This is a genomic window from Bartonella melophagi K-2C, from assembly GCF_000278255.1.
Lineage (GTDB): Bacteria > Pseudomonadota > Alphaproteobacteria > Rhizobiales > Rhizobiaceae > Bartonella > Bartonella melophagi.
In genome coordinates, this window is record NZ_JH725081.1 from 557,539 (window position 1) to 615,209 (window position 57,671).

Consider the following 57,671-nt stretch of genomic DNA (forward strand, 5'->3'; position numbering starts at 1 on the left):
GTGCTAAGGCGATAGTAATTAATGCTATCATAACGAGTCGTAGCAATAACAACCACCAAGGTGTATGGTTAGCTGTTTCTTGCTGATTAGTTCGTTTGAGCAAGAAGCGTAAGGGAGGAAAAGGCTCTTTATGAGGCGTGGAAGGTGTTGTGCGCAACAACCACCAAATAACTGGTAAAGCCAAAAATCCGAGCAAAACTAGGGGAGCTTCAAAACTCAAAGTGCCCTCCCTGTATGAGGTGAAGAGGCATTTATTCTCTTTGTAAGTTGCAAGATGGTTTCTTTTAAAGGTCGGTCAGTTGTGCTCACATGATAATTCCATCCTTGGTGTGAGCAGAAATTTATTAATTCTTCTCGTCTTTCTTGATAGAGTTTGCAATAATGTTTACGGATGTTTTCTGCTTTTCCTAAAAGAAGCTTTTGTTTGGTTTCAGGATCGAAAAACTCTGTATGTCCTTTGTAAGGAAAGCACTCTTCTGCAGGATCGGCAACTTCAATTAAATGCGCATTAACTTGCTTTGCTACTAAAATTTTTAGATGTTGAATGGTTTGTTCAGGCTGATCAAGAAAGTCGCTAATTATGATGACTTGTGAAAAGCGATTAATGGCCGAGAAATTTGGAAATGAATTTTCAGCTTGGTGATTTGTTAAAGCTATTGCCATGCATTCTGCTATATTAGATGTCATGGTGGGAGCCATTAAATTAGGAATAGCAATATATTGATCATCTCGTGCAAGAAGTGTCGCCAGTGCAAGGGAAAGAATAATCGCATGATTGCCTTTAGAGATTTTGGAAAAGCGTGAGCAATAGTGCATGGAAGCACTTTGATCGGGCCAAATCCAAACTGTTTGGGCTGTTTCCCATTCGCGTTCACGTAAGTAAGTGTGTTCATCACGTGCAGAACGACGCCAATCAATATGTGTCGTAGATTCCCCTTCGACATATAGACGAAATTGCCAAAAATTATCTCCATTGCCACGTTTACGTTGATTATGGCAGCCAGCCATTAGTGTATTAGTAATAAGGCGTGCTTGTAAAAGAAGATGAGGCATATTTCTTACGTCTTTATGCAGTTTTGCAATAAACGACAGTGAATTTTTCTTAGAGACTTTTTTGCCAATAGCCATTAAAGAGCATCTTTCACAAGCTTAGTGATAATATCTTTGATGGTTATATTATCAGCACGTGCAGAAAAATTAAGTGCCATGCGGTGTTGTAATACGGGATAAGCTAACGCTTTAACGTCATCAAGTGAGGGGGATAGACGCCCGTGATAAAGAGCCCGGGCGCGAGCACAAAGTGAAAGAGCTTGTGATGCCCGAGGACCAGGTCCCCAAGCAATGTAAGTATTTGCAAAGGAATTATCTTCATTTGGACGAGCTGAACGCACTAATTTCAAAATGGCTTCAACGACATTTTCAGAGATAGGTATTTTGCGGACGATTGTTTGAATTTTTTGCAATTTTTTAGATGATAGGACTGGTTTTACAGTTTGGCTTTTTTGACCTGTTGTTTCTAAAATAATACGCCGTTCTGTAGTAAGATCGGGATAATCAATATCAATTTGCATCAAGAAGCGATCAAGTTGTGCTTCAGGAAGTGGGTAGGTTCCTTCTTGTTCGAGAGGATTTTGTGTTGCAAATACATGAAAAGGTTTTGGCAGATCATAACGAGTGCCGGCAATAGTTACATGATATTCTTGCATGGCTTGCAAAAGAGCTGATTGAGTGCGGGGTGAAGCACGGTTAATTTCATCTGCCATAAGAAGTTGGGCAAAAACAGGGCCTTGGATGTAACGGAAGAAGCGTTTACCATTTCTATCCAAGTCCATAATTTCAGAACCGATAATATCTGATGGCATTAAATCTGGTGTGAATTGGATACGCTTTCCATCAAGCCCTAAAACAAGGCTTAATGTCTCAACAAGACGTGTTTTAGCAAGCCCTGGAACGCCAACAAGAAGGGCGTGCCCCCCAGCCAAAATGGCCGTTAAGGTATATTCAATCACGTGACTTTGACCAAAAATAACTTTGTCGATTGCTTTTTGCAGAGTAGCTAATTCTTTATACGCTGCATCAATATCATCAACGATCGATTGGCTATCTTTATTTATACTAGTCTTTTTGATGGTATTAGATAACGTATCATCTTGACTCATATTGTTTCCTTAAAACAGTTGTCGCAAAGTAATAATTTCTTTTATACGATAATAAATATTTATAATTTGTAGCAGAAAATGAAGAAAAAAGAAGTATGATAAGCTGTTTTTTTAATTCGTGCACAGATGGAGAAGCGCATTAATGAGGCAAGAATTATAACTTATGAGAAATGTATTACAAATTATTGTGCGATAAGATTACTTAGATGGGGAGAAGCATTAAGAATTTGTTCAAAAGGTTGAGTGGATGAGCATACCACAAAATTTCAGAAAAGTTGACTGGTTGCAACACAACCATATTCAAACACTTCTTCGTATTTTATCGTTGGATGGTGAAGAGGCACGTATTGTTGGTGGTGCAGTACGTAATCAGCTTTTAAATCAGCCCATTAGCGATATTGATATTGCTACGACCTGTTTGCCGCAGCAGGTTATAAAGCGCGTAGAAAAGGAAGGATTTAAAGCTATTCCTACAGGTGTTGACTTTGGTACAGTGACAGTTTTTATAGAGTCATGTTGCTATGAGGTTACAACTCTTCGCTCTGACATTGAAACAGATGGTCGCTATGCAAAAGTTGCTTTTTGTCGAGATTGGAAAAAGGACGCTCAGCGACGGGATTTTACTATAAATGCACTTTATTGTGATGCTTCTGGTCAGCTTTATGATGAAGTGGGAGGTTTGAACGATATTGAAAGCAAAACGATACGTTTTATCGGTGTTGCGAAGGATCGTATTTGTGAAGATTATTTACGTATTTTACGTTTTTTTCGTTTTTTTGCTTGGTATGGGGGAGGGCGGCCTGATGCACAAGGGTTGAAAGCATGTATTTCTTTGAAACAAGGTTTGCACAAACTTTCACCTGAGCGTATTTGGGGAGAAATGAAAAAACTTCTTACTGCTTCAGATCCAACACGTGCTCTTTTGTGGATGCGTCAAAGCGGTATTTTAACACTCATTTTACCTGAAACAGAAAAATGGGGTATTGATGCAATCCACCCACTTGTGAAAATAGAGCGTATCCTTGGTTGGAAAGCAGATCCATTGCTGCGGTTAGAAAGTTTACTACCTCCTGACCTCGTACGCCTTCACGATATGGCTCATCGTTTGCGTTTGTCTAATGAAGAGAAAAAGCGATTGAAAGAATGGGCAAAGTTGGGGATTATCAATCCAAACTGTTCAGATGTTTGTGTGAAAAAATTGATTTATTTTCATAGTCGACAGCCCGTTTTAGATCAATTATCCTTATCCTTGGCATCTGTCTGTACTGGTATTTTAGATGAAGATGAAATTTTAGAAAAAGCAAAATATTATCTTCAACTTTATCACTTGGCTCAACAATGGCAGATTCCAACTTTCCCTATAAGTGGCAGAGATTTGATGAAAAAAGGTTTAGCTCAGGGAGCACTTTTAGGTCAAAAGCTTAAAGAGCTAGAAAAAATCTGGGTTAAAAGCGGATTTTTAATGGATCGTAATGAGTTATTAGAAAAAATTGAGCAGTAAAACTAAGTTTTTTATGAGCAATTCTCTGATTCTTTTTTCATGAGACACTTTCTATCTCATTGTAACCAATTTGGCGAAGAGCTTCACCGGTTGTTATGGCTACACTCATTGCGAGATTTAAAGAGCGTGCGTGTGGTTGCATAGGAATTGTTAATGTATGATCAACTGCTTCATAGACATAATTAGGAACACCTGCTGATTCACGGCCAAAAAGTAAAACATCGTTTTTTTGGTAACGTATATCTGTATAACATGTTTTTGCTTTTGTGCTCAAAAGCAAAAGACGACGGTTAAAATGTCTCATAGTTTCAATAAAATGTTGCCAATCAATGTGACGTTCCAACAAGGCATGTTCAAGATAATCCATACCTGCTCGTTTAAGGTTACGATCTGATAAATTAAAGCCTGCTGGTTCAATAATATGTACGTGTACGCCAAGACAAGCACTAAGGCGTAAAATTGTTCCAGTATTACCAGCAATATCCGGTTGAAAAAGAGCGATGTGAAGTGGCATACGCTGTTCCATATGGTTTTACATATTTCTCTATAGAAGATCTATACAACTCTTCATAGAAATATATTAGTAAAAGCATCGTTTTTTATTTAATAATTTTTTATTCTAAGCTTTAGAGAGGATTATTTACACGGACTTTTATCTATATACAATAAGCAGAGAGACTGTATATTTTAATATAATTCAATAAAATTTATGTTTCAAAGAGTATAAAGGTATTACGTATATCCAACTGATTGAAAATACATTTCTTTGATAAATGCTTGGGTATTTCTTTTTAAAGTAGAATTTTAGAAACAACGAAATATTATCCATATATAATATCTCTATTTTAAAATTTGAGCTGATAATCCATACGTAAATCTTCTTAAGATAACCAGTTCTCATATTATTTTACTTTTTAATATTTTAGGTGCTGTTTATCTTATAAAAGCTAAGTTTAGCATGATTGAGATAAAAAACTTCAAAAAGAAACCGTATAATTGAGGGAACACATAAAAATAGAACAAGCCAATCTTAAAAAACCATATGGAAAAAATCAAATTATTGTGCATTGAGAGCATGTAAAGTAAAAATGGAGAATTATAAAAATGAAAAAAATTGCTATCATTGCTCTTACGTCAATTTTAATGATTTCTAGTGTTGATGCCCAATTTTCATTGCCTTCTGAAAATGGAAAGATTTTGGCAGCAGGTATTGTACAAGTTAAAGCAGATATGATTGCACGTTATGTTACGCCTTCAACAGCTAATTTTGTTGCTTCAAACTTTATTGGTGTAGATGTATACGATATAGAAGATGAAGAAATTGGTGAGGTAAAAGATATTATTTTACGTCAGAATAATATCGATGGGATTGTTATTAGCGTTGGCGGTTTTTTAGGTATGGGTGAGCATTATGTTTTTGTTTCTCCAGAAAAAGTCCAGATGAAAGGTGATGATGATAAGTGGAAGCTTATGGTCAATGTAACAAAGAATGCTTTGAAAGAAGCTCCAGAATTTAAATATGAAGACTATTTGATACGCTAGTTTTTGTATTTCTGTCTTTGATGAATAAAACAGTCGCTCTTATAGTGCGGCTGTTTTTGTTGAATAGTACTCTTTGAGAATATGGAAACAGTTTTATGTAAAAAGTGTTTTAAGTTATTAAAGAGGTAATGATATTTAAGTATTGTGCTTAAACAACATAATATCACCATCTTGTACGATATATTCTTTACCTTCATCTCGGGCTTTTCCTGCTTCTTTTGCTGCATTTTCTCCACCTAAGGTAATATAATCTTCATAGCTAATAGTTTGTGCACGAATAAAGCCGCGTTCAAAGTCTGAGTGAATGACACCAGCTGCTTGAGGTGCTTTAGTACCCCGGGTGATTGTCCAGGCTCGTGTTTCTTTAGGTCCACAAGTAAAATAAGTAATTAAATCAAGCAGGTGATAACCAGCGTGAATGAGTCGATTCAAACTAGGCTCAGATAATCCTAAGACATGAAGGTATTCTATAGCTTCTTCATCAGAAAGTTGAGCGATCTCAGCTTCAATGGAAACAGAAATAGTAATACTTTGCGCGTTTTGCTCTGCAGCTATTTTTTCCACCGCTTTAGTAAAATCATTGCCATGAGCAATTTCATTTTCGCTGACATTGCAAACATAAAGCACAGGCTTTGAGGTTAAAAGATTCAAACCATGAAGAATACGTCGTTCATCAGAGGAAATATTTTTAAGTAATAACCGTACAGGATCTCCTTTCTGTAATAATTCTAACGCTGCTTCCATTGTAGGGAGGATTGCCAAAGCTTCTTTGTCTTTTCCGATTGCACGTTTACGGACTTGTATAATTCGCCGTTCAAGACTCTCAAGGTCTGAAAGCATGAGTTCTGTATCAACAGTTATAGCATCAGAAATGGGATCAATCCTTCCTTCTACATGGGTAATGTCTTCATTTTTAAAACACCGTAGTACATGGATAATGGCATCGACTTCACGAATATTGGCTAAAAATTTATTGCCTAAACCTTCACCTTTTGAAGCTCCACGGACGAGTCCTGCAATATCAACAAAATTAATACGTGTAGGAATGATTTCTTTTGAACCAGAAATAGAGGCGATTTTTTCCATTCGTAGATCTGGCACAGCAACTTCACCAGTATTAGGCTCGATTGTACAAAAAGGATAGTTAGCTGCTTGTGCTGTAGCTGTTTTTGTTAACGCGTTAAAAAGGGTTGATTTACCGACATTAGGCAGCCCGACGATACCACATTTAAACCCCATAGGTTCTCTCTTTTAATTAGACTTTTGATTTATTTATAATGACTAAGATATACTTTATTGGTGTTTTTATAGCATGTTTGAAGAAGAGTTCTAGTCTTCAGCTTTTTGTGGTGATAAAAAAGATAAACTGAAATAATTGTGACGATTTTAGCAAGTAGTTGTCATTTTTTAATCGACAAATCCTAAACATTCCCTATTTTAATAATCATAAAATTATAGATTAACGTTAACAGTGTGCTAAGTTTTTTATAGTACAAGAAACTATAAAATCAAATAATTATATTAAATCAAATGATTGCGGGAATATGGAATTGTTGTCTCGTCGTGCTTTTTTAATGGCTGTTTCTCTAGTATTGGTTGGCTGCGCTACACATCAACCAAGTGAGTCTTTTGTTTCTTCTCAACAAGCTCGATTCATTCCAGAGGAACTACGGGCTTTATATGGGGCTATAACGAATGAACCTTATTCATTACCAGCAATCGATCTTGCGGAAATTGATCCAAAATTTTTACGTAAACAGGTAGATTACGATACTTCTTATCCGGCTGGTACGTTGGTTGTGGATATTCAAGAGTGTTTTCTTTATCTTGTTGGTGAAAATGGAAAAGCTATGCGTTATGGCATTGGCGTTGGCAAAGAAGGTTTAGAATTTAAAGGTGAAGCAGTTGTACAATATAAACGTCGGTGGCCGTCTTGGGCTCCAACTGCGGCAATGATGGCTCGTGAACCAGAACGATACGGTCATTTAGGAAAAGGGATGCCGCCAGGGCCTGATAATCCATTAGGCGCACGGGCATTATATCTTTTTAAAAATGGTCAGGATACGCTTTTCCGGATTCATGGTTCATATGAAGAGTGGTCAATTGGCCAGGCTATTTCAAGTGGGTGTATCCGTTTGCTTAATCAAGATATTATTGATCTTTATGACCGTGTTCCTAATGGTTCACGTGTGGTGGTTTTGTAGCTATAGTAAAATGTACTATAAGTTTTCATCAAATGGCTTCTTTGTAATTCCAAATGGCCATATAGGCTTGGAGAGTTTTGTCTGATAAATTTGGTATTAACATTCTCCTTAGAAAGAGTGTATTATATGTAAAGGTTGTAAAAAATTGTTGATTATAGCATATACTTAAAAGAGATTATGTTTTATCGTGAGTTTTTTTTCCATTACCAATGAAATTTTGCTCATAAATTGATTAGCGTCTCCCTTTATTAAAATAGCAATATTATCCGCGATTGTGCCTAATAAAACAGATAACCATTCTTGATCAGATTTTGTAAAGTTACCTAAAACATGTTGATGAACCAATTCTTTGGAACCAGGATGTCCAATCCCTAAACGTACACGGCAGTAGTTATTACCACAATGACTATCAATAGATTTTATGCCGTTATGTCCTCCACTTCCTCCTCCAATTTTTACGCGTACTTTCCCAGGAGGTAAATCTAGTTCATCATAAAAAACAATAAAATTATTCAATTCTAGTTTATAAAATCGCAAGGTTTGGTTGATGGCTTGACCAGATAAATTCATAAAAGTTTGAGGTTTAATAAGAATAATTTTTTCATCATTTATGAAACCATTAGCAATTTCAGCTTGAAATTTTTTTGACCATGGAGAAAAAGAAAAAAACTTATGAATAGCATCAACAGCCATGAAACCAATATTATGGCGATTATTTTGGTAGGATAAACCGGGGTTGCCAAGACCAGCAATGAGCAACATATACGCTTTCGATAAAGTATAAATGATCAGAAAATACTTCAAAATAGGTGGGAAGTTTTCCCACCTCTGAAATTTATAAGGTTTTAATTATTTTCATTACTCTCTTGTTCTGAGTTATCGTTCACATTTGTACCAGCAGGAGCTGCGATGGTTGCAATGGTAAAGTCTCTATCCTGAATAACCGGAGTTACACCTTCTGGTAATTGCACGGCCGAAATATGGATAGAGTCACCAATAGAATAACTAGAAAGATCAATGTTAATTGCTTCAGGGATAGCATTTGCTGGTGCAGTACATTCAATTTCATGGCGAACAATGTTTAGGACGCCACCTCGTTTAATACCTGGAGCTGTATCTTCATTGAGAAAATGTACAGGAATGTTCACATGCACAATTGATTTCTCTGAAACACGTAAAAAATCCACATGCATAGGAAAATCACGGACAGGATCAAGTTGATAATCTTTTGGTAGGACTTGAATTCTTTTTTTATCAACTTCAATGGTAGCAACAGTAGTACGAAAGCCACCTGCATGAATTTTGTAGAAAATTTCTTTATAAGAAACTGCAATTGCCAAAGGAGGCTGTTTGTCACCATAGATGACTGCTGGAATAAGACCGTTGCGGCGAAGTTCACGAGAGGACCCCTTACCAACCCGCTCACGTATTTCGGCCTTAAGAGTATAACTCTTGCTCATGGTTAAATCCTTCTTACATAATTGGAGATTCATCAAAAACAACTAGCAGTTTTTGCATGAATATGAAGATATGCACTGCAAAGCAGCAATTAGCTTCATTCTACGTTGCCTCCAAGGGTGTCTACGCAGAAGTTTCTTCTATAATTCAAACCCTTTAGAGATGCAAGAGTTGCTGAAAGACCCATTTGTCTAATTTTTGACTTATTTAGGAAATCGTAAATTTTGTGCTATTCGTATTTATTTAATAGTAAACACCTCGGGTGTCTTCCGGTTTCAATTTATAAAGATGCCAGGAAATTTGAAGGCAGGCATTATTTAGTCAAATAAGCTTGAAACAGACTGTTCTGCTGCTGTTCTTGCAATGGCTTCTCCTATTAAGTCGGCAATAGCCAAAACACGTATATTATGTGCTTGTTCAATTTTTGTTGTTGGCATAATCGAATCAGTAATGACTAATTCTTTCATTTCTGAGTTGGTAATTCGTTCGATAGCGTTTCCAGAAAGAACACCATGTGTAATATAAGCAGTAACACTATTTGCTCCATGCTTAAGAAGAGCGCTTGCTGCATTGCATAGAGTACCACCTGAATCAACAATATCATCTAGTAGAAGGCAATCTTTTCCAGCTACATTTCCGATAATGTTCATTACTTCTGATTCACCTGGCCGTTCACGACGTTTATCAACAATAGCAAGTAAACTGTTTAAGCGCTTGGCTAAAGAGCGTGCACGTACCACACCACCGACATCGGGTGAAACAACAATAACATTTTCAAGAGAATAACGCGTTTTGACATCACGAGAAATAACGGGAACGGCATAGAGATTGTCAGTAGGAATATCAAAAAAACCTTGGATCTGTCCTGCATGAAGATCTAATGTTAAAACGCGATGGGCACCTGCTTGAGTAATCAGGTTAGCAACAAGTTTTGCAGAAATAGGAGTGCGTGGTCCAGGTTTACGGTCTTGGCGAGCATATCCAAAATAGGGTATAACAGCTGTAATACGACGTGCTGAAGAACGATGCAGGGCATCAATCATGATGAGTAATTCCATCAAATGATCATTGGCTGGATAAGAGGTTGATTGCAGCACAAATACATCTTCTCCGCGCACATTTTCATGCAATTCTACAAAAATTTCTTGATCAGCAAAACGCTTGACTGTTGCTTCACCTAGGGAGATATTTAAATAATTTGCAATATTTTTCGCAAGATGTGGGTTAGAATTGCCACAGAAAAGTTTCATGATAGAACCCCTGAATAATCATGATAGAATTTGATACAGCTTTTAACTTTTTATTATCAGATTGCAAAGGAACAATTACAAAAACATTATAATTTTATCTAGCATGGGTTAAAAGAATTATTTTGCTATTAGTTATGACAAATCAAGTATTCATAAACAAGATTTTAAATTATCATAATTTACGAATTTATAAGTTATTTCATTAAACAAACAAAACATGATTGAGCGTACGTTTTTTCATTTGGATAAGAAATTTTATTGTGTAGTTATGATATGTTTTTAAGGTAAAAAACTTATTTTTCGTTTTCTAGCATGATAGCAGAAATCTGTCGCCCGTAATCAGATTCATTACGATGTGTTGCACGACGGTAGGAAAAAAAGCGTTGCTCATCTTGATAAGTGCAAAGTTTTAGACAAGAAGCATTGAGGCCTGCTTGTTCTAATTGGTCGATAATGAATGTCCATAGATTAAAATGAAAATAGTTTGTTTTATCTGTTTTTAAAAAATATTTTTGGAATTGATTATTGCGATTGATAAATTGGATATAGAATTCGTTTGTTACCTCATAGTGACTGGGGCCAATGCAAGGTCCTAGCACTGCTGTTATTGATTGTCGTTTGGCACCTTGTTTTTCCATAGCTAAAATTGTTTTTTCCAAAATTCCATTCAAGCTTCCTCGCCAACCAGCGTGCGCAACACCGATAACACCTGCGTGCGGATCAGCAAAAAGAACTGGTCCGCAATCGGCTGTAAGGATGCCGATTGCTAAACCTTTTGTAGTTGTGACAAGAGCGTCAGCTTTAGGACGTTCACCGATAAAAGCTTGATCAATTACTACTACGTCACAGGAATGTACTTGATTGACAGTGATTAAATTTTTTGTTTCAATATCAAAATAATTCGCAATTAATGCGCGGTTTTGCCTAATATGTTTAGGATGATCATTTGAGCCTTGGCCAACATTAAGGCTGTGATAAAGGTTTTGTGAAACTCCACCTTGACGCGTAAAAAAACCATGTTTTATCCCGTGTTTATGTAAAACAAGAAGATCTTTCGCAAGGACAGGCTTCATGAAAGCTCCGCATAATTGCTTGAACAGGCAATGGTGTTCGAGACGGCAGTACTTGTCAATTCTTTGTCATTATTGGAAGTCAAAAAAGTTAGAGATAGTAGTAGATTGATCACTAACACGGAGAACTTTGAAAAGTTTACCCATTTGATCTGGGTTGACGAGCCGTTCGATATCTTGACGGATTTTGTTTTGGATCAAGGTATTTTTGTTAATGTTAAGCTGTTTTGCGCGTTCAAGAATTCCCATTTTTACAAGAAAATCTCTTTGTTCTAGAATTTCAGCAAAACAACCTTGTTGAAGGGCTATTGTTTTTAAAGAGAAAAAATCAACATGTGATGTTAAATCATGTTCACCTGGGTTGTCAAAAACATCACGGAATTTATGTTTTGAAATAGCTTGCAATGTGTCTCCAAATGCACAATCAGAAGCACCATAATCAATAAGCAAAGCAGATCCTTTATCTTGTATTAAGCGATTACTAATTTGTTGCATCAGTTGGTTACGTGAGGGGGAGTGTTCCAAAATTGTTCCGTTGGGCATTTGAGCGCAATAGACTGGTAAGTTATTAGAGGAAAATTTATGTACTCCAGCTATAAAGGTAAAATGATCATCTTGATCAAGTGTAATATAACGCTCTCTCCATTCTCCGTTGATTTTGATATATTGGTGAATAGGAAGCGCATCAAAGAACTCATTAGCAATAAGAAAGAGATGTCCTGAAGGTATTTGATTAAAATATTCAATGCTATGAATGTATTTTTGATAAGATGAAAGACGTTTTTTTTGTTCTGTTGCGAGGCGTTGATTTATTTCAATAAGGAAAATTTCAGCAGCATTGAAGGCTGTTTTACATAATTTTTGAATAGTACGTAACACATCGTCCATAAGCGTTCCACGTCCTGGACCCATTTCAGCTAGAATAAAAGAATTTGGGCTGCCTTGAGCTTTCCAGCTTGCAAGAACCCAAATAGCAATCATTTCTCCAAATAATTGACTTATTTCAGGTGCGGTGATGAAATCACCAGTGGATCCAAAAGGTGCTTTTGTTTGGTAATAGCCAAATTGTGGATCTGTGAGGGCTAATGTCATATATTGACTAACAGTTATCGGCCCATTGACAGCAATAATTTCTTTAATTTTCTCTTTTAGAGTGGTCATTATTTTATAGAATGATTCCTGAAAGTTTGAAGAAGTGCATAAAAGCCAAAGAGAATCATAGGAAGAGATAGTGCCATTCCATAGGTAAATCCAGTGGAATAAAAGAGGGCAGAAAACCACTTTGGGTCTTCTTGAGAAACACGAAAAATTTCTGAAATGCTACGCGCTATCCCATAACCTAGAGTAAATATTCCAGTTGCTGTTCCAGGGCGTTTTAATGCTTTAAAAGCGAAAATAGCAATAGCCAATATGATAAAAAGAAAAAGTCCTTCCATCAACGCTTCATAAAGTTGGCTTGGGTGACGTGTTAGATATTGGGGATCGTAGTTGAAGCAAATAGCCCAAGGAACGGTGGTAACATTACCCCATAATTCTTGGTTAATGAAATTACACACTCGCACAATGCCAATACCAACAGGGGCACCCACGGCAATTGTATCAAACATTGTCCAGATATTAATGTTGTTTTTGCGCGCAAACCAAATCATTGCAATGGTAATACCAATAAGACCACCATGAAAAGACATTCCTCCAGTCCACACTGCTATAATGGCACTGGGGTGGTTAAAATAATAAGTAGGATCCCACATAAGTACTTGCCCTAAACGACCACCAACAACAATACCTATAGTGGCCCAAATAACAAAATCACTTATTTTATTTTGATCCATAGGGGGTTGGTTTGCATGCCACAAGAATTTTTTTGCCAATAATTTTTGCGCATACCACCAAGAAAAAAGAATACCTACAACATAACCAAGCCCATACCAGTGTAGTGCTATGGGGCCTAAATGGATAATAACAGGATCAAGGAAGGTAGGAAAATTAATAGCAGGACAAAAAGGAAAGTCGTTCATCAGGAAGCGCTTTACATTTATGAAATTATAGGTTGTTAAAACATGACAGATGAACACACAATGGTCAAGGCAAGAAGAGAATAGATTGCTATTGTTTATAGATGTAAGGGGAAGATAGAAAAATTACGATGGATTTTATAAAAGAAACAAATACAATATCTACATGTTATAAAATGCACTATAATGCATACATAATTGACTAAAATTAAGGAAAAATTTCATGCATGATGGACCCAACCGTATTCTTGACGAATTAGCAAAATTAATAACAGATGCAGCTGGTGCTGCACAAGGTGTACGGCATGAAGCTGAAACAATTTTTCGTTCGCAAGCTGAGAAGATAGTCAATAAGCTTAATCTTGTTTCACGTGAGGAATTTGAAGTGGTTAAGGAAATGGTGCTTAAAGCGCGTGCGGAAAACGCTGATTTAGCAAAACGTCTTGATGATTTAGAAAAATAGAGTCCATAGTGGAGACTAAAATAGTTTTAGTATAAAAATTGTATTCTCAAAAAAATAATCCCCAATTTTTCAATATTATGCACGAAACTAAAAAATGCTTAATTCTGAATCTGTTAAAGCAAATCATTAATTTATTGTTGGATTCGTTTTTTATAAAAAAGCATTTTTTTAAATCAGGGGGCTGGCACTATGAGATTGTATCAATACACTAAAATAGCTTGATGATTCGTTTTTCTTTATCAGGCTATTATATGCCCATGGGAAATATCACCTGTTGTGTTTCTAGGTATTGTATATTGTCTACATTTTACTGTTTATTTGGTTTGGTGTAAGGGCTTAATTGTAACAAATGTTATTACAATTGTAAGCATTTTGCGCTGTATTGATAACATTCTTAATTATTTTGAGGGTTAATGATGAGGCTTGCCTTTAACGCTGCGGAAAGAGAAGAGCATCCAGTCGATTTTATCGAACAGATTGCCTATAGGTACGACTGGTCTTTTGAGCGGAATGCAGAAGATGAAATTAATGTTTGCGTAGAAGGAAAATGGGCTAATTATCGTCTTGCTTTTTCATGGATGGAAGAACAAGAAGCTCTTCATTTAGCTTGTGCTTTTGATCTTTCTATTGAAAGTACTCGAACAACAGAAATGCACCGCTTATTATTGGCAATTAATGAAAAGTTGTTACTAGGGCATTTTGATTATTGGCAAGGAGACAATTCAGTTATTTATCGACAAGGTCTTCTTTTAGCTGGTGGGGTGCATCCATCCCATGTACAAGTTGAAACATTGTTGATCCACGCTCTTAAAGTTTGTGAAAGTCATTATACTGCTTTTCGAATGGTAGCTTGGATGGGTGAAAGTGCTTATAAGGCATTACAATATGCTTTATTTGAGACTGTAGGAAATGCTTAAAATCATTTAGTCAATTTGTTTTCTGATTAATTCTTAATCAGAGGCTTTTTGGTATATTTTATAGAGGAATGTCAATAATAGCGCGCAAGCCCCCTAATGGGCTGTCGTCTAATTGAATATTCCCCCCGTGGCTACGCGCGATATCTTGGGCAATGGCAAGACCAAGACCTGTTCCACTTGCATCTTGATTACGCGCTTTATCAAGTCTAAAAAATGGTTTAAATACTTCTGTACGCATGTTTTTATGAATGCCCGGTCCATTATCATCAATAATGATAATAAGTGATTCTTGTTGGGATGTAGCTGCTAGTTTAATGGTGTTTGCATAATGAAATGCATTTGATACAAGATTGCTAACCAAACGCGTAAAAGCATGAGGGCGTACTTGTATCTGTGGAGGGCCTTGAATTGTGTAAGAGAATTGACGTTTATGAAGATGAGCTTCGGTAGAGAATTTTTGCATAAGGGTATTTAAATCAAGAGAACTGACATTTTCACCGCTTTCTCCACGTGCAAAAGCGAGATAATCTTCTAACATATTTTGCATATCACGAACATCTTGCTCAAGCGGGCTAATATCAAAATCTGTACTTGCTAAGGCTAGTTGGAGCTTAAAACGTGTAAGAATAGTTCTTAAATCATGACTTACACCTGAGAGCATCATAGTACGTTGTTCAATTTGGCGCTCAATACGTTCACGCATGCGTAGAAAGGCGATACCAGCACGGCACACTTCATCAGCTCCTTGTGGTTGAAAATCTTTTGGTAGGGGACGTCCCCGTCCAAAACTTTCAGCTGCTTCAGCAAGTTGTTGGATCGGTTTGATTTGATTGCGTAAGAAGTAAATAGCTATCAGTAATAAAACAAGAGCTGTTCCTACCATCCAGCTTAAGAAGATACCGGTATTGGAAGCATAAGCTTGACTGCGCATAGCAAAGACGCGCAAAATACTGTTATCAAGACGGATACGAATTTCGACAAAGTTAGAATCGCCTACTGTATCAATCCAGAAGGGGCGGTTAATTTGATGGGTAATTTCTTCACTAAGGAAATAGTCAAGAATTGCAAAAAATGGTTTAGGACCAGGAGGAGGCAAGGGGTCAGGGGGTAAGATAGAAATATTTAATCCCATACGCTGCTGTGCAATGCGCTTGATATCTTCATAGTTATGTTGTTGCGGATATGTTTCAATTATATCAATAATGGCAGCAATATCATGGACAATAGCGGTTGAGAGACGCTCAGTTACCATTTGCCAGTGGCGTTCCATAAAGACATGGGCAATCACTGTTTGCAGGAGCACCATAGGAGCGATAATAATAATCAAAGAGCGGGCATAAAGACGCTTAGGCATTTGCCTCGTTAACCACTGAGCAAATTGTCTTGCGAGTTTAATCATTACTTACGTCTATTCAATTGAAAGTTTATAACCGATCCCTCGCACAGTTTGAAGCCATATAGGGGTTGCCGGGTCTTTTTCGATTTTGCGACGTAAACGATTGATTTGTACGTCAATGGTACGTTCACTTATCTCGCTGTCACCTGTTGCGAATTTATGGCGTGGAATTGTATTACCTGCGTGTTCGGCAAAAATAACCATCATTTCTTGTTCTTTATCTGTTAGTTTGATGACTTCTCCTCCTTTTTTTAGTTCACGTCGTGAAATTGAAAACATATAGGGTCCAAAAACAATTTGTTCGATTTTGGACTGGTTAGGTGAGAAACCACGCCGTAAAATGGCGTTAATGCGAAGTAAAAGTTCACGAGGATTAAATGGCTTGGATAGATAATCATCTGCTCCTGCTTCTAACCCATGGATACGATTATCTGTTTCTGATAAAGCCGTTAACATTAGGATGGGGACATTTTTTGTTTGGCGTAATGAAAGGGTAAGATCAATGCCATTTTCACCGGGCATCATCACATCAACAATGAGAAGATCAAAATCTAGGCTTGTGAGTTGACGTCTGGCTTCATCAGCATTAGCAGAAACTGAAACACGAAATCCGTTTTTAATAAGAAATTGAGATAAGAGGCTACGAATACGCGTGTCATCATCAATAACAAGGAGATGAGGTGCATCATCGCGTAAAACGTTAACGGGGTCGGTCATTATTTAAAACCTTGACGAAAATCCAGTTTCCAATAAGACCCAGTCTACATAAGTTGTGTCAAGCTGTCGAGCAGGCAATTTTTGATTTTATAAATGCATGAAAAGTGTTATTTATTTGATAAATATTTCATTTTTAAAAAGGGTACTATGAGTAATCTGAGCGCACATATTATTCCGGTTACATCTTTCCAACAAAATTGTACTTTACTTTTTGATGATAAAAGTAAAAAGGGGGTTTTAGTTGATCCGGGTGGTGACTGGCCTAAAATCCAAGCTGCAATTCAAGAGGTAGATGTTATTGTTGAAGCTATTTGGATAACACATGGTCATGTTGATCATGTAGGAGCGGCGATGCAAGCTAAAGAGGAACTTAATGTTAAAATTATTGGTTCACATCGTGGTGATCAACCAGTTATGGAAGATGTAGTCGAAAGGGCGAAAGTCTATCGCATGCCTGATGTGCGTATTTGCGTACCTGATCAATGGTTGGAAGATGGTGATAGCGTTGATTGTGCTGGACATGTGTTTGATGTTTTGCATATCCCTGGTCACACCCCTGGGCATGTGATTTATTTCAATAAAAAAAAGCGTTTGGCTTTAGTGGGTGATGTTCTCTTTCGTGGTTCTATTGGGCGTACTGATTTTCCCTTATCTTCTCACGAGGAATTGATGAAATCCATTGAAGAAAAAGTTTTACCCTTAGGTGATGACGTCAGTTTTATTTCTGGGCATGGACCAGAAAGCACAATAAATTATGAACGCCGCTTCAATCCTTTTCTTCAAGGAATTTAATAATGAGTGAAAGAAAAACCCCCGCTTTAAAACGGGGTTTTTTCAATATTGCTTAAAATCATTGTATTGGAGCATGACAGAAATGGTCTAACCCATCGTAACCACGAAAGGTACCTGTTTTAGGGTTAAATGAGCGGTATCTTTTTGTACAATATTGAAGCCATTGTGATGTCCATGGTTGGTAGGTGGGTTGATAGGTTACTGTTGGGTGCACTTGATAAACTACTTGAGGTTGTGGTATTTCTTGATAAATAACCTGATTTTGAGGGTATGGGGCTTGATAGATTATTTGTGGTTGCGCAGGTTTTGTTAAAACATTACCAAGAATTGCACCTGTAGCGAAACCGAGAACACCTGCCGCTAAAGCATCACCCGTGTTATTAGGGCGATTGACATAATATTGATGAGTATTGTATTGCGTTGTTTGTTCATAATGATAAGAGTGACGTGTTGGGTTCTTGTGATGGATATGCCGTTGCTCACGATGGTATTGAGTATGGTGTTGAGGGATGCTGTTTACATTTTGCTGAATGTGAACATAATCATTACGGGCAAATGTTGTGGTTAATGATGTTGAAATGGTTGCAGTCGATATTGTTGATAATATTACTAATTTGGTCAATTTGTTCATAACATACTCCCTTTATAAATTTATATTATTCATACTTTATATGCATTAAGCTGAATGTAACCTGAACGGTTTTTAATTTTTTAATAAAACGAATAAAGAAGCCATTTAGTTGAGAATAAATTATAAAATAACAAAAAAACTACCCTTAAAATCTAATTTCACAAAACATATTATACTAGATTAACACATAAAATGTTAATATTTAAAATTTTGTTTTTTATTACGATGTTTTATATCGGATATATTTTGTACACCATTTAATCTAGTAAGGTCTAAATCTTAGAACATAGAAATATAATAAAAATATCAATGCTACCATTATTGAAGTTAATGAAATTAAAATTCTCATTGTTTTTTAAAAATTTACTTATCCGTTTAAGGTGTAGAATATTTTATGTGGTAGCTTTTTAAAGGTAGATAATAAAACTATGTCCTATACTATATACAAATTAGTATATTAAGATAGCTTTTAATATATGAAAAGTTCTTTTTTGATTAGTTTTTTCTCATTTCAAAATTAGGGAATAGCTCTTTTATAACTTTTTGATATTTTAATTTATCCAAATATGATAAGGTTTTTTGAGCAGAAAATATTTGACACAGGCTTTATTCATACAATCTACTTTCTTATATCATTTTTTTATTTTAAAATGGTTTAAAAAGATTAAGTCTTTTTATTTTTCTATGGATTATAGGAACAGAAAAATATAACTTTTTGATTATAGACTTAGAGCTTACTAATGTTTTGAACGACCATTTTTTGTAAAGCGTTTCCGTTTTCTAGTTGTATGAGAGTCATTTTTAGAAGTGCTAGTAGTTGAAGAGACTTTAGCTTCCTTTATTACTTTCTTATCAAGAGTTTTTTTCTGCAGCTTTTTTTCTATTGGATGATTTTCTAAAAGACCGACATCCATAGTAGGTCCCATATGGTCAAGATCAGGTTTGGAGAAAAGACTTGACTGTATCGTGGTCTCATTAGTGGAATATTCATTATTATCATGTGTTAAGAGGTCATCAGCAATTGTTAATTCTATTTTCTGTAGCCGTTTGATTTCATCACGAAGTCGAGCTGCTTCTTCAAAGTTAAGATTGGCAGCTGCTTCACGCATTGATTTTTCGAGATGCTGAATATGGTTGGCTAAATTATTATCAACTCTATTATTTTGTGCGATAAAATCAGGAATATCTGCATGATGATTATTTTCGTAAACTGAATTAAGGACATCACTGATATTTTTTTGGATACTGGTGGGGGTTATACGGTGTTCTTCATTATAGGCTATTTGCTTTTGTCGACGTCGTGTTGTTTCTTGCAATGCTCGTTCTATGGAGTTGGTGATTGTGTCTGCATAAAGAATAACATGACCATCTACATTACGCGCAGCTCTTCCAATTGTTTGAATAAGAGAGGTTTCTGAGCGTAAAAATCCTTCTTTGTCAGCATCTAAAATAGCGACAAAGCTGCATTCTGGAATGTCTAATCCTTCTCGCAGGAGGTTAATACCAATTAAAACATCAAAAGTGCCAAGTCGTAGGTCACGAAGAATTTCAATACGCTCTAATGTATCAATGTCAGAATGCATATAGCGTACACGAATGTTGTGTTCATGGAGATATTCTGTCAAATCTTCAGCCATACGTTTGGTTAGAACAGTTACTAATGTACGATAGCCTTTTTTAATTGTTTTGCGAATTTCATTTATAACGTCATCGATTTGTGTGCGTGCTGGGCGCACTTGTGTTAGTGGGTCAATGAGCCCTGTTGGACGAATGATTTGTTCGACAAAAACGCCGCATGTTTGTTCTATTTCCCAACGTCCAGGTGTTGCAGAAACGGCAATCGTTTGTGGACGCATAGCATCCCATTCCTCAAAGCGTAAAGGACGGTTATCCATACAAGAGGGTAGGCGAAATCCATATTCAGCTAGGGTTGCTTTTCGTCGAAAGTCACCCCGATACATTCCACCAATTTGGGGGATAGTTACATGGCTTTCATCAATGAAAATAAGAGCATTGTTGGGAATATATTCGAACATGGTTGGAGGTGGTTCACCAGGATTACGGCCCGTTAGATAGCGTGAGTAATTTTCAATTCCAGAACAAGAACCAGTCGTCTCTAACATTTCTAAATCAAATATTGTGCGCTGTTCTAAACGTTGCGCTTCTAAAAAGCGGCCAACGGAATTTAATTCATCAAGGCGTTGGGCTAATTCCATTTTGATTGCTTTTATTGCTTGATTTAATGTTGGTCGTGGTGTGACATAATGTGAATTTGCATAAATTTTAATAGATTGAAGATCCCCCGTTTTTTGTCCTGTTAAAGGGTCAAATTCAGTAATTGTTTCAATTTCATCACCAAATAGCGAAATTCTCCAAGCACGATCTTCAAGGTGAGAGGGAAATATTTCGATCGTATCACCTCTCACACGAAAAGAACCACGCGTGAAATTTATATCTTGTCGACGATATTGTTGAGTAACTAAATCAGCTAATAATTGCCGTTGATTTAATTTATTACCTTTTTGCATTTGGAAGGTCATGGCGGTGTAAGTTTCTACTGAACCAATTCCATAGATACAGGATACAGATGCAACGATAATGACATCATCGCGTTCAAGGACAGCACGTGTTGCAGCGTGACGCATACGATCAATTTGTTCGTTAATAGAAGATTCTTTTTCGATATAAGTATCAGAACGTGCAACATAGGCTTCTGGTTGGTAATAGTCATAATAAGAGACAAAATATTCGACAGCATTTTGGGGAAAGAAACTTTTGAATTCTCCATAAAGTTGCGCAGCTAAAGTTTTATTTGGTGCCAGGATTAGAGCAGGGCGTTGTGTTTCTTCAATAATTTTAGCCATTGTGTAAGTTTTTCCTGAACCGGTAATGCCTAAAAGTACTTGAGTGCGCTCATTTTGCTCGACGCCTTCAACCAAAGCTTTAATTGCTGCTGGTTGATCTCCTGCAGGTTCAAAAGGTGTGTTTATTTGGAATGGAATTCCACCTTCAGATTTTTCAGGGCGAATGGGGCGATGAGGTGTCCATACTGTACCATTTTTAAAAAGGGGATTATCCGACGCAATAAGCGTAGAAAGAGCTTCAACTGTTGCTGTAACACCAGTTTTTGTTGCATTGTGAGATGTAAAATCACTTGCAGTTTTAAAGGAAATATCAGACTCTATTACTGGATTAGAGCTGGTAGCAGAAGGTTGTTTAACAATTGCAGTATGGCCTGTTTTTATCTTACAGGATGTTTTATTAGATTTTGGGACAGGTCTTTTAGGTTTTTGGTACGACATTATGGAACATTTTATGAGTTTTTACCGTAAGAGATAAGGTAAAAAAGGCTTCAATATTATCATCAGCTTTGCATTCTACCTATTATGGAAAGGTTTTTAGCATTTTTAGTTTGATAACACTAGAGTTGCTTGTACCTATTGTTTATTTGTTGTGGGTGATAGTTTTTATGTAGTTTTTTATGATTACGCCTACTTAACTAATAATTATTGTCTTTGATAGAAATGCAGTTAGCTTAGAAAAATTAAAACAGTATAGCCACTAGAGTGGGGTGAATGGGTAAGAGTGTGTGGTGTTTGGGATTTTTAAATTCACTCAACTGTTATCAATAATGATGGTAGATAATTGAAGATGATGATATCGTATATGTATAATAGAGGTCATTTCCATTTTTAAATGATAAATAACGAGATGATACCCAACCGGTTTGTGAGTCATAATTAATTTGGCACCAGTTATTTTTACAGCTATAGACGGTTATTAAGTGTCCTGCAGGAATGAAACCTCGAAGTGCGTGATGAATACTTGGTCCTGCTCTAAGATTAAGATTTCTTGTTACAATTGCGTTTGTGGCTTGGCTTGCGGTTGTGGTCAGGAAGAAAAAGCCTAACACAAAAAAAACAATCAATTTTTTCATTATTAACCTCATAGGATTTTTATATAGTTTCATTCTTCTTAGTTTTACACAATTTTGTTTAAGTTAATGATAAGGTAGAAAAATATAATTGTTCCTTTGATGTGTCTATCATTATAGGTGTTGTGGGTGAGTATTTAAGCCGAAAATGTAAATTTATCTAAAAGAATCCCAATATGCTATTTATTGTTTTTATTTTTATATGGAAAACAAGGTTTTTGTCCTATATAATAAGAAAGTTGTAAAGCTCGGGTTCCAAAAGCAATTTTGGAAGCCGTTTTTGTATTTATAAGGCCTTCTGTGTAAAAGAAAGGGACGGATCATGGAAAAAGTTCCGATGACTACAACCGGTTTTGAAAATCTCAAAGAAGAGTTGCGTTGGCGCCAACAGCAGGAACGTCCAAGGATTATTGAAGCAATTTCTGAAGCACGTGCGCATGGTGATCTGTCAGAAAATGCTGAATATCATGCCGCTAAGGAAGCGCAAAGTCATAATGAAGGGCGTATAAACGAACTTGAAGATTACATTGCACGGGCAGAAGTTATAGATGTTTCTCGCCTTTCAGGTGATAGAATTAAATTTGGGGCTACTATAAAACTTTTGAATGAAGATACTGAAGAAAAAAAGGTTTATCAGATCGTTGGTGATCAAGAAGCCGATGTAAAGACCGGTAAAATTTCTATTTCTTCACCTATTGCACGTGCACTTATTGGTAAACAAGAGGGGGATGTCATTGAGGTCAATGCTCCAGGTGGAGCGCATAATTATGAAATTATTAAGATTCAATATATCTAAATTTTATGTATGTGTTTTTGAAAGAGACTGATGTTATTATTCCTCATTTAAAAAAACGTATGTCAGGAGTAACATCTACAATTATTCAACTTATCCCATTGCAACGAAAACAGGGGATACGTATATCTACTTTGGGATGGGGATTGCCGCAAAGTTTGCCAGCTCTTTCTTTTAGAGATCTTTTTGGGCTTTGGAAAAATCCAATAAACAAGCCATTTCGTATCTGGCATGCACGACGCAATATTGAGATGCTCTGTGGTATCTTTTTTCGCGATGTTTTGCGCATGAAGCTTAAACTCGTTTTTACATCAGCATCTCAGCGTCAGCATAAGCCTTTTACGAAATGGTTAATTCGTCGCATGGATAAAGTTATTGCTACCAGTGCGCGCACTGGTACTTATTTAGAAGTTCCTTATCAAGTTATTATGCATGGGGTGGACCTTGAGCGTTTTTCACCACCAAAAACTGTTAATGATTGCTTTGTAGCGACAGGGCTACCGGGAAAATATGCAGTAGGGTGTTTTGGGCGTGTGCGCTATTTAAAGGGTACTGATTTATTTGTGGATGCAATGTTAAAATTATTGCCACACTATCCTGATTGGACAGCAATTATAGCTGGTCGTACTACAACACAACATTATAATTTTGAAAAGAAATTACGTCAAAAGATTGCTCATGCTGGTTTGAGTGATCGCATTATTATTCTTGGTGAAATATTAGATGTACCTTTATGGTACCGTCGTCTATCGTTTTATGTAGCACCTTCTCGTTTAGAAGGTTTTGGTTTAACACCACTAGAGGCGATGGCGTCGCAAACAGCTGTAGTAACTAGTGATGCAGGTGTTTATGAAGAATTAGTAGTAGAAGGAACAGGAACAGTTGTTAAAGCAGGAGATGGATTAGTTTTAACTGCCGCAATTGAACCTTATTTTGCTGATTTAGAGAAAACATTGGCTACAGGAAAAAAGGCTTTAACTCATGTTCGCACTCATTTTCCTTTAGAAAAGGAAGCTTCTGCAATTGGGGGTGTCTATGAGATGATGTTTGAGGGAAAAACATTCTAAATATACTTCAAGGTCTTTAGAATAATTATTTTGAAGAGAGAAAACGGATACCTTGAAAGAAATGTCGTATACCGTTTGCAAAATGATTCCGAATATGTTCACTAGAACTTAATTGATTGTCCATATCAAGAGGAGTTGTATTAAGGAAAAGTATTAAGTTCTTGTTGGGCGGAGTATAGTTAACAATAATTATTTCAGATTTTTTTTGTTACATTACTGTCAGTGAATTTTAAAAAAATGTTATTTTTTCTACAGCGTTTCATTTAAGTATAGGGATAGGTCTTCTTTCGAGATGCAGGTTGTTAAAGCTTTTTGTATTGATTCAATATTAGAAATGGAGATGAGTTGTTAAATAACAAAGTTGTAAAAATTTTGATATTAAATGTAACGTAATATAGAAAGATCGGATTTACCAAAACTTTCCTATGTTGATGAACTAGTAGCCATTTATAAGTCATAACAAAGAAGTAATGCAGATCAGCTTTGGGCTGATAGAAAAGGCCTACAAAGTAGGATATCACAAATCTTAGTCAATATAAGAAGTGTTGTACTCAATGTTTGGTTGTTTTTAATAACATTACCTTGCTTATTGACAAATGTATCTTAGACAGATGAAGCAGAAATTATAGTTGATGTTAAGCTTAACATTACTAATGTAGCTATCCATTTGAGGTTCTTTAAGGATTTTCCAATCAATTGGATTGAAGATTAGTTTTAATGTGTGTGTTATTCACCTTTTTGTTTAACTTGTAAATTTTTTTTATTACAAAATTAAGCATTAAGCATAAACACTACTCGCGCCAAAAAGTAGGAATAAAAAATACAAATATAGTTATAATTTCAAGACGGCCGGCTAGCATAAGAAAGCTTAAAATCCATAAAGCATTATCATTAATCGTCGTGAAATTACCAGAAGGACCAATAATTTCTCCAAAACCTGGACCGATATTTGAAAGTGCCGTTAAAACGCCTGTAAAAGCAGAAGTGAAATCAAGCCCGGTGGTGAGTAAAAGTGTAGTGCCAATAAGAAGACAAAACATATACAGGCATACAAAAAGCAAAACAGATTGAGCAATATCACTAGATATATTCGAATGATCATAGCGAACTTTTACAACTGCATTAGGGGAAAGGAGTTTTGCCATATTTGTTTGTGCAATGCGCCAAAGAATAATTAAGCGGTTGATTTTTATACCACCAGAGGTAGAGCCAGCGCACCCACCTGTGAAAGAAACAATGAAAAAAACACCAAACGCAAAAGATCCCCAAAGTTGATAATTTTCAGCACTGTAGCCAGTGGTGCTGATAATAGATACAAAGTGAAAAATCACATCAAGGAAAGCCCAATGAAAGGTAAGATGATCCTGAGAACGCAACCACACAGCTAAAGCAAAGCTGAAAAAGAAAACAATATTTAGGAAAACGATAACTTGTGGATCAATAGAGCGTTTTGATTGGCCAGGAAGCACTAGTTTTACATAAAGTACAAAGGGTAAAGCAGAAAGCAACATGAAGATTGTTGAAACAATCAGGATGGCTGGCTTATCAGAAAAATAACCAAATGAGGCATCGTGGGTTGAGAACCCAGCAGTTGCTATCGTACTCATTGCATGGTTGATGGCATCAAATAAGGTCATGCCAGCAGCAAAATAAGAGAGCATGCAAGCAAGCGTTAGTCCAATATAGGCAATGATAATTCCATTAGCGATTTGATTAATACGGGGCAATATTTTTTCTGATTTATCTGATGATTCCATATGAAAAAGTTGTACTCCCCCAACACGAAGTGAAGGCAAAAGCAATAAAGCTAAACCAATAAAACCAATACCTCCTATCCAGCAGATGAGAGAACGCCATAGCAGAATGCTTCGTGAAAGATTATCAAGACCTGTGATTACGGTGGAACCTGTTGTTGTAATTCCAGAGACAGATTCAAAAATTGCTCCTGCTAAGGAAATTGGGAGTGGAGAAAGATACAGAGGGAGAGCACCCACTATACTACCTGTTAGCCAAAGGCAAAGAGTCAATGTGAAACCAAGGCGTGCTGAAAAACGGCAGCTCGCACCTCTGGTAGCTAAAAGAATCAGCGTTGCTAGCATGGTAGTTATAACACAAGAGTAAAGAAAAGCTGCCCAATTGTGGTTTCCATCACGCAAATCTACAAGAGCAGGCAAAAGCATTGCTGCTCCCATGATTAATGCAAAACGTGCACAGATATTGGTAATAAACTGAAAAATGACTGTTTCCTATCTCTTTTTTATTTTGTTTGTGGTTTTGTACTCATTAGTGTGTATATATCTGTATAAGATGCAGTTTAGTTTCTATAGTAAGCAAGCTATGATAAATTGGCAATCAACCTTTAGTAGACCTTGAAAGAAATACAGGTGAACCATAACTTGAATTGTAAGAGAAATATTTTAAAAAGGCTACATTTTTCATCATAATTTATAGATATAAAGAGGATTAAAAGAGAAAGGGATTTTATGACAAAACCGCATATTCGCGTTCTTATTATTGGTTCGGGGCCAGCTGGTTATACAGCGGCAATCTATGCGGCAAGAGCAATGCTTAAACCTGTTTTGGTTACAGGAGTGCAGCAGGGTGGACAGTTGACAATTACAACCGATGTTGAAAACTACCCAGGTTTTTCTGATTCAATTCAAGGGCCATGGTTGATGGGACAAATGGCAAAACAAGCTGAGCATATGGGTACGGAAATTGTTTATGATAGTATTATAAAAGCTGATTTATCGAAACGTCCTTTTACTTTATATGGGGATTCAGGAACACAATATTGTTGTGATGCATTGATTATTGCAACAGGAGCACAAGCTCGCTGGCTTGGTTTGGAAAGCGAACAAACCTTTATGGGCGGTGGTGTTTCTGCTTGTGCTACTTGTGATGGTTTTTTTTATCGTGATAAAGATGTTATTGTTGTAGGTGGTGGAAATACGGCTGTTGAAGAAGCACTTTATTTATCACACTTGGCTAAAAGTGTTAGTATAGTTCACCGGAGAGATCATTTTCGTGCGGAAAAAATTTTGCAAAATAGATTATTTGCTCGCGATAATGTGTGTATTATTTGGGATCATATAGTAGAGGAAATTGTTGGTTTACCAGCTAATTCATCAATGGGTGCTGTTGTGACAGGAGCGCGTCTTAAAAATATTAAAACAGGTCAAGAACTTAAAATGGATGCAGATGGGATATTTATTGCTATCGGGCATGACCCTGCTGTTTCTTTGTTTGAAGGACAATTGAAACAAAAACCAGGTGGCTATTTATGGACGGCACCAGATTCAACAGCTACAAGCATTTCTGGTGTTTTTGCTGCAGGAGATGTAGCGGATGATGTATTTCGTCAAGCTGTGACTGCTGCAGGAAGGGGATGTATGGCCGCGTTAGAGGCAGAACGGTTTTTAGATTTACAAACATAAGCGTTTTTAAACAAACAGTTGTTTAATTAGTAAAAAAGATTAGAGAAAAAATTGTGACTTCACCGTTGGATTGGGATAAACTAAGAGTTTTTCATGCTGCAGCAGAGGCGGGTTCTTTTACGCATGCAGCTGAAAAGCTTCATTTGTCTCAATCAGCGATTTCGCGGCAGGTTGCTTCTTTAGAGCAAGATGTTGGTGTTCCCTTGTTTCAACGTCATGCGCGTGGTTTAATTTTAACAGAGCAGGGTGAAATTCTCTACCGTACCGCTTATGATGTGTTAATGAAGCTTGAAAATGCGCGTTCGCAATTAAACGAAAGCAGCAAGAAACCAACAGGGCGTTTACGCGTTACATCAACTTTTGGAATGGGGGCAGGGTGGCTTGCAGAACGTGTGCATGAATTTCTTAGTCTTTATCCCGATATGCAGGTACAACTCTTGCTTGATGATGAAGAGATTGATTTAACAATACGTTATGCGGACTGTGCAGTTCGCTTACATCAACCCCAACAACCTGGTCTTATACAAAGAAAATTATTTACGGTTCGTATGCATGTTTATGCTTCAGTAAATTATATTGCAACTTATGGAAAGCCAGAAAAATTATCTGAACTAGATAAACACCGCATTATTTCATTTGGTGAACCTGTCCCCTCTTATTTGTCTGGTTTAAATTGGTTAGAAAAAGCAGGGAGAAGTGATGGCTCTTTGCGTGTTTCAGTCTTACAAATTAATAATATTATTTCGATCAAGAATGCGCTTATGCGTGATTTTGGTATTGCTGTACTTCCCGATTATATTGTGAATAACAATGAGCAACTTGTACGTCTTTTTTCTGATATGATTGATATCCCTTCTTTTGATACCTTCTTTTGTTATCCTGATGCTTTGAAAAATTCGGCAAAGCTCAATGCTTTTCGAGATTATATTTTTCTAAAAGCTCGTAAATGGTCTTTTTAATAGAGTGATGTTTTTTAAACTATTAGGTAATTAAAGTAATTTATAAGCTATGTGTGTTTATTGTATAGCAGCTCGCTTTAAGTTTTTATTATGCTTCATTTTTTGTAAAATGATATAAATTTATTACTTCTTGATTATATCTACTTTTATTGCTTTTTTGGATATTTCTCTGCAAAGATCTGTTAAATTGGTTTTATTTCTAAAAATTTAGCAAATTAGGCGAGCGTATATCCAGTTTTTACTTTTAGATATGAACAATGATTCAAAATTTTTTAAAGTAAACTGTTACAAAAACGCTGAATACGCAAACAAGCTTCTTCGAGTATTTTTTCTGATGTTGCATAGGAAATGCGAAATGCTGGCCCAAGCCCAAAGGCAGATCCTTGCACTACAGCAACAGATTCTATTTCTAAAAGCTCTGTTACAAAATCTTCATCATTTGCAATAATTTTTCCTTCTGGCGTCTTTTTGCCAATGAGATTTGCACAAGAAGGGTAGACGTAAAAAGCACCTTCGGGGGTTGGACAGTTAATACCACGAGCTTGATTGAGCATAGCAACGACAAGATCACGACGCGCTTGGAAAACACTTTTATTTTGAATAATAAAATCTTGTGGTCCATTAAGTGCTTCGACAGCTGCCCATTGTGAAATGGAGCTTGTACCAGAGGTTTGTTGCCCTTGGATTGTATCCATAGCTTTAATTAATTCCTGAGGCCCACCTGCGTAGCCAATTCGCCAACCTGTCATTGAGTAGGCTTTGGAAACACCATTCATTGTTAATGTACGATTATAAAGCTTTGGTTCTACTTGAGCTGGAGTGACAAAAGTAAAATCTCCATATGTTAGATGTTCATATATATCATCGGTGAGGATATATATATGAGGATATTTTACTAAAACGTCCGTTAGCTTTTTTAATTCATCATATGTATAGGCGGCCCCTGATGGATTTGAAGGAGAGTTAAAAATAAACCATTTAGTTTTGGGGGTGATGGCAGCTTCTAGATCTTGTGGTTGGAGTTTATAAGAGAATTCTGCTTTACTTTCTACAAAGATAGGTGTTCCATCGTTGATAATAACCATTTCAGGATAACTCACCCAATAAGGAGACGGAATAATGACTTCGTCTTCTTTATTCAAAGTTGCCATAAGCGCATTAAAAAGAATTTGTTTTCCACCTGTGCCGACAATGATTTGTTCTGGTGTGTAATTAAGGTTATTTTCTCGTTTAAATTTGGCAGAGATTGCTTGACGCAATTCTAGAATACCAGATATAGGCGTATATTTTGTTTCCCCACGTTGAATAGCTTCAATAGCGGCTTTTTTAACATTGTCTGGAGTATCAAAATCTGGTTCTCCAGCGCTTAAGGAAATGATATCACGACCTAAGTCTTTTAAATTACGTGCTTTTTGGGCAACAGCAATTGTTGCAGAAGGTTTGATGTGAGAAAGCTTATCAGCAATAAAAGCCATATTAAAATCCTTAATGATATAAGCGGGTGATTATTTTAATAGATACTCCAATGAAAGATTATGTCGTAAGCAATAAAAAACTACAAGAAAACTCTTAGAAAATTTTATTTTAAGCACAGATTATATAATTTTATTTTGGAAATTTAGAAGAATGTCTAAAAAGCGAATGTAAGGCAAATCTTCTTTTGTTTGGAATAATGTAGGCGTTTACTTTGAATTTTTCTGATAAAACAGTGCTATCATTTACAGGAGAGAGAAATTTATACTTGAAATTTTTTCTAGTTAATTTTCCATATTTTTTATTATTTTTCTTAAGGATTTTCCCAAAAAATTATGGATAATTATGAGCAGATTTTAAGATAAGTACAAAAATGTTGAAAATAATCGTTATTTTATCAAAGTAAAATATTTTGTACAAAATAAAAATCTCGCCTGTGAAGACGAGATTTTAAAAAACAAAATGATCTTGAATTTAAAGAACTGCAAGATTTCCAGCAGCAAGTTTTCCTGAACGACGATCTTGAACAACTTCATACGAAATTTTCTGCCCTTCATTAAGGTTACTCAAACCAGAGCGTTCAACAGCAGAAATATGTACGAATACATCTGCACTCCCATCATTAGGTTGGATAAAACCAAAACCTTTTGTTGTATTAAACCACTTAACTGTTCCTGTAGAAGACATAAGACACTCCTTATATAAATATTATCATATATTGAAGCTAAAGGCTTTCAATATGGCTTTAAATCGAAATTATAGGCAGGAGAAGTTTTGTCAAAAATGCGTATTGCACAGGAAAAAAGTCACGTAACCGAAAATCCGATCGCAATAATAATAAAGGACTTTTGAATAAGAAACAAGTCTAATTAATATCTTTATGCAAAGAAAAGGTCAGTAAGAAGTAAGAAACGTTAGTTTTGTAGATGTAGTTCAAATCTTAAGCAAAATAACTTTGTAGGGGACGCACTTCCAAATGGCTAGACTTGAGTGCTTCAATGGCTTGTACTGCGGCTTCAGCTCCAGCTATTGTTGTATAATAGGGTACTTTTTGCATGAGTGTTGCTTGGCGCAATGATTTAGAGTCTGAAATGGCACTGGCCGTATTTGTTGTATTGAAAATCAATTGGATTTGCCGATTACGAATGGCATCTTCAATATGAGGATGACCTTCTAGCACTTTATTAATTTTTTGGGCTTTAACACCATGAAAATCAAGAAATTTTTGTGTTCCACTTGTCGCTAAAACAGAAAAACCAAGCTCAGTTAAGCGTTTGACGCACTTGAGGATACGTTTTTTATCTTCATCTCTCACAGAAACAAATACAGTTCCCTTATATGGCAGATCAACACCAGCCCCAAGCTGTGCTTTAGCAAAAGCAAGCGCAAATTCGTAATCGACCCCCATAACTTCTCCGGTTGAACGCATTTCTGGACCAAGCAGCGTATCTACACCTGGAAAACGATCGAAAGGAAAGACTGCTTCTTTGACGGCGATATGCTGTTTTTGGGGTGCAGAAGGTAATCCACCGTAAGCTTGAAGTGCACTGTGAAGTTTTTCTCCCGCCATAATACGTGCAGCAATTTTAGCAATTGGTCGACCAATGGTTTTTGCAACAAATGGGACAGTACGTGAAGCACGGGGATTGGCTTCTAAGACATAAATCACTCCATCTTTGATGGCATATTGTACATTCATTAAGCCCACAACATGAAGTGCTTGCGCTAAAGCTTTGGTTTGACGTTCTAATTCAAAGACCAATTCAGGTGAAAGTGTGTTTACAGGCAAAGAACAAGCTGAATCGCCAGAATGGATACCTGCTTCTTCAATATGTTCCATAATGCCAACGATAAGTGTTTCCTCACCATCGCACAGACAATCAACATCAACTTCAATAGCTTGTGTTAGATAGGTATCAAATAAAAGTGGGTTTTTACTGAGTAATGTATTGATCTGCTTTGTTGTGTCGTTAGGGTAACAGGCTTTGAGATCTTCTGAAACTAATTCAGGAACTATTTCAAGCAGATAATTTTGCAAGTTACGTTCATCGCGAATAATTTGCATAGCACGTCCGCCTAAAACATAAGAAGGGCGTACAACTAATGGAAAACCTAGGTCATGAGCAATAAGACGTGCTTGTTCAATTGAATGGGCAATGCCATTTTGGGGTTGTTTTAAGTTAAGCTTGAATAATAATTGTTGAAAGCGATCTCTGTCTTCTGCCAGATCAATAGCATCTGGTGAAGTACCTAAAATGGGAATGTTATTTTTTTCTAACGCATTTGCTAATTTCAATGGTGTTTGTCCGCCAAATTGAACGATAACTCCAATCAACTCACCTTTTTCCTGTTCCGTTTCTAAAACAGCTAAAACATCTTCTATTGTTAAAGGTTCAAAATAAAGGCGGTCAGATGTATCGTAATCAGTCGAAACAGTTTCGGGGTTGCAGTTAATCATGATAGCTTCAAAGCCTGCATCACGCAAAGCAAAAGCAGCGTGGCAACAACAATAGTCAAATTCAATTCCTTGGCCGATGCGGTTTGGACCACCACCCAAAATGACAATTTTTTTGTGTTTAGAAACATGTGCTTCTGAACATGTTACCCCTGCAAAAGGTGTTTCATAGGTTGAATACATATAAGCTGTAGGTGAAACAAATTCAGCAGCACAGGTATCAATCCGTTTAAACACATGTTTAACATTAAGCGATTTACGTAAAGTAGCAATATTGTCTGGCTCTTGCCCTATAAGATTAGCTAAACGTGCGTCTGAAAAGCCCATGGCTTTTAACATACGTAGATTGTCTGCATCTTGAGGAAGACCGTGAGAGCGAATACGCTGTTCCATTTCAACGATAGAAGCTATTTGTTCTAAAAACCATGGATCAATTTTACTTATTTGGTGAATTTCATTTAACGGTAACCCCATGCGCATTGCTTGAGCCACATAACGTAAACGATTAGGGCTTGGTATTGCGATGGCTGAACGTATAGAATTATTTTCATCACCTTCAGCATGTTCAGGAAGCTCAATTTCATCAAGGCCGGTAAGACCTGTTTCAAGTCCACGGAGTGCCTTTTGCAATGATTCTTGAAAAGTACGGCCAATTGCCATGACTTCCCCTACAGATTTCATTGCAGTAGTTAGGACAGATGATGAACCGGGAAATTTTTCAAAAGCAAAACGAGGAATTTTGGTGACAATATAATCAATAGAGGGTTCAAATGACGCTGGTGTTATACCACCTGTAATATCGTTTTTTAATTCATCAAGTGTATAGCCAACTGCTAATTTTGCTGCCACCTTGGCAATTGGAAAAGCTGTTGCTTTTGAAGCAAGTGCTGAAGAACGTGAAACACGTGGGTTCATTTCAATGACAATTAAACGACCATTTTCAGGATTAACAGCAAACTGCACATTAGCTCCACCGGTCTCGACACCAATTTCACGCAATACAGCAATTGAGGCGTTGCGCATGATTTGGTATTCTTTATCGGTTAAAGTAAGAGCAGGGGCAACGGTAATAGAATCACCAGTGTGGATACCCATAGGATCAATATTTTCAACGGAACAAACGATAATACAGTTATCTTGTTTATCGCGGACGATTTCCATTTCATATTCTTTCCACCCCAAAACACTTTCTTCAATCAGAACTTCCGTTGTGGGAGATGCTTCAAGGCCACGTTCAATAATTTCATAAAATTCAGAGCGATTATAAGCAATACCACCGCCTGTTCCACCAAGTGTGAATGAAGGGCGAATGATAACCGGAAGGCCAATAATATCAAAAGCTTGAACTGCTTTTGCTGTGGCATGTGCTATATAACGTTGTTTACGATCGGCTTCTGTATGATACCAATCGTGATCAAGTTTCTCTAATGCCTGCTCAAGTGCATCACCGGAAAGTTCAGTTTTCAGTTCATTACGTCTTTTTTCGTATAGTCGACGATCTTCTTCTTTAAGTTCTGTTGCATTGGCTAACATAGAACGCGGTGTTTCTAAACCGATCTTTGCCATTGATTTGCGAAATAAAGCACGATCTTCGGCTTTATCAATAACGTCAGCATTAGCTCCGATCATTTCAACGTTATAACGGTCTAAGATTCCCATACGCTTTAATGATAAAGCTGTATTAAGTGCTGTCTGTCCTCCCATGGTAGCTAAAAGAGCGTCTGGGCGTTCATAAGCAATAATTTTGGCGACTATTTCTGGGGTAATGGGTTCAATATAAGTTGCGTTAGCTAAATCTGGATCGGTCATAATGGTGGCAGGATTAGAATTGACTAGAATAATTCGGTAGCCTTCTTCCTTTAAAGCTTTACAAGCTTGTGTGCCTGAATAGTCAAATTCACATGCCTGGCCAATAATAATAGGTCCTGCTCCAATGATAAGAATAGATTTTATATCTGTACGTTTTGGCATGTTTTTTCCTATCACAAATTTCTGTGCGCAGTTGTGGCAGGCAGAATATTGAAAAATTTTAAGGCTAAACTCACTTTATAGGTTAATAAATGAGGAAAGTAATCCATAAAATGCTTTTTCCATGTTTTTTTTATAAAAATTGGAAATCAATATTTTCTTCTTTGTTGCTGATAAACTTTATATAGCTGTATATAGCTGTGAAAGTGTGTTTTTTGATAAAAGAGACAATAATGTATTAGTAAAAAGCACGTTCAAGTCAGTGTATTGAAGACTGGTGTATTGATAAGATATAAACAACTGTTGATCGTAAATAGAATTTAGACAGATAGAAATTAAGCTGTTTGTGTACAGCAATAACTGTAGCGTGCTTATATGCTGATTATCCTTATTAAATTTTTGGATGATGTTTTTGATTGTGTTCTCTTTAGTGATGACGTTCAAAATAGAGCTTTCTTTTAAACACGGTAATGAATAATCAATATTACTAGAAAGATACGTAGCTGCAATTTTCTGCTGATATAACCACGTGTTAGCAAGAACTTATGTTGATATTTATAGATTGCATCTTTGCTATTGGTTTTATCACTATTTGGCTGATTATAGTTTTTATTTTAGTGGTGTATTCCAAACTGAATAGTGATACCAAAATCGCACACTGCGCTATTTTCTAAACTTATGTTATTGTGTATAGATTTGATTTATTCTTTTAAGAAATAACCTGCATAAATATGCAATGGGTTTATAGCACTTTTAATATTTCTTATATGGATAGAATTGCAAGGGTTGTTACATTAAGATTTTGATTGATTTAACCAACTAGAAAAGATTTTTACAAAAGTAATGGTGTAGGAATACTAAACGTGGACAGCAAAATTAATAATAATGTTTTGAAAAAAACATACACGGCTATAGAGTTTTGAAATTTATTCAAATTTATTACGTGTGGTGAATAGTTTAGATATGGTTATAAAATTTAGTAATAAATAATATTATATAATATTTTTTCATGTTTTCCGTAACCTTTTTTTATTTTGTTATTGTTATATATGAAACTCGAATTATGTTTTTGGGCGGCTCTAAAAATAAGTAAGGTCTAAAAAACAGAGGCGAAGAAATATGCATGCTGTAAAAGATCAAAAGCTCGATCCAAAATTTATCCGTCGTGGGCTCGTTTTAGTTTTTATTACTCTGTTATTGGATATTATTGGTATTGCAATTATTAGTCCTGTTTTGCCTGAATATCTTCGTCATTTGACTGGAGAGGATCTTAGTAAAGTTTCCATAAGTGGGGGTGTATTGCTGGCAGTCTATTCAGTAATGCAATTTTTATTTGCTCCCTTGATTGGTAATCTTTCTGACCGTTATGGTCGGCGTCCTGTTTTACTTATCTCTATTATCAGTTTTGCTATTGATAATTTTATATGCGCTATAGCATGGAGTTATTCTATGTTGTTTATTGGGCGTCTTTTATCAGGGATAAGTGGTGCTAGCTTTGCAACTTGTTCAGCTTATTTAGCAGATATATCAGATGATAAAACTCGTACACGTAATTTTGGTATGATAGGAATGGCATTTGGAGTAGGATTTATTATAGGCTCCCTTATTGGTGGCTTTTTGGGCCAATTTGAGTTGCGCTTGCCTTTTTATTTTGCAGCTGCTTGTTCATTTGTTAATTTTATTTTTGCATGGTTTATGCTTCCAGAAACTCTTGCTATGCATGATAGGCGCCGTTTTGATATTAAGCGTGCTAATCCTTTAAGTGCACTTTTACAACTTAGACAATATCCAGCAGTTATTTGGGTGTTGTTAGCCTTTTTTCTTTATTGGCTTGCAGAAGCTGTATGGCCGAGCGTTTGGGCATTTATTGCTAAAGAACGCTATGATTGGAACACATTTTCTATTGGATTATCTTATAGTGTTTTTGGTGTAGGCCAGATTTTTGTGATGGTTCTCATTTTACCATATCTTTCTAAGCGCTGGAGCGATTGGCGCATGACTATGGTAGGACTCCTTTTTTCATTAATTGCTATGCTTGGCTATATGTTTGCAGCGCAAGGGTGGATGATTTATGTTGTTTTTGTCTGTACAGTGCTTGAATATCTTGTTCATGCACCTATGCGTTCTATTGCTGCAGCACAACTACCAGCCAATGCACAAGGGGAATTACAGGGGGCAATGACATCTATTACTTCGTTAAGTTTGATAATTGGGCCTATTTTTTATACATTTCTCTTCGAACAGTTTACACATAAAAATGCAGCATTTCATTTTTCTGGTGCACCTTTTGCTGGGAGTTTCTGTGTGCTTTTTTTAGCAATTTTAGTATTTGCTTTCTGGGTAAGGCAGTCTCTAAAAAAGCTTCCTGGAGATGTTTTACCGAAATAATTCAATAAAATATAACTCCCTGTGTTCTATGAGTGAATCTAACTATTTTGTTATCTCAAGAGCTGGTGTATTTTAATACATAAAAAATGCACCAGTGTTTGGTGGAAAATTCAAATTATTAGGCTGTTTTTTTATACTCTACGATTAGATTATGAAAACGCTGGAAAAGATATTGACTGTCTTGTGGTCCAGGGGAAGCTTCAGGATGATGTTGAACAGAAAAAACAGGTTTTCCAATAATCTGAATGCCACAATTTGAGCCATCAAAGAGAGAAATATGTGTTTCTTCAACATGTTTTGGTAGAGACGCTGCATCTACGGTAAAACTATGATTCATTGACGTAATTTCCACTTTTCCAGTGGTAAGATCTTTTACAGGGTGGTTTGCTCCATGATGTCCTTGATGCATTTTTATGGTTCTGCCTCCAACAGAAAGAGCAAGGAGCTGATGGCCAAGGCATATACCAAAAAGTGGAATATTACAGTCAATTAGCTTTTTTATAGTTGGGACTGCATATGCGGCTGTAGCAGATGGATCTCCTGGTCCATTGGAAAGAAAAATGCCATCAGGATTCATTGCTAGAATTTCTTCTGCATTTGTATGTGCTGGCACAATAGTGATATGCGCACCTTGTGTTGCCATAAGGCGGAGTATATTGCGCTTAATGCCATAATCAATCGCAACGATATGAAAATTGCATTTACTGTTTGTACCGTAACCTTGATTCCAAATCCATGCTTTCTCATTCCATTCCATCGACTGGTGTGATGTCACTTTTTTTGTGAGGTCGAGATTGATGATCCCTGACCATTTTTGCATACGTTTTTTTAAAGCACTGAGATCAAAATTTCCATTTAAATCATGAGCAATAATGGCATTTTGCGCACCTTTTTCACGGATAAGAGCGGTCAGTGCACGTGTATCAATGCCACAAATTGCAATGATTTGACGCATTTTAAGCCATTGATTTAAATTTTCATTTGCACGATAATTAGAGGGATAAGTAATATCTGCTTTAAAAATAACGCCAACTGCACCATGGTGATTGATTGGTGTAAGATCTTCAATATCTTCGCTATTTATACCTACATTGCCTATATGAGGAAAGGTAAAATTAACGATTTGTTTAGTGTATGATGGATCGGTGAGAATTTCTTCGTAACCTGTCATGGCAGTGTTAAAACATATTTCTGCTTCAACAACACCTGTCGCTCCTGCACCTTTACCTTCGATAACGGTTCCATCGGCTAATACTAAAAGAGCTGTAGGTTTGCTCGTGCACCAAGGTTTGGGAGATAGGGTGGTTTGTGTCATAGTGTGCGCTCACCGTTCGACGTCATACGAAAACCGCAGCCATAGCAGATGCTGTATATTATCTTGCAATGTTTTGCTTAATTTTAAAAGTATAAGTATATTCCATAAATAGGTAAAGCCCCACTTTTAGATTTTCCGAGACTTTTGTTATTATTATACATTGTCAGATATTAAAGAGTGCTGAAAGAGTATGTACCCATTTGAACAAAATTGGATAAATTTATGTTGCGTTGATTAGATTAATAGAACGCTCCAAATGATTTTGTAGAAGAAGAGAGAACAAGTTTTGCTCTACGTTACTTAATGGATATTATGTGATTAAAGAATATCAGAGTATTTAGAGTGTTTGATGATGATGAAGAAAAATAAAAGTGATAATAGCCAGAGACATTCTATTTTAACAAAAATGGTGGTTTTAGAAATCAATACGTGTTTATGAATAAACTGATATTTTGGAGCTTAAAACGCAAGTAGCAGAGGTTGTTGTTTGCGATCTCTCTACCAGTTAATAGGGCACAAGGAGATTAGTTTTTATGGTATTTTAGGTAACGAGAGTTAAAGAATGATGCAATATAGGGTGGGTAAGTTATAACTTTGTTCAAAAGAGACGACTACATAGATAAGTAAATTTTTTAAGGTTAATAGTGATAGCGTTTCATAGACGCTTAAATAAGTTTATCAAATTGACTAAGCAATATCTCAAGCTGTTTTTTATAACTAATAGGGCGTTAAGCTAGCAAAAAATAGAGTGCGTTATTGTAAATAAATAACACTCAGCTATATAAATGTTATGAGGGAATGAGTAAAAGTAATCAAATTAGTGAGTTTTCATTGATGGAGGGCAATGAATAGGATCTTTTTTATTTATTATATACTATGTTTCTTTTCAAAATATTGATTTTTCTAAGTTATATAAGGTCAGTTTTATATATTGGTGAAGCAATTAAAAACAGCTCAGTCAGCAATAGTGGTTTGTCTGCTAGCCGTAAACGAGAACGGCGCGCCCATAGCGCATCTTTTCGGCCAATATGAATGTAATCACGGGTTAGTTCTTTACTGTTAAATAAATAACGCCCTAGAGGTATATTTCCCAAGTTTGTTAGTTGATTGTGATCATCTAAAGTTTCTTGTGGAATCACTGTACGCCCCAAAAGCCAGAGTTGATTGTCTCCCATTAGTACAATTTCGCGTAACCAATAACGGGAGGTATCAGGCAAATGCTCAGCCTCTTCTTCTAGTTCATCATAAGTAATGAAGCATTCACGTTGCAGTTTAATATGTATCTGAGTACAGTGACGTTCCAAACGACGAGTCATAGAGCCTGGTTCCATCAACCAATCTTTGATAGTAATAGGCACTGAAAGGTCTTGATCAGATAACCACTTTAACGGTGGTAAAATAGAGTTTCTCGTTCTAGTACTCGACATAATTTAAACTACATGTTGCTCTAGATAATACGGATCGTTAAAATACCTATTATAAAGCTTTCTAATTATAATATAGAAATACAACAGCAGCAAGCTAATAAGAGTAGGCATAAAATGGATGATTGACTTTATGACTATAGTTTTAGTATTTCGGCGATAAACAAAATTTATTAGTATGATTAGCGCATTTTATTTTAGTGAAGAATTTTGATTATCGATATTATACTATTTTACATTATTTTATGCAGGAAATGCTAATGGTATAAACGTGAATTACGGTAATTATTTCATACTGGACACAGTTATTATTTAAACAATTTGCTATATAGAGAAAGTTTTTAGAGAATATTAGCTAGTGTGTGAAAAATATTTTTTCGTCTTCACATCAAGATTTTATCATTGATTATGCTTTTAAGGTTTTGGTCATTGATAAATCAATATTAATTCTAATAGGATGATCGTTGTGCTGAATGCTTATTTGCTATATTTAGGTGGTAGATTATAATTTTAAAACTAAGATAGAATTTTAAGGTGAGTTTCAAAGGCACCAGAAGGTGCCTTTGAAACTAAGCATTTTATGGCCGGATTTTTCGACCGACCCATATAAGAATGCAGGCGCCGATGAAACCTGAAATAAGGTAACCAAATATACCAACAAAAGTAACACCAAAAAGGCCAAAAAGAAAGCTAGCCAATGACGCTCCAATAATTCCTAGGATAATGTTTAAAAATATTCCTGTTCGGCTGTTCATAAAATATTGTGCAGCCCAACCTGCAAGACCACCAATAATAATAGCTGCAATCCAGCCGATGTTTGCATCTTCCATTACGCTCTCCTTTGCCTGAATTAAACTGTAAATTCTAGGTAGGGTAAGCTTTTTAAAGGTCAAGTCTTTCTTGTTATTTAGAAGGGTTATGGAGGCGAGAACTTTGGGGTAGTTCTTGTTTTTCTAAAATGGGATAGAATATAGAAGAGAGAAGAGAATTAATTTGTTTCAAATGATGAACACTATCAAGATACAGACTGGATGTTTCTATATTTTGGATATTAATTTCATGTAAGTAATTTAAATTTTTAAGCTCATATACTATGGAGTGATCTGGATTTTCATAAAATTCCATTTTTTGCAGCATTATAATCAACAAGATCACAGATATGAAGCACTTCTCATACATGACATTAGAAAATGCTGAAGTTGGGCGATTAAAAACACTATCATCAAGAGCTGTTTGTTTAGTTAAGTCAGAAGTTTTGTCAGGCTGCATTTGTACTTATATGGATAAGTGCAGTGGTTGGTTTTTAAACGCATCTTGATAGTATTTTTTGCAAGAAGGGAGCACAATTAAAATAATGTAGGCATTTTAAAATAATATAGGCATTGTACATTAAAATCAGAGCTGCGAAAGAAGAGCTTAAATTAATGCTAAGGACCATCACAACGATAGTTGGGTATGAGTAAGATCATAATTAGCAAAATTGATTAACAAAATGATACCTGTAATGGAATGAATGTAAAAAATAAGTTACAACTGCCACCAACAAAAAACAGAAATAAGATCTGTTGAAAAATAATGGCGGTATTAGGCAAAATCGTGCTATTATATAAAGGTTTTGTGGCGGTGTTTATCATATGTTCAATTCCTATTCATACCATGCGTATGTAATCTAAAAAAGTAGAGAAATAGCACCTGCAAGATGAAGAATTACTAATGTTATTCGTGATACTTTTTCTTTCCTTTTTATGTCGAGAATATAGTTCAATTTAAAGAATTTATATAATTAAGCTTACTTACGGTTTTGTTTGGTTTCAAATGCGTGAACAAAATCATAACCACTTGGGTTTTGAAAAAGCTTAAGACCAAAACTGGGAAGGATGGAATAAAGATGGTCAAAAATGTCAGCTTGAATTTGTTCATACTCTATCCAAATAGTGGTGTTCGTAAAACAATAGATTTCTAAAGGTAAACCATTTGGTGTAGGGGATAATTGCCGTATCATGAGAGTCATATTATTTGTAATATTTGGGTGATTTTGTAAATAAGATAAAACATAAGCGCGGAAAGTTCCAATGTTTGTTAAGCGACGGGTATTAGCTGATATATCGCGATTTTTGTCTAATTTAGCATTCCATTCATTGATTTCCGGTAATTTTTTTGCAAAATAGTTTTCTAACAGATTAAATTGCATCAAGTATTCTTGTTCTTCTTCTCTATGAAATCGGATACTAGATTGGTCAATAAAAAGAGATCGTTTGATACGCCTTCCACCTGATTCTTGCATGCCGCGCCAATTTTTAAAAGGATCGGTTACAAGTTTACGAATAGGGACGATGGTAATCGTTTTATCAAAATTTTGGACTTTGACAGTATGGAGTGCAATTTCAATTACATCTCCGTCTGCACCGAGATTAGGAATTTCAATCCAATCACCAACACGCACCATATCAGTAGATGAAATTTGAATACTTGCAACAAGGGAAAGAAGCGTGTCTTGGAAGACTAAAATCAAGACAGCTGCCATCGCACCAAGACCGGAAAAAAGGATAAGAGGGGAGCGGTCAATCAATTTAGCTAATATTAAAACAGTGGCAACAGTAAAAAGTGCAATTTTGGCGATTTGAATATAACCTTTTATCGGTTTTAACCGCGATGTTGGCCGTTGTTCATAAAGGGTATTAACAATATTGAGAAGTGCAGAAATTATTAAGACAATAACAAAAATAATAAAAGCGTTGGAAACATTACGAATGATGGTACTGAGTGGATTGGGTAATGTAGGGATAAAATTAACACCGATTGAGAAAATAAAGGCTGAAGCAGTATTAGCCATGTGTCGAATGGTATACTCAGTGTCATTAGTTGTATCTGCGGGAAGAAAAGAAAAAAGCTGTTTTGCTTTATGAATAAGCAGTTTGCGTGCTAAAATATTAATTAAAATAGCAATAAGAGTGAGGATAATGAGCCAAGAAATAGTCTCTAACAATGGATATTGAGCAAATTCGGTCATTTTTCTATCTCCATTTCTCAAATTATTTGGGGTTGATCACTTGGAATTTATCAACCATTTAAGAGAAGTATTGGAATTATGCTTCAAAGTAGTTAAACATACAAAAAAGAATTTAAAACTCTGTGAGATATAATGCGTTTTCCACCTGATTTCCTTGACGAGATCCGCAGCCGATTACCAATTTCAACGGTTATTAACCAAAGGGTGACATTTGATCCTCAAAAAAGCAAGCCTGCACGAGGAGATTTTTGGTTTTGTTGCCCATTTCATGGTGAAAAAACCCCAAGTTTTCATTGTAATGATCGTAAAGGTTGTTATTATTGTTTTGGTTGTGGTGTGAGCGGTAATATTTTCACTTTTCTTTGTGAACTTGATGGATTGCAGTTTTTAGAAGCTGTAGAGCGTTTGGCTGATCTTGCAGGAATGAAACTACCTGTTCTTGATCCACAAAGTTATGAATGTGAAATGCAGAAAGCCAGTCTTTATGATGTTATGGGAATGGCTACGGATTTTTTTCAATGTAACTTGCATAATAAAGAGGGAGAACAGGCGCGTTATTATCTTGGTGAGCGTGGCGTGACATCAGAACTTATAAAACGCTTTCGGATTGGTTTTGCTCCAACAAGGCGTACAGCTTTAAAAGAAGCGTTAAGTATGCGTGGTATTTCGGTAAAACAGATGGAAGATTGTGGTCTTCTTGTATCGGGTGAGGATGTTACAGTTCCTTACGATCGATTTAGAAATCGTATCATATTTCCTATTGAAGATTTACGTGGGCGTGTGGTGGCTTTTGGAGGACGCGGATTAGATAAAAACGTGCGAGCAAAATATCTCAATAGTCCTGAAACGGTACTTTTTCATAAGGGAAATATGCTTTACAATGCAGCTTCTGCTCGCAAAAGCAATCATTCCATGGAAGAGCAAAAAGCACGCTCTATTCTTGTCGTTGAAGGCTATATGGATGTGATTGCGTTAACGAAGGCTGGTTTTGAAAAGGTGGTAGCGCCTTTGGGTACAGCATTAACAGAGGAACAAATTGCACTTTTATGGCAAATAGAACCTGATTGTGTTTTTTGTTTTGATGGGGATGATGCTGGTTTAAAAGCTGCTTTTCGTGTAGCTGATCGTGTGTTACCCCTTTTAAGGGTGGGGGTATCTGTACATTTTATTTTATTGCCACAAGGTGAAGATCCAGATGAAATTATTCGTGCCGGTGGTGCTCCTCTTTTTAATTCTTTTTTACAAAAATCAATCCCACTGATTGAGCTTTTATGGTGGCGCGCTACTTATGGGAAACGTTTTGGAACACCAGAAACACGAGCAGCGCTGGAACGAAGACTTAAACAAGAGGTCTTTACGATTAAAGATGAAGATGTACGTCGTTATTATTTTCAAGATATAAAGAAACGGCTTTTTGATTTTTTTTCTCCTCCTTTTTTACAAAAAAAGAATGTAGGAGGATATAGTAAAAACCAAAAGGATGAAATATTTAAAAGGCAGCCTTTTTCTGCTTTAGAAAATTCTAATATGGTGCGTAATTTGCCGCATTCTATTCCTTTGCGTGAGGCGGTTATTTTACTAATTTTAGCCCACTACCCTGATCTTTGGTATGAGAACTTTGAAGTTCTTTCTAAGTTAGAGTTAAAAAATACAGAATTAATAAATTTTCATCAATCGATGCTGGAAATTCTTGGAAGCCAGCAGATTCATGATAAAACAGTAATGATTATGCTTTTAGAAGAAAAAGGGCAAAAGGCTATTTTAGAGCGCATGAGAAATCTTGTACAAAGCGTTGGTATGCGTACTACTTTTACTAAAGCTTCCATAGAAGATGCTCGTGCTGTATTAAAACAAGCTATCTACTTGCATCTTCGAGAACACCACCTACATAAGAGATTACAGGATATTGAGGAACAACTCATGAAAAATCCTAAAAATGAAGTTTTTGATTTACTGCGTGAGACGAAAACTGAATTGGAACAAATGCGAGCAACGGAAGCTTTGATTGAAGGGTTTAGGTGTTGGTTTGATGAAGAAACAGATGAGAGTGAGCCAAATAAGATAAAATGATTCGCTTTTTTAAAGCGAATCAGTCACCAAAGTCTAATGTGAAAAAATCTATTGTAAGAGACGACATTTTTGTGAAGAATGGCGAGTGAATTTTAAAAAAGCGGAAATTGATTCTTACTATGGAGTGTAGAGATTATCTCAAAAGGGCTAAAAGTGTCGGGGAAACTTCTGTAGTTTTCCCGCGTTTTTATGTGGGTAAAAGCGTATGTAAAGTGTGTCTTTGAAAGTGAGGATTTTATCCTAGGATAAATTGTTGACGCGCTAAATGAAAACGCAAAAAGCTGGTCACGTGAAATCTCTTAGTGATCAAGTGGAGTTAATGGTATGGCAACAAAGGCTAAACAAAAAGATAGCGTGGCAGAAACAGGCCAAGTAAGTTTGGACAGTCCTCTTCTTGATTTTTCCGATGATGCTATCAAAAAGATGATTAAACTCGCCAAGAAAAATGGTTATGTGACAATGGATGAGTTGAATGCAGTTCTTCCTTCTGAGTCAGTTACATCTGAGCAAATTGAAAATGCATTGGCCATGCTGTCTGAAATGGGGATTAATGTTGTAGACGACGAAGATGAAGTTGATTCTGAGCCTTATGAGGAAGAAATTACGATAGAAAGTAGTGATTTAGTGGAGGCCACCAGCCGATCAATTGCGACGATATCGAAATGTGATGCAACAGATCGAACTGATGACCCGGTGCGCATGTATTTGCGTGAAATGGGAGCAGTTGAATTACTTTCACGTGAGGGTGAAATTGCCATTGCTAAGCGTATTGAAGCAGGGCGTGAAACAATGATTGCGGGGCTATGTGAGAGCCCTTTAACATTTCAAGCCTTAATTATATGGCGTGAAGAATTAAATGAGAAACGTATCCTTCTTCGTGAAATTATTGATCTTGAAATGACTTATGCTGGTCCAGAAGCCAAGCAAGCTCCTGCTATTGAACGTAGTGAAGTAGAAAGAATAAAAGAGGAAATGACGTGTTCTAGTATGCATGATGTAGACGATCTTGCAGCAGACATTGGTGTTGAAGATGATGAGGAGGATGAAGTTAACTTATCGCTTGCAGCGATGGAAAATGAACTGTGCCCTCAAGTTATGGAAACTTTAGATTTTATTGCTGAGGCGTATGTAAAACTGCGAAAATTACAAGATCAACATGTTGAAAGTAGTTTAGCAGATTGTAAAGAGGATGCTCTTTCATCTTCTCAAAAAAAGAAATGCACTCAATTGAAAGCTGATTTAGTTCAAGCGGTAAAGTCTCTTTCTTTAAACCAAAATCGTATTGAGGCATTGGTTGAACAGCTTTATGATATCAATAAACGGTTGGTTCATAGTGAAGGTAAATTGAAACGGCTTGCTAACAACTATGGAGTTGGGCACGAAGATTTTTTAAAAGAATATCAAGGTCGTGAATTAGATGCAGATTGGATTAATTATATTGCGACTTTGCCGGGATCTGGCTGGAAAGAATTTTCAACTCGTGAAGCCAAGGTAATACAGAGTTTGCGCAGTGAAATACAAAGTCTTGCACAAGAAACTGCTATCTCAATTGGGGAGTTTCGTCGAATTGTTACACAGGTACAAAAAGGTGAGCGTGAAGCAACAATCGCTAAAAAGGAAATGGTGGAAGCTAATTTACGCCTTGTGATTTCAATTGCAAAAAGATATACTAATCGTGGTTTACAATTTCTTGACCTTATTCAAGAAGGCAATATCGGCTTGATGAAGGCGGTCGATAAATTTGAATACCGGCGTGGATACAAATTTTCAACTTATGCAACATGGTGGATTCGTCAGGCAATTACACGCTCGATAGCTGATCAAGCACGCACCATTCGTATCCCTGTTCATATGATTGAAACTATTAATAAGATTGTTCGTACATCACGTCAGATTTTACATGAAATTGGGCGTGAACCTACACCGGAAGAATTGTCTAGCAAACTTTCTATGCCATTAGAGAAAGTGAGAAAAGTGCTTAAAATTGCAAAAGAGCCTATTTCACTTGAAACACCAGTCGGTGATGAGGATGATTCTCATTTAGGTGATTTCATTGAGGATAGAAATGCATTATTGCCGATTGATGCAGCTATTCAAGCTAATTTACGAGATACAACAACTCGCGTACTTGCCTCACTAACACCGCGTGAAGAACGTGTTTTGCGGATGCGTTTTGGTATTGGGATGAACACTGATCACACGTTGGAAGAAGTTGGTCAGCAGTTTTCAGTTACACGTGAGCGTATCCGTCAGATTGAAGCAAAAGCGCTTCGTAAGTTAAAGCATCCTAGCCGTTCACGGAAATTACGAAGTTTTCTTGATTCTTAATAATATTACAGTATATTTCAAAAATTATCATTTGTTGTAATGAAAACTTTAGTGTGTCATTTTTGCGAAACTTTTAAGAAAGATAAAAGAAGCGATAGTGCATAATTGGAGAAAATTCACTGTTCAAGCAATATAATAACTTAAATATTTATTACTACGCTCTGTGGAAAAAAAGACAGTGTAAAATCATGGAGATGATCTGCGAAGAAATAAATGACGTCATAAAAACTATTTTTTGTACATATAGGTAAAGTTAACTCCAGAGGGGATGATGTTGATATGCTTCACGTTGAAGTGTGTCAAATTATAGGTAAACACAACAAATCTCTTTTTTATAAAATAGCTTATACAAGTGTATAGTTTGTAGAAGAAATTTCATTTAATTTTTGTCAATAATTGTAGTCTGTAGGATTACAATTAGGTGTGGTTTCTGAGTTTGAGTTCATTTGTAGTAAGATATTTTCATAAGGTATTTTTTATATGAGATTTTTTCTAGAGATATCTTTTATCTTTGTTTAATTAATCTTTGGGAAGATTGTTTTGGGGCAGAATGAATATGGATGGTATTAAGCTAGCTTAGAGATGTATAATGTTACAGAAACAATATTGTACCTATTTTGCATAAATTTTCTTATTTAAAAAAAGAGTAGAGTCGATTTATGAGTAAAGAGGCTCCCTTTTGGAAAGTTAAAAAATTAGAAGAGATGTCCATTGTTGAGTGGGAGAGTCTCTGTGATGGTTGTGGCTTTTGTTGTTTGCATAAAGTAGAAGATGAAAACACTGGTTATATTTATACAACTAGCGTTGCTTGCCGTCTTTTAGATATGGAGACTTGTCAGTGTCAAGATTATGCTCATCGTAAATCAATAGTTCCGGATTGTATATTATTGGATATTGCAACGGTGAAAAAAGTTCATTGGCTGCCAAAAAATTGTGCTTATCGGTTAATTAATGAAGGAAAAGACCTTCATTGGTGGCATCCACTTATATCAGGAAATCGCCAAACGGTACATCAAGCACAATTCTCTGCACACGGGAAGATTGAAGTTCACGAAAATGACTTATCATCTGACAAGGCCTATCTTCAATATATCACCGGCATTTTATATGAGGGCCGGTGATACAATTTTTATGTATCGTTTTATGTACGAATTAGCGACTATACCTTACTTAGTCGATAGAAAATGTTACAGTGACACTGACATTATAGTTCAATTCACCACTTGAAAAATTTGTATCTGCATAACTTGTAAATTGTGCACTTCTGCTTAAGCGCTGTGTTGGATGAAAGTTATTATTATTTTCATTAATTTCAATGATTTTACCCAATTTTAAATTAGCTGCTTGTGCTAAAGTTTTTGCTTTTTCAATAGCTTCAGCAATAGCTTTTTGACGTGCTTCTTTATAAAAAGGTTTTGTATCGGCATTGGTAAAGGTAATGCCATGGATAGAATTAATGCCAAAAGATATTGCTTGATCAAATATTTTACCAACGTTAGCAAGATCACGGATACGTACCGTTAAAGAATTGGAAACTTCATAAATATTTTCGTTGTTTTTTTGTTCTGGCTGTTTATCTGAGCTAGATTGATAAATAGACAGATTTGATGTTTGCAAGTCGTGTTCTTGAATGTTATTTTTTTTAAAGGAATCTACAACATCGTTCATAAATTTATTATTGTCTGCTAATGCTTTTTGAGCGGTTTTATCGTGAGTAACAATAGATAGATTGATAATTGCCATATCTGGTATTGCTTGGCTTTCACCTGTTGCAGTAACTACAATAGTTGAATTTTTCATTGTACATCCTTCTGCGTGTACAGAGAATGAAGTGGTTAGTAATGTTAATGCTGCTAACATGGAAACTTTAATTAGGTTAGTATTTTTTAACTGGAAAATTATTTGTGTCATATTCATTTTCACTCCTTTCATTTATAGATTTTTACTTTTTCATTTTCGGGAATCATTGTAAGAGTTAAGATACTGAAAGATAAAAAACGAGAGAAATTTAAAAAAGTGAATTATAATTCAAGCAGTCTCTTGTATCGTAAGGCATTTTAGTTTAGAGAAAAATAGTCTGTAGGGCCTGTAGCTCAATTGGTTAGAGCCAGCGGCTCATAACCGCTTGGTTGGGGGTTCGAGTCCCTCCGGGCCCACCATTCTCTTTTTTATCCCTATAAGCAGTTGATTTTATTATATTTAATATGTCTTCCGGGGCCAGAAGTCATCTAGTAAGTCAAAATATCTTTTTAGGGTAAAGATTTACATAGTTGTTTATTTTGTTGATTTTTTGGCTTCCTATCAGGCACATTTTTGTAGCTTTGTGATTTATTTAATCAAGTTTTCTGGTCAGTGCTTTAGCATAAAGTGTTTGTTGTATACTATTGGTTGATTACAATATTGTTCTCAATATATTCCTCTGCTATTTTCGCACAAAAATATGGAATTTTATTAGATTTCAAAAGTTTTGTGAGGGAAGGGGATATTTAAATAAAGCTATTAGCTTTTAAAGGTGCTCGTATCCAATAGACTAAGTTTTTCTTTATCATCCATAATATATGTATTTTTATGTGTTATAAAACCTCAGGATAAGATTTTGCTATCGAATCTATAAAATAAATTACATGAATAGTTATGACATCAATGAAATGGAAGTTGAAAAATTTATAAGTATTCATTTAGTGGATATGACAATAACATATTTAGGAGCGACGATTCTTTTTAAAACATGGGTTGGAAACTATTATTATAAAAATGGAAAATAAGGAGGGTTGCTTTCTCAAGGGATGAAGCGGGTTATTTTTTTCAGTTAAGAATAATCGATATTATTTGCAGGATGATGATAAGCTTTAATGGTGATTTGTGATTAGTTTGGCAAAAGATGTATTACTTATAAAGCGCGAAGGTGGAGGCTGTGAATATAAGTGCGTTGGCAACCACAAAAAACATTTAATATCCTCCTCCTTCTAAGAGCGACCCAAGTAGCCATTTTTACAAGGAGCTATTTCATATTCTAGAACTAATTGTTTTCAATTTTAACTGGTGTTGAAAATAAGAAAAATTGTATCACTGCAAACAGAGCTTGTTTGATTATTTTACTACAGCAAAAATTATAAAACAGCTTAAACTTTATCAATATGGTAGAAATATAATACTACTGTCCACGTTAATAAAATTTAAGCCTGATTTTATTTGAAATGAATATTATTAGCTAGCGGTCGTTTCTTTGTGCGAGATGCTTCGAATAAGTAAATCGATAAACAAACTAAGAGCATAAGAGTTGGCCATATTTGCTTTCATATTGACCAAAGAAGTAATTGCCTTTGGATTGAGGACATTGGATATACCTTGTGTCAAAAGATATTGCTGTAATTTTTCATAAGAATTTTCAATCTTTTTTTGATTTAGTGTATCGTTATGATCATTTTTGGTAAGAATATCTTCAATTGCTTCAATTTTTTTAATAAAATAATTCCAATCGAATTCACTTCTAGTGCATTCGGTATCAAACATTTTTCCTTGTCCAGTTAAAAGCCAATTAATGTTGACTCCATACAACGTGCGGTATGCTTGTAATACGCTAAGGTTAGGTTCTCTTTCTCCACGCTCATAAAAGGCGATAGAATTTTTTGTCATGCTAAAATTTTTAGCTAATGTTTCACGTGACGGATCGCCTAAAGCGAGGCGTACATGACGTAAACGTTTTCCAAATACAGTTTTTGCTTCAGTTTCAGGACGTGCCACGAATTATCTCCCTCAGTAAATCATCATGGTATGAGCTTTGTGTTGGTAAAAGCACACAATGTATGAATATCTCATTACCTAATGTCAATATTTATTGACTTTTATTCCTCTTATTTTTTAAAATATTTAATAAATATTTGGATTAAATTTTAATTTTTTGTATTTTATTATTATAAAGAATAACCTTTTTATTGGAAGAAATATAGGCTTTTTTGATTTTTCTCTTGTTTTTTCTTGGAGAGATTCCATATAAATTTTACAATGTATATTATTGTACTTATCAATAGATGTAATCTTTCAGTCTTGTGATCTTTTAATATGAGTGAGTAGCAGGATAGATTAAAGAGATGATTTTGAGGCGTGATTCATGGCCCTATTAGGTTATTTTAGATGGGCTTTTTTCTTCACAATTATTGGTGTTTTTGGGGGTGGATTTGTTGGTTGGTTTGAGACGGGTAGTCTCATTGGTTTTTTAAAATATTTTTTCATTTGCTGTATTTTGGGAATTTTGGAAATTTCTCTATCTTTTGATAATTCCATTATCAATGCACGTATTCTTGGAAAGATGGATCAGCTATGGTCCCGTCGCTTTTTGACATGGGGCATTTTAATAGCAGTATTTGGTATGAGGGTTATTTTTCCGTTACTGATTGTTGCTTTTGCAGCTTGGATTAGTCCAGTTGCAGCAGTCAAATTAGCACTGTGGGAGCCACATCAGTATACTGAAATTTTGACAAATGCTCATGTGGGTATTGCTGCTTTTGGGGGAACTTTTCTCATAATGGTTGGTTTAAAATATTTTTTTGATCCTAAAAAAGAGGTGCATTGGCTAGCATTTATAGAGAAGCCAGCTCAGAAGGTTGGTTCATTTGTTGGAGTTGATATTGCTATTGTTTTAATTCTGATGTTGTTTTTCTTAGGGCAAATTACAACAGAAAATAAGCTGACTGTTTTATTTGCTATGCTTTATGGGCTTTTAACATTTTTAGTGGTTGAAGCAGTTAGTTCACTTTTGGATTCCCAAAAAAATACTTTAGTCACTATCGCTAAGGGAGGAGTGGGCTCATTTCTTTATTTAGAAATTCTGGATGCTAGCTTTTCTTTTGATGGTGTTATGAGTGCTTTTGCTTTTTCACATAATCTTTTTATTATTGCAATTGGTCTTGGTATCGGTGCATTTTATGTACGTGCTATAACTATCATGTTGGTTGAAACAGGAACATTGTTGCATTACCGCTATTTGGAACACGGTGCTTTTTACGCAATCTTGGTACTTGCAGTGATTATGTATATACAAATTATTATGCCGGTGCCTGAAGCATTAACAGGACTTATTGGTGTATGTATTCTTGGGGTAGCATTTTATTCCTCCATTCGCTTTAAACATAAAACATTATCTCCCGAATAATCTGTTGTTTTGAAATACAGATTCTATAAAAACCCTTCTATTTATTACCACAAAACAGGACTGGGAAGTGGTTTATAATGTCATTAAGAGCTCTATGCCGGTTTCATTCATAGTTTTAAGCATCGTATTTAATGATCCATTTAGATCAATACCGGCACAGGCGTTCAGTGAAACACTCACTTTAAAGCCGCATTTTACGGCATGAAGTGCAGAAAATCCCACACAGAAATCAGTAGCCAAACCACATATAATTAATTGTGTAAAACCACGCTCTTTGAGATAACTTTGTAAGCCTGTTGGCGTTTTTTGGTCATTTTCAAAAAAAGCAGAACAACTGTCAATTTTTTGATGATAACCTTTTCTAAGGATAAGTTGTGCTTTATCAACCATGAGAGACGTATGAAATTTTGCTCCTTGTGTTCCTTGTACACAATGATCGGGCCACAGTGTTTGAAATCCGTAGTCAAGCTTAACCGTATCATAAAGAGATTTGTGGGGATAGGAAGAAGCAAAGCTGCAATGGCCTTTGGGATGCCAATCTTGGGTTAAAATGACATGATCAAAACGGTTTATAAGGTCATTGACAGCGGGTATAATAGTATCGCTTTGTGGGACTGCAAGTACTCCTCCTGGTAAGAAGTCATTTTGTACATCGATAACGATTAAGGCTTTTTTTTCCATAAATTTATTCCTGTGGGTGATTTTTTGTCGTGCCTTTTAAAGATTGTATTTCGTCTTAAAGTTTTGAGATGATTTGGTCAATGTTTGTGCTTATTTTGATGATTTAAACCAAAAGAAATGAATGGATCAGTTGGTACGATAATTTTTGTAATTTTGTACTAATTTGTAACTGTGGATCAATATAAGTGGTGCACTATTTAGTGGTAAACTATGTGTTGGTACAAAGCTTTGATGATAATAGGGCTGGAGCATTAGATTTTATAAATGTATTTTCACTTTTTAATGCAGTTTTAATCACATAAAATAATATACTGGTCATTTATTTTGATGACATCGAAATGATAAAAAGAGGTGGAGAAAAGTGGTGTGATGTAAAATCTGTAAGGCGGGAAAATGGTGCATAGAAAATTGGCTTTCTCTTATGATTTTTGTTGCGCTAATAGATTGGTTTAATATGATAAAAGTGTAGTTTTGTATCCTGTATGGAGAAGAGAGGAGCTATTTGATAGCATAAGTCAAGTATGATTTAAGAATATTTGCTTTTTGTACTTTGAGATAGTGTTTTTCTGCCTTTGAAGCGCAAAGTAGGGCTTGTGGGATTAGAAAAAATATATCAATATAAAGATAAAGCTGTTAGGGCATTATTTAAGTGTTGCTAATTGTGAAATTTAAGAAAAGCTAAAATAATACTTTCGAAATTCTCACCCTTTAATTTTGTATAATATCAAAGAGAAATTTATGGCACGTCAATTTATCTATCATATGGCTGGGGTCAATAAGATTTACGGCAGTAAGAAAATTTTGGAAAATATTCATTTATCTTTTTATCCAGATGCTAAGATTGGTATTTTAGGCCCCAATGGTGCAGGTAAGTCGACAATTTTACGTATTATGAGTGGGGTAGATAAGGAATATACAGGAGAAGCATGGCTTGCTGAAGGAGCACGTTGTGGTTATCTCCCGCAAGAGCCTGTTCTTGATCCAAACAAAGATGTATGGGGTAATGTGATGGAAGGGGTTGCAGATAAGCAAGCAATTTTAGATCGTTATAATGAACTGATGATGAATTACAGTGATGAAACAGCCGATGAGAGTGCTAAACTTCAAGATATTATTGACAGTCAAAATCTTTGGGATTTAGACAATCAAGTAGAAATGGCTATGGCCGCTCTTGGTTGTCCATCAGGGGAGGAGGGTGTAACGAAACTTTCAGGTGGTGAAAGGCGGCGTGTTGCACTTTGTAAGTTGCTTTTGTCAAAACCTGATTTGTTGCTTCTAGATGAACCGACAAACCATTTAGATGCTGAAACTACGGCCTGGCTTGAAAGGCATTTACGTGAATATCCAGGTGCAGTACTTCTGATTACGCATGACCGTTATTTTCTCGATAATGTAACGGGTTGGATATTAGAATTAGATCGCGGTAAAGGTATCCCTTATGAGGGAAATTATTCTGCTTATTTGAGTGCTAAAGCTAAACGTATGGCACAAGAGGGGCGTGAAGAAGCTGCTCGTCAACGTGCATTGTCCCGCGAAAAGGAGTGGATAGCTTCCAGTCCGAAAGCGCGCCAAGCAAAATCAAAAGCTCGTATCAGGGCTTATGATGAATTGGTTCAAGCTGCACGTGAACGCCGTCCTGGAGATGCGCAAATTGTTATACCAGTTGGAGAAAGATTGGGACAGATTGTTATTGAGGTTGATAATTTGTCAAAAGCGTATGGTGAGCGTGTATTAATCGATTCTCTTTCTTTCAAGCTTCCTGCCGGTGGAATTGTGGGCGTTATTGGTGCCAATGGTGTGGGGAAGTCTACCTTATTTAAAATGTTAACAGGGCAGGAACAGCCTGATTCAGGTACAGTACGCATTGGGGAAACGGTTCAGATGAGTTATATTGACCAGAATCGTGATGCATTGGCAGGAGATAAGACTGTTTGGGAGGAAATCTCTGGTGGAGATGATATTATTAAATTAGGCAAATATGAAATGAATAGCCGTGCTTATTGTGGTGCATTTAACTTTAAAGGTTCAGATCAGCAGCAAAAGGTGGCGAATTTATCAGGAGGGCAGCGCAATCGTGTTCATTTAGCTAAACTTTTAAAAAATGGAGGTAATGTTCTTCTTCTTGACGAACCTACAAACGATCTTGATACAGAAACATTAGGTGCATTAGAAGATGCACTGGAAAATTTTGCTGGTTGTGCAGTTGTGATATCGCATGATCGTATGTTTCTTGATAGGTTGGCTACTCATATTTTGGCGTTTGAAGGTAATGGTCATGTGGAATGGTTTGAAGGTAATTTTGCTGAATATGAAGCTGATAAACTTCGTCGTCTTGGTCCAGATGCTATTAATCTTAAACGTGTCAATTATAAACCTCTGGCCCGTTAACACCACTTTTTTATATGAATACTTATACTCCTAATTTGTCAGTATAATACTTTTTAGAAAATATCTAAGACCTGTATTTTTTGCAAAATATAGTTGCTTGATTTGACAGAGCAGGGCTGTTGAAGATTTTTATTGTAATAAGTTGTCTAATTAATTGATATAATTTATTCTGCTTATTGGAGTGTGATCTATAAAAACTATTTGTTATTTTAAAGTTTTTGCTACAGTAAATTATTTCTTATAATCTTGTACTAAGGATTTAAATTGCTAAAAAAAACTTTATTAACACACTTTGGAGTAAAGTGTGCTTCAAATTGGATCATCTTAAATATTTTTTGCCTAAATTTTTCCATTTTTACAAGGCTTAAAGTTGTTTTTTGCTCTTTTTTTAGCTAAAATGGTGAGAATTTCTTGTTATTTAAAATGTTTTATTTCATAGTAAAGTCATTGCATTAGCGATTATAATGGTTGATGTAATAAGGCAATCAGGGAACCTCTCCCCCCCCTCCCCCGCGTGGATCCCTAGATTGTCTGGCCCGGCTGAAAAATTCTTCAGTCGGGTTTTATTTTTTTATTTAAATTAACTTGAATTCAGCATTACACTGGTACATATATCATTTTAGCAAGTGTAAACAGCTACTTATAGTATGGTGTTAATACATAAATGTTGGGAATATTTTCTAGGTGTTTAGATATTATTTTCAATAAGTGATATAATTATTTTTAAATTAAAAAAATAAAAAACATTATATGCATGATGTAATTATAGTGTGTTAATAATGTTTTAGATCAAAGATGATAAAGTTTCACTGGCGTTATCTTTTTGTTCGAGTATTTCTTTTATTGTTCGTTGCGGTAGCGAGTTTTTGTGTATCAATTTGTGTTTGGTGAGGCGAGCTTTTCACGCCAGACTGATACAACAGATAGTGCCCTAGGAGGGGTGGCAGTATTTTCATCGGATGTTCCAGTGAATCTTTTTAAGATAAGTTCTCAGCAAGAAAAGAGCATTGTTAAGCAGGTACGTCAAAATGCTATTGCTGCTGCCCTTGCGAGTGGTCAGAATAATAAACAGGAACAACAATTTGAAAAAATTGCAGCTGCAGCTGCATTAGAAGTAATTTCTCATTCTTCTGCTGTTAATGTTGGTTTTTAATCATTTGTCTATAATGATTTAAGAATAATCATTTGAAGCTTATTTTAAGAATGCTTTGTTGCGTCCTTTTCTAGAATATAAAAGTATAAAAAATACATTCTGAATTATTTACTACGTTATTGGGGATGAATGATAGGTAAACTGCTAAAGTGTTTTTTCTATAAAATTTAAGCTGTTGATCCATTTTAGCTGCGTGAGGTTGGTGTATCGTAAGCCCGCGTGTGTATGAATGTAAGCCAAAATATTTATTAGGTAATATTTTTAGGGGGCAGAAGCATAAATTGCTTGTTAATAGGTATTACTTATTAGTTGGTAATTGAAATTATCAATGTTTTTTACAAAATTATGTGAAAAATAGATAGAAGCTGGTCATCAAGTTGTCCTTGAAAGCAGTTAATAATATATAATTGAAAGACTGACTTGTTAACATATTTAAGTGTAGTTTCTCATAAGAGAATTAGCTCTGGAGAATGGTTTTTATAACATGAACTTTTGCTAATTGGTATTGATTTTAAATAAAACTGATGATCTTTGCTAGGGATGCTATATGCTTAATGAATAAAAGAGCATTCGTTAAAAACATTCTTAGTCGATATTGGTATTTAAAATAGTAGATTTGGCAATAATGGAGTTTTTAATATCTGTAAGCGATAAATGATGGAGTTTTTCATCATTATTTTTATTTGCATACAATTAGTATTGTAGGTCTATCAAATGAATATATTGTATCACTTTTAAATTCCTTTCTAGATGAAATACACCTTAAAGCTTTATAATTGTGATTAGATGTATTTTAGTGAAAAAAGAAAGAATGTAATTTTTGAAAATCCTTTTAAATTGCGAGCTTTTCTCTATTTTTATATTTTGTGCGAAAGGGTTTATACTGATATTGAAAGTTCAAGCTTAGACAGCAGTTTAATTGTTATTTTCTTTTAAGATATTTGTTCTTTTTTATGAAATTTTAGTTCAAAAATTGCAAATTCAATATAAGATTCCAATTAATTTAGCATAAGCTATTGTTAGTATAAAGGTAACGGTCGTACGCATACAAAAAATTTTTTGGTACAATAGATTTACCAGCGAGGGGGAGTTTCAAAATAACTCTGTATAAAGATCTTTATCATTCTTAAGGCAATTTTGAATGCGGTGTACATTATTTGATATAAATACTTAAATTAAGCAGTGACAATAGCTGTATAATTTTAAAAAATAATGCCGATCGTGCTGTGTAAACGAGTTCTGTTTTAGTTTAAAGTATTGCTCAAAAAATTACAATCTATTTATTTTCATTGAAATAACACTATGTTTTAATGGTAATGAACGATTTTAAGGATATATAAAATATTTTTAAGGGCTATTTTCACTTTGTGAAAAATGTTTTATAAATCATCAAGTCAGTCGGCTGGGCAGCCGCGCTTGTTCAATGTTTAAAAGAGCAGGTGAGGAAAGTCCGGGCTCCATGGAAAAACGGTGCCGGGTAACACCCGGCGGGGGTGACCCTAGGGAAAGTGCCACAGAAAGCAAACCGCCTATTTCATAGGTAAGGGTGAAAGGGTGGGGT

At 35.7% G+C, this 57,671-nt stretch carries 44 protein-coding genes, 1 tRNA gene, 1 other RNA gene and 1 pseudogene (2 of these 47 only partly in view); 19 read left to right on the forward strand and 28 right to left on the reverse strand.

Going from position 1 to position 57,671, the window contains the following annotated elements:
• The 3 genes in view from ME3_RS02335 to ME3_RS02345 are tightly spaced (each overlapping or abutting the next) and all read right to left on the reverse strand, a layout consistent with a single transcriptional unit that may run on beyond the window.
• Window positions 1-220: the start of a DUF4159 domain-containing protein gene (locus tag ME3_RS02335; protein WP_007476762.1), read on the reverse strand. Its footprint begins 2,585 nt before the window's first position; the window shows 220 of its 2,805 coding nt (coding positions 1-220); the start codon lies at window positions 218-220; its stop codon lies off the left edge, out of view.
• Window positions 217-1,128 carry a DUF58 domain-containing protein gene (locus ME3_RS02340; RefSeq protein ID WP_007476764.1) on the reverse strand — a complete coding sequence of 304 codons (912 nt, stop codon included), beginning with the start codon at window positions 1,126-1,128 and terminating at the stop codon, window positions 217-219. Before ME3_RS02340 ends, ME3_RS02335 begins: the two co-directional genes overlap by 4 nt.
• Window positions 1,128-2,159 carry an AAA family ATPase gene (locus ME3_RS02345; protein ID WP_007476766.1) on the reverse strand — a complete coding sequence of 344 codons (1,032 nt, stop codon included), beginning with the start codon at window positions 2,157-2,159 and terminating at the stop codon, window positions 1,128-1,130. The genes ME3_RS02340 and ME3_RS02345 overlap by 1 nt, the downstream gene beginning before the upstream one ends.
• Window positions 2,160-2,406: 247 nt before the next feature.
• On the opposite strand from ME3_RS02345, the gene ME3_RS02350 reads away from it, so the two are divergent.
• Window positions 2,407-3,660 carry a CCA tRNA nucleotidyltransferase gene (locus ME3_RS02350; protein ID WP_007476768.1) on the forward strand — a complete coding sequence of 418 codons (1,254 nt, stop codon included), beginning with the start codon at window positions 2,407-2,409 and terminating at the stop codon, window positions 3,658-3,660.
• A 37-nt stretch (window positions 3,661-3,697) separates the two neighbouring features.
• Here ME3_RS02350 and ME3_RS02355 read toward each other — a convergent pair whose 3' ends face one another.
• Window positions 3,698-4,174, reverse strand: coding sequence for a tRNA (cytidine(34)-2'-O)-methyltransferase (locus ME3_RS02355; protein ID WP_007476769.1), 477 nt, complete (start codon window positions 4,172-4,174; stop codon window positions 3,698-3,700).
• A gap of 590 nt (window positions 4,175-4,764) precedes the next feature.
• Between ME3_RS02355 and ME3_RS02360 the strand changes: the two genes are divergently transcribed.
• Window positions 4,765-5,202, forward strand: coding sequence for a PRC-barrel domain-containing protein (locus ME3_RS02360; protein WP_007476771.1), 438 nt, complete (start codon window positions 4,765-4,767; stop codon window positions 5,200-5,202).
• A gap of 135 nt (window positions 5,203-5,337) precedes the next feature.
• Here the strand turns inward: ME3_RS02360 and ychF are convergent, their stop codons facing one another.
• The gene (gene ychF / locus ME3_RS02365) at window positions 5,338-6,441 is read right to left on the reverse strand and encodes a redox-regulated ATPase YchF (protein ID WP_007476773.1); all 1,104 of its coding nucleotides are present in this window, start codon (window positions 6,439-6,441) and stop codon (window positions 5,338-5,340) included.
• A gap of 311 nt (window positions 6,442-6,752) precedes the next feature.
• Here ychF and ME3_RS02370 point away from each other — a divergent pair, with 311 nt between their 5' ends.
• Window positions 6,753-7,406, forward strand: coding sequence for a L,D-transpeptidase (locus ME3_RS02370; protein ID WP_039952482.1), 654 nt, complete (start codon window positions 6,753-6,755; stop codon window positions 7,404-7,406).
• Between the two features lie 165 nt (window positions 7,407-7,571).
• Here the strand turns inward: ME3_RS02370 and pth are convergent, their stop codons facing one another.
• The 6 genes from pth to lgt form a co-directional block, all read right to left on the reverse strand.
• Entirely contained in the window at window positions 7,572-8,168 is a 597-nt protein-coding gene (gene pth, locus ME3_RS02375) for an aminoacyl-tRNA hydrolase (protein ID WP_007476777.1), read from the reverse strand.
• Window positions 8,169-8,251: 83 nt separating this feature from the next.
• Window positions 8,252-8,866: a 50S ribosomal protein L25/general stress protein Ctc gene (locus ME3_RS02380; protein WP_007476778.1), complete on the reverse strand. Its 615-nt coding sequence runs from the start codon at window positions 8,864-8,866 to the stop codon at window positions 8,252-8,254.
• A gap of 315 nt (window positions 8,867-9,181) precedes the next feature.
• The gene (locus ME3_RS02385; protein WP_007476780.1) at window positions 9,182-10,114 is read right to left on the reverse strand and encodes a ribose-phosphate pyrophosphokinase; all 933 of its coding nucleotides are present in this window, start codon (window positions 10,112-10,114) and stop codon (window positions 9,182-9,184) included.
• Between the two features lie 293 nt (window positions 10,115-10,407).
• A complete protein-coding gene (pgeF, locus tag ME3_RS02390) occupies window positions 10,408-11,187 on the reverse strand; it encodes a peptidoglycan editing factor PgeF (RefSeq protein WP_007476782.1) in 780 nt (259 codons plus the stop codon).
• A gap of 69 nt (window positions 11,188-11,256) precedes the next feature.
• Window positions 11,257-12,345, reverse strand: a complete 1,089-nt coding sequence (locus tag ME3_RS02395) for a class I SAM-dependent methyltransferase (RefSeq protein ID WP_007476784.1) — start codon at window positions 12,343-12,345, stop codon at window positions 11,257-11,259.
• On the reverse strand, window positions 12,345-13,202 hold the full coding sequence (lgt, locus tag ME3_RS02400) for a prolipoprotein diacylglyceryl transferase (protein ID WP_007476786.1): 858 nt from the start codon (window positions 13,200-13,202) through the stop codon (window positions 12,345-12,347). The genes ME3_RS02395 and lgt overlap by 1 nt, the downstream gene beginning before the upstream one ends.
• Before the next feature lie 220 nt (window positions 13,203-13,422).
• Here lgt and ME3_RS02405 point away from each other — a divergent pair, with 220 nt between their 5' ends.
• Both ME3_RS02405 and ME3_RS02410 read left to right on the forward strand, forming a co-directional pair.
• Complete coding sequence (locus ME3_RS02405; protein ID WP_007476788.1) at window positions 13,423-13,662, forward strand: accessory factor UbiK family protein; 240 nt, start codon at window positions 13,423-13,425, stop codon at window positions 13,660-13,662.
• 416 nt (window positions 13,663-14,078) lie between these two features.
• The gene (locus tag ME3_RS02410) at window positions 14,079-14,579 is read left to right on the forward strand and encodes a type III secretion system chaperone family protein (RefSeq protein ID WP_007476791.1); all 501 of its coding nucleotides are present in this window, start codon (window positions 14,079-14,081) and stop codon (window positions 14,577-14,579) included.
• Between the two features lie 58 nt (window positions 14,580-14,637).
• Here ME3_RS02410 and ME3_RS02415 read toward each other — a convergent pair whose 3' ends face one another.
• On the reverse strand, window positions 14,638-15,978 hold the full coding sequence (locus ME3_RS02415; RefSeq protein ID WP_007476793.1) for an ATP-binding protein: 1,341 nt from the start codon (window positions 15,976-15,978) through the stop codon (window positions 14,638-14,640).
• 9 nt (window positions 15,979-15,987) lie between these two features.
• The gene (locus ME3_RS02420) at window positions 15,988-16,692 is read right to left on the reverse strand and encodes a response regulator (protein ID WP_007476796.1); all 705 of its coding nucleotides are present in this window, start codon (window positions 16,690-16,692) and stop codon (window positions 15,988-15,990) included.
• A gap of 147 nt (window positions 16,693-16,839) precedes the next feature.
• On the opposite strand from ME3_RS02420, the gene ME3_RS02425 reads away from it, so the two are divergent.
• The gene (locus tag ME3_RS02425) at window positions 16,840-17,484 is read left to right on the forward strand and encodes an MBL fold metallo-hydrolase (RefSeq protein ID WP_007476799.1); all 645 of its coding nucleotides are present in this window, start codon (window positions 16,840-16,842) and stop codon (window positions 17,482-17,484) included.
• A 58-nt stretch (window positions 17,485-17,542) separates the two neighbouring features.
• Here ME3_RS02425 and ME3_RS02430 read toward each other — a convergent pair whose 3' ends face one another.
• The 3 genes from ME3_RS02430 to ME3_RS06810 form a co-directional block, all read right to left on the reverse strand.
• Window positions 17,543-18,115, reverse strand: a complete 573-nt coding sequence (locus tag ME3_RS02430) for a BA14K family protein (protein WP_007476801.1) — start codon at window positions 18,113-18,115, stop codon at window positions 17,543-17,545.
• 737 nt (window positions 18,116-18,852) lie between these two features.
• On the reverse strand, window positions 18,853-21,360 hold the full coding sequence (gene uvrB / locus ME3_RS02435; RefSeq protein ID WP_425338850.1) for an excinuclease ABC subunit UvrB: 2,508 nt from the start codon (window positions 21,358-21,360) through the stop codon (window positions 18,853-18,855).
• A gap of 380 nt (window positions 21,361-21,740) precedes the next feature.
• On the reverse strand, window positions 21,741-22,052 hold the full coding sequence (locus tag ME3_RS06810) for an SH3 domain-containing protein (RefSeq protein ID WP_007476804.1): 312 nt from the start codon (window positions 22,050-22,052) through the stop codon (window positions 21,741-21,743).
• Window positions 22,053-22,371: 319 nt separating this feature from the next.
• Here ME3_RS06810 and greA point away from each other — a divergent pair, with 319 nt between their 5' ends.
• The gene (gene greA, locus ME3_RS02440; RefSeq protein ID WP_007476805.1) at window positions 22,372-22,845 is read left to right on the forward strand and encodes a transcription elongation factor GreA; all 474 of its coding nucleotides are present in this window, start codon (window positions 22,372-22,374) and stop codon (window positions 22,843-22,845) included.
• Window positions 22,846-22,850: 5 nt separating this feature from the next.
• Window positions 22,851-23,909 carry a glycosyltransferase family 4 protein gene (locus tag ME3_RS02445; protein ID WP_007476806.1) on the forward strand — a complete coding sequence of 353 codons (1,059 nt, stop codon included), beginning with the start codon at window positions 22,851-22,853 and terminating at the stop codon, window positions 23,907-23,909.
• Window positions 23,910-24,700: 791 nt separating this feature from the next.
• Here the strand turns inward: ME3_RS02445 and ME3_RS02450 are convergent.
• Window positions 24,701-26,089, reverse strand: a complete 1,389-nt coding sequence (locus tag ME3_RS02450) for a TrkH family potassium uptake protein (protein ID WP_007476807.1) — start codon at window positions 26,087-26,089, stop codon at window positions 24,701-24,703.
• 303 nt (window positions 26,090-26,392) lie between these two features.
• On the opposite strand from ME3_RS02450, the gene trxB reads away from it, so the two are divergent.
• The gene (trxB, locus tag ME3_RS02455; RefSeq protein WP_007476808.1) at window positions 26,393-27,346 is read left to right on the forward strand and encodes a thioredoxin-disulfide reductase; all 954 of its coding nucleotides are present in this window, start codon (window positions 26,393-26,395) and stop codon (window positions 27,344-27,346) included.
• A 53-nt stretch (window positions 27,347-27,399) separates the two neighbouring features.
• Window positions 27,400-28,305 (forward strand): LysR family transcriptional regulator, encoded by a 906-nt coding sequence (locus ME3_RS02460; RefSeq protein ID WP_007476809.1) that lies wholly within the window; start codon window positions 27,400-27,402, stop codon window positions 28,303-28,305.
• A gap of 272 nt (window positions 28,306-28,577) precedes the next feature.
• On the opposite strand, the gene ME3_RS02465 is transcribed toward ME3_RS02460, so the two are convergent.
• The 3 genes from ME3_RS02465 to carB all read right to left on the reverse strand — a co-directional run bounded on the left by ME3_RS02465 (window position 28,578) and on the right by carB (window position 34,204).
• A complete protein-coding gene (locus ME3_RS02465; RefSeq protein ID WP_007476811.1) occupies window positions 28,578-29,780 on the reverse strand; it encodes a pyridoxal phosphate-dependent aminotransferase in 1,203 nt (400 codons plus the stop codon).
• A gap of 472 nt (window positions 29,781-30,252) precedes the next feature.
• Window positions 30,253-30,465, reverse strand: a complete 213-nt coding sequence (locus ME3_RS02470) for a cold-shock protein (protein ID WP_007476813.1) — start codon at window positions 30,463-30,465, stop codon at window positions 30,253-30,255.
• Window positions 30,466-30,718: 253 nt separating this feature from the next.
• Window positions 30,719-34,204, reverse strand: a complete 3,486-nt coding sequence (gene carB, locus ME3_RS02475; protein ID WP_007476816.1) for a carbamoyl-phosphate synthase large subunit — start codon at window positions 34,202-34,204, stop codon at window positions 30,719-30,721.
• Between the two features lie 1,116 nt (window positions 34,205-35,320).
• Here carB and ME3_RS02480 point away from each other — a divergent pair.
• Window positions 35,321-36,589 carry a TCR/Tet family MFS transporter gene (locus tag ME3_RS02480; protein ID WP_007476818.1) on the forward strand — a complete coding sequence of 423 codons (1,269 nt, stop codon included), beginning with the start codon at window positions 35,321-35,323 and terminating at the stop codon, window positions 36,587-36,589.
• A 118-nt stretch (window positions 36,590-36,707) separates the two neighbouring features.
• Here ME3_RS02480 and carA read toward each other — a convergent pair whose 3' ends face one another.
• The 5 genes and pseudogenes from carA to ME3_RS02505 all read right to left on the reverse strand — a co-directional run bounded on the left by carA (window position 36,708) and on the right by ME3_RS02505 (window position 42,338).
• A complete protein-coding gene (gene carA / locus ME3_RS02485) occupies window positions 36,708-37,904 on the reverse strand; it encodes a glutamine-hydrolyzing carbamoyl-phosphate synthase small subunit (RefSeq protein WP_007476820.1) in 1,197 nt (398 codons plus the stop codon).
• Window positions 37,905-38,812: 908 nt separating this feature from the next.
• Window positions 38,813-39,331, reverse strand: coding sequence for a chorismate lyase (gene ubiC / locus ME3_RS02490; protein WP_007476822.1), 519 nt, complete (start codon window positions 39,329-39,331; stop codon window positions 38,813-38,815).
• A 575-nt stretch (window positions 39,332-39,906) separates the two neighbouring features.
• Window positions 39,907-40,158, reverse strand: a complete 252-nt coding sequence (locus ME3_RS02495) for a GlsB/YeaQ/YmgE family stress response membrane protein (RefSeq protein WP_007476824.1) — start codon at window positions 40,156-40,158, stop codon at window positions 39,907-39,909.
• A 73-nt stretch (window positions 40,159-40,231) separates the two neighbouring features.
• Window positions 40,232-40,594, reverse strand: a pseudogene (locus tag ME3_RS02500) (hypothetical protein); the annotation flags it as partial.
• Window positions 40,595-41,117: 523 nt separating this feature from the next.
• On the reverse strand, window positions 41,118-42,338 hold the full coding sequence (locus ME3_RS02505; RefSeq protein ID WP_007476829.1) for a mechanosensitive ion channel family protein: 1,221 nt from the start codon (window positions 42,336-42,338) through the stop codon (window positions 41,118-41,120).
• A 132-nt stretch (window positions 42,339-42,470) separates the two neighbouring features.
• Between ME3_RS02505 and dnaG the strand changes: the two genes are divergently transcribed.
• The 3 genes from dnaG to ME3_RS02520 all read left to right on the forward strand — a co-directional run bounded on the left by dnaG (window position 42,471) and on the right by ME3_RS02520 (window position 47,857).
• Window positions 42,471-44,408 carry a DNA primase gene (dnaG, locus tag ME3_RS02510; RefSeq protein WP_007476831.1) on the forward strand — a complete coding sequence of 646 codons (1,938 nt, stop codon included), beginning with the start codon at window positions 42,471-42,473 and terminating at the stop codon, window positions 44,406-44,408.
• 324 nt (window positions 44,409-44,732) lie between these two features.
• The gene (gene rpoD / locus ME3_RS02515; protein ID WP_007476833.1) at window positions 44,733-46,736 is read left to right on the forward strand and encodes an RNA polymerase sigma factor RpoD; all 2,004 of its coding nucleotides are present in this window, start codon (window positions 44,733-44,735) and stop codon (window positions 46,734-46,736) included.
• 659 nt (window positions 46,737-47,395) lie between these two features.
• Entirely contained in the window at window positions 47,396-47,857 is a 462-nt protein-coding gene (locus ME3_RS02520; protein ID WP_007476836.1) for a YcgN family cysteine cluster protein, read from the forward strand.
• Between the two features lie 49 nt (window positions 47,858-47,906).
• Here the strand turns inward: ME3_RS02520 and ME3_RS02525 are convergent, their stop codons facing one another.
• Window positions 47,907-48,647 (reverse strand): SIMPL domain-containing protein, encoded by a 741-nt coding sequence (locus tag ME3_RS02525; RefSeq protein WP_039952487.1) that lies wholly within the window; start codon window positions 48,645-48,647, stop codon window positions 47,907-47,909.
• A 171-nt stretch (window positions 48,648-48,818) separates the two neighbouring features.
• Between ME3_RS02525 and ME3_RS02530 the strand changes: the two genes are divergently transcribed.
• Window positions 48,819-48,895: transfer RNA gene (locus tag ME3_RS02530), tRNA-Ile, on the forward strand.
• A gap of 1,048 nt (window positions 48,896-49,943) precedes the next feature.
• Here the strand turns inward: ME3_RS02530 and ME3_RS02535 are convergent.
• Complete coding sequence (locus ME3_RS02535; RefSeq protein WP_007476840.1) at window positions 49,944-50,480, reverse strand: helix-turn-helix domain-containing protein; 537 nt, start codon at window positions 50,478-50,480, stop codon at window positions 49,944-49,946.
• A 367-nt stretch (window positions 50,481-50,847) separates the two neighbouring features.
• Here ME3_RS02535 and ME3_RS02540 point away from each other — a divergent pair, with 367 nt between their 5' ends.
• Entirely contained in the window at window positions 50,848-51,888 is a 1,041-nt protein-coding gene (locus tag ME3_RS02540) for a DUF475 domain-containing protein (RefSeq protein ID WP_007476843.1), read from the forward strand.
• 72 nt (window positions 51,889-51,960) lie between these two features.
• On the opposite strand, the gene pncA is transcribed toward ME3_RS02540, so the two are convergent.
• Window positions 51,961-52,569, reverse strand: a complete 609-nt coding sequence (gene pncA, locus ME3_RS02545) for a bifunctional nicotinamidase/pyrazinamidase (RefSeq protein WP_007476845.1) — start codon at window positions 52,567-52,569, stop codon at window positions 51,961-51,963.
• 738 nt (window positions 52,570-53,307) lie between these two features.
• Between pncA and ettA the strand changes: the two genes are divergently transcribed.
• The 3 genes from ettA to rnpB form a co-directional block, all read left to right on the forward strand.
• Window positions 53,308-54,957, forward strand: coding sequence for an energy-dependent translational throttle protein EttA (gene ettA, locus ME3_RS02550; protein WP_007476848.1), 1,650 nt, complete (start codon window positions 53,308-53,310; stop codon window positions 54,955-54,957).
• An 868-nt stretch (window positions 54,958-55,825) separates the two neighbouring features.
• Window positions 55,826-56,110: a hypothetical protein gene (locus ME3_RS02555; RefSeq protein ID WP_007476850.1), complete on the forward strand. Its 285-nt coding sequence runs from the start codon at window positions 55,826-55,828 to the stop codon at window positions 56,108-56,110.
• Between the two features lie 1,394 nt (window positions 56,111-57,504).
• Window positions 57,505-57,671, forward strand: an RNA gene (rnpB, locus tag ME3_RS06710) — RNase P RNA component class A; it runs 222 nt beyond the window's last position.

What these genes read in the sequence shown, in the direction of transcription:
- ME3_RS02420 (WP_007476796.1), bottom strand. Translation starts at nt 16,692, where the DNA reads ATGACCGACCCCGTTAACGTTTTACGCGATGATGCACCTCATCTCCTT.
- ettA (WP_007476848.1), top strand. Translation starts at nt 53,308, where the DNA reads ATGGCACGTCAATTTATCTATCATATGGCTGGGGTCAATAAGATTTAC.
- ME3_RS02505 (WP_007476829.1), bottom strand. Translation starts at nt 42,338, where the DNA reads ATGACCGAATTTGCTCAATATCCATTGTTAGAGACTATTTCTTGGCTC.
- carA (WP_007476820.1), bottom strand. Translation starts at nt 37,904, where the DNA reads ATGACACAAACCACCCTATCTCCCAAACCTTGGTGCACGAGCAAACCT.
- ubiC (WP_007476822.1), bottom strand. Translation starts at nt 39,331, where the DNA reads ATGTCGAGTACTAGAACGAGAAACTCTATTTTACCACCGTTAAAGTGG.
- ME3_RS02470 (WP_007476813.1), bottom strand. Translation starts at nt 30,465, where the DNA reads ATGTCTTCTACAGGAACAGTTAAGTGGTTTAATACAACAAAAGGTTTT.
- ychF (WP_007476773.1), bottom strand. Translation starts at nt 6,441, where the DNA reads ATGGGGTTTAAATGTGGTATCGTCGGGCTGCCTAATGTCGGTAAATCA.
- ME3_RS02520 (WP_007476836.1), top strand. Translation starts at nt 47,396, where the DNA reads ATGAGTAAAGAGGCTCCCTTTTGGAAAGTTAAAAAATTAGAAGAGATG.
- ME3_RS02540 (WP_007476843.1), top strand. Translation starts at nt 50,848, where the DNA reads ATGGCCCTATTAGGTTATTTTAGATGGGCTTTTTTCTTCACAATTATT.
- pgeF (WP_007476782.1), bottom strand. Translation starts at nt 11,187, where the DNA reads ATGAAGCCTGTCCTTGCGAAAGATCTTCTTGTTTTACATAAACACGGG.
- ME3_RS02395 (WP_007476784.1), bottom strand. Translation starts at nt 12,345, where the DNA reads ATGACCACTCTAAAAGAGAAAATTAAAGAAATTATTGCTGTCAATGGG.
- ME3_RS02410 (WP_007476791.1), top strand. Translation starts at nt 14,079, where the DNA reads ATGAGGCTTGCCTTTAACGCTGCGGAAAGAGAAGAGCATCCAGTCGAT.
- ME3_RS02340 (WP_007476764.1), bottom strand. Translation starts at nt 1,128, where the DNA reads ATGGCTATTGGCAAAAAAGTCTCTAAGAAAAATTCACTGTCGTTTATT.
- ME3_RS02360 (WP_007476771.1), top strand. Translation starts at nt 4,765, where the DNA reads ATGAAAAAAATTGCTATCATTGCTCTTACGTCAATTTTAATGATTTCT.
- ME3_RS02345 (WP_007476766.1), bottom strand. Translation starts at nt 2,159, where the DNA reads ATGAGTCAAGATGATACGTTATCTAATACCATCAAAAAGACTAGTATA.
- lgt (WP_007476786.1), bottom strand. Translation starts at nt 13,202, where the DNA reads ATGAACGACTTTCCTTTTTGTCCTGCTATTAATTTTCCTACCTTCCTT.
- ME3_RS02525 (WP_039952487.1), bottom strand. Translation starts at nt 48,647, where the DNA reads ATGACACAAATAATTTTCCAGTTAAAAAATACTAACCTAATTAAAGTT.
- ME3_RS02405 (WP_007476788.1), top strand. Translation starts at nt 13,423, where the DNA reads ATGCATGATGGACCCAACCGTATTCTTGACGAATTAGCAAAATTAATA.
- greA (WP_007476805.1), top strand. Translation starts at nt 22,372, where the DNA reads ATGGAAAAAGTTCCGATGACTACAACCGGTTTTGAAAATCTCAAAGAA.
- ME3_RS02425 (WP_007476799.1), top strand. Translation starts at nt 16,840, where the DNA reads ATGAGTAATCTGAGCGCACATATTATTCCGGTTACATCTTTCCAACAA.
- ME3_RS02465 (WP_007476811.1), bottom strand. Translation starts at nt 29,780, where the DNA reads ATGGCTTTTATTGCTGATAAGCTTTCTCACATCAAACCTTCTGCAACA.
- ME3_RS02415 (WP_007476793.1), bottom strand. Translation starts at nt 15,978, where the DNA reads ATGATTAAACTCGCAAGACAATTTGCTCAGTGGTTAACGAGGCAAATG.
- ME3_RS02430 (WP_007476801.1), bottom strand. Translation starts at nt 18,115, where the DNA reads ATGAACAAATTGACCAAATTAGTAATATTATCAACAATATCGACTGCA.
- ME3_RS02450 (WP_007476807.1), bottom strand. Translation starts at nt 26,089, where the DNA reads ATGCTTTTGCCTGCTCTTGTAGATTTGCGTGATGGAAACCACAATTGG.
- pth (WP_007476777.1), bottom strand. Translation starts at nt 8,168, where the DNA reads ATGTTGCTCATTGCTGGTCTTGGCAACCCCGGTTTATCCTACCAAAAT.
- ME3_RS02350 (WP_007476768.1), top strand. Translation starts at nt 2,407, where the DNA reads ATGAGCATACCACAAAATTTCAGAAAAGTTGACTGGTTGCAACACAAC.
- ME3_RS02385 (WP_007476780.1), bottom strand. Translation starts at nt 10,114, where the DNA reads ATGAAACTTTTCTGTGGCAATTCTAACCCACATCTTGCGAAAAATATT.
- trxB (WP_007476808.1), top strand. Translation starts at nt 26,393, where the DNA reads ATGACAAAACCGCATATTCGCGTTCTTATTATTGGTTCGGGGCCAGCT.
- ME3_RS02480 (WP_007476818.1), top strand. Translation starts at nt 35,321, where the DNA reads ATGCATGCTGTAAAAGATCAAAAGCTCGATCCAAAATTTATCCGTCGT.
- carB (WP_007476816.1), bottom strand. Translation starts at nt 34,204, where the DNA reads ATGCCAAAACGTACAGATATAAAATCTATTCTTATCATTGGAGCAGGA.
- pncA (WP_007476845.1), bottom strand. Translation starts at nt 52,569, where the DNA reads ATGGAAAAAAAAGCCTTAATCGTTATCGATGTACAAAATGACTTCTTA.
- ME3_RS02495 (WP_007476824.1), bottom strand. Translation starts at nt 40,158, where the DNA reads ATGGAAGATGCAAACATCGGCTGGATTGCAGCTATTATTATTGGTGGT.
- dnaG (WP_007476831.1), top strand. Translation starts at nt 42,471, where the DNA reads ATGCGTTTTCCACCTGATTTCCTTGACGAGATCCGCAGCCGATTACCA.
- ME3_RS06810 (WP_007476804.1), bottom strand. Translation starts at nt 22,052, where the DNA reads ATGAAAAAATTGATTGTTTTTTTTGTGTTAGGCTTTTTCTTCCTGACC.
- ME3_RS02380 (WP_007476778.1), bottom strand. Translation starts at nt 8,866, where the DNA reads ATGAGCAAGAGTTATACTCTTAAGGCCGAAATACGTGAGCGGGTTGGT.
- ME3_RS02355 (WP_007476769.1), bottom strand. Translation starts at nt 4,174, where the DNA reads ATGCCACTTCACATCGCTCTTTTTCAACCGGATATTGCTGGTAATACT.
- rpoD (WP_007476833.1), top strand. Translation starts at nt 44,733, where the DNA reads ATGGCAACAAAGGCTAAACAAAAAGATAGCGTGGCAGAAACAGGCCAA.
- ME3_RS02445 (WP_007476806.1), top strand. Translation starts at nt 22,851, where the DNA reads ATGTATGTGTTTTTGAAAGAGACTGATGTTATTATTCCTCATTTAAAA.